Origin of the sequence: Tepidimonas sp., assembly GCF_046292505.1 — a bacterium.
GTDB lineage: Bacteria > Pseudomonadota > Gammaproteobacteria > Burkholderiales > Burkholderiaceae_C > Tepidimonas.
In genome coordinates, this window is sequence record NZ_JBKBQX010000001.1 from 115,344 (window position 1) to 171,907 (window position 56,564).

The window sequence follows — 56,564 nt, forward strand, 5'->3', positions numbered from 1 at the left end:
AGCGCGAGGATCACGCTCAACAGGTTCGGATCCTGGTAGGCCTTGGGCGAACCGAATTCTTTGATGTCCGCCCCACCCGAGAAGGCCTTGCCGGCGCCGGTCAGCACGATGGCGCGCACGGCGGGATCCTCGTTCGCGCGGTCCAGCCCCTGGGCGATGGCCTGGCGGGTGGACAAGCCCAGCCCGTTGACGGGCGGGTTGTCCAGGGTGATGACGGCCACGTCGCCGTGAACCTGGTAGTGAGCGGTCATGGTGCCTCCTCGAAAGCGATGACGGACAAAACTGAACGGTCGTTCGGTTTTGACGAAATTCTAGGTCGACAGCGGTCCTTCGCCCACCGCCGGGTGTCGCGCGTTTGTCTGCTGGCGGCGGACTCAGCCCACCTCCAGCCACTCTTTGCGCACGTAGGGGTTGGCTTTGAGTTCCTCCGGTGTGCCGTCGAAGACGATGCTGCCGTGCCCCATGACCAGCGCCCGGTCCGAGATCTGCAGGGCGATCGTCAACTTCTGCTCGATCAGCAACACCGAGACCCCCTTGGCCTTGAGCGTGCGCAGATACTCGGCGACCAGTTCGACGATCTTGGGTGCCAGCCCCTCGGTGGGTTCGTCGATGATGATGAGGTCCGGATCCCCCATCAGGGTGCGGCAGAGGGTGAGCATTTGCTGCTCGCCGCCGGACATCACCCCGGCCTCGGTGTGCTGACGCTCCTTGAGGCGCGGGAACATCGCGTACATGTCGTCGAAGCTCCAGCGCCCGCCCTTGCCCGCGCGCTTCTGCCCGAGCATGAGGTTTTGATGCACGGTCAGCTTGGGGAAGATGTCGCGGCTCTCGGGCACGTAGCCGATGCCGAGGTGGGCCACTTCGTAGGGCTTGAGGCCGGTGATGCGCTGACCCTTCCAGCGGATGTCGCCCTCGGCGTCCGCCAAGCCCATGATGGCCTTGGCCGTGGTCGAGCGACCCGAGCCGTTGCGCCCCAGCAGCGCCACGATCTCGCCGGGCGCCACCTTGAAATGCACACCGTGGAGCACGTGGCTCTTGCCGTAAAAGGCGTGAAGGTTGTCGATTTCGAGCATGGTGGAGCAAAGGGGGGTTGCGGCGCCGCGTCGCGGCTCAGTGCGCGGCCTCGGCGGCCTGCTGCTCGGCCAGTACCGAGCCCAGGTAGGCCTCCTGCACGCGCGGATTGTTCTTGACCGCCTCGGGCGTGTCGAAGGCGATCACCTCGCCATACACCACGACGGCGATGCGGTCGGCCAAGCCGAACACGACACCCATGTCGTGTTCCACGGTCAGCAGCGTCTTGCCCACCGTCACCTCGCGGATGAGCTCGATGAAGCGCCGCGTCTCGCTCTTGCTCATGCCCGCGGTGGGCTCGTCGAGCAAGATCACGTCGGCCCCGCCGGCGATGGTGATGCCGATCTCCAGCGCGCGCTGCTCGGCATAGGTCAGGTTCATCGCCAGGGTGTCGCGCTTTTTGTGCAGCCCGATGCGGTCCAGCAGCTCTTCGGCGCGCTCGTTGGCATCGTCCAGATCGGCCAGAAACTTCAAAAAGGTGTAGCGGTAGCCCAGGCTCCACAGCACCCCGCAGCGCAAGTTCTCGAAGACGCTGAGCTTGGGGAAGATATTGGTGATCTGAAAGCTCCGACTCAGCCCCAATCGATTGATCTGAAACGGCTTTTTTCCGTCGATACGCTGGCCGTTGAGCAGGATCTCGCCGCTGGAGGGCTCGAAGCGCCCGCTGATCAGGTTGAACAGCGTGGACTTGCCGGCGCCGTTGGGCCCGATGACGGCGACGCGCTCACCGGCGCGCACCGCCAGGTTGGCGCCACGGATGATTTCGGTCTTGCCAAAGCGCTTCCAGACGTCGCGCAGCTCCAGCGCGGGGGTGTCCGAGGGGTTGGGGGTGGTGTGCATGTCAGGCCATCTCCCGCCGTTTGATTTCCTTTTCGATGTCGATCTGGATCTCGCTCCAGTGCTCCCGGAAGCGCCGGCGCGTCACCTCGAACAGGCCGATGCCGGTCAACATCACGAACACCGAACCGAACCAGCTCTCGACCGCACGGGTGTCGAGCGTCGCGCCCAGGTACCGCACCTCGGGGCCGATCGCCGCGTTGAGCTGCAGGTGATACACCATCTCGATGACGCCGCCGGCCCCCAGCAAGGCCACCGCCCCCGTCACGGCCAGGGCCAGGTAGCTGACCCACAGCTCGCGCAACCGGCCAAACGCCGCCACGCGCAGGTTCATCATGATCAGGCTGGCGATGCCGCCCGGCGCATACATCACCATGAACAGGAACACCAGCCCCAGATACAGCAGCCACGCCTTCGTCAGCTCGGACAGCAACACGAGCGCCAGCACCATCAGCACACCACCGATGATCGGACCGAAGAAGAACGTCGCCCCGCCCAGAAACGTGAACAGCAGGTAGGCACCCGAGCGCAGCGGCCCGACCACCTCGGCCGTCACGATCTCGAACTGGATTGCGCCCAGCCCGCCTGCGATGCCGGCGAAGAACCCGGCGATCATGAACGCCAGATAGCGCACGACCTGCGTGTTGTAGCCGATGAACTCCACCCGCTCCGGGTTGTCGCGCACGGCATTCAGGATGCGCCCGAGCGGCGTGCGGGTGAAGGCGTACATGGCGGCCACGCAGACGAAGGTGTAGAGCGCGATCAGGTAGTACACCTGCACCGCCGGGCCGAAGGTGATGCCCAGCACCGGGTCGCCGACCATGCGGTTGGCGCTGATGCCCGCCTCGCCACCGAAGAAATCCGAAAACATCAGCGACAGGGCGAACACCAGTTCACCCACGCCGAGCGTGATCATGGCAAACGGGGTGCCCGACTTCTTGGTGGTGACGTAGCCAAAGAGGATGGCGAAGAAAAAGCCGGCCACGCCTCCAATCAGGGGGATCAGCGACACCGGTACCGACAAAGTGCCCGCCGACACTTTGAGCAGCGTGTGAATGGCCACGTAAGAGCCCAGCCCGCTGTAGACCGCGTGGCCGAAGCTGAGCATGCCCCCCTGGCCGAGCAGCAGGTTGTACGACAGGCAGGCGATGATGGCGATGCCCATCTGCGCCAGCATGCTGATCGACAGGTTGCTGGTGAACACCTGCGGCGCCACCAGCAGCAACAGGGCAAACAGCGTCCAGATGATCCAGCGCCCGACGTTGTAGGGCTTGAACTGGTAATAAGCCTTGCTCATGGTTCTCGTCTCGCGGGGATCAATGGTCGCGCGTGCCCAGCAACCCCTTGGGGCGGAAGATCAGAATCAGCACCAGGAACAGGTAGGGCAGCACCGGCGCCACCTGCGACAGGGTCAGCCGCAGGAAATCCTTGTTGCGCATCGACTCCGACAGCGCCAGGCCCAACCCCTCCAGCAGCGAACCGATGGAGTGGTCCATCGCCACCGCGAAGGTCTGGATGACGCCAATCAGCAAAGACGCAAGAAAAGCCCCTGGCAGCGACCCCAGACCGCCGATCACCACCACTGCGAACACCAGCGAACCCAGCGTCGCCGCCATGGCCGGCTCCGTGACGAAGGTGCTGCCGCCGATCACACCGGCCAGTCCGGCTAGCCCCGTTCCGGCCCCGAACACCATCATGAACACGCGCGGCACGTTGTGCCCCAGCGCCTCCACCATGTGCGGGTGACTCAGCGCCGCCTGGATCACCAGCCCCACCCGGGTGCGGGTAATGAGCAGCCACAGGCCCACCAGCATCAACACCGCCACCAGCATCATGAACGCCCGCGTGGCCGGAAACGGCGTGCACACCGCGCCTTGGCACAACTCCGCCGCCGCGCGGCCCCAGGTGAATGCCATCGTGTCCTGCGCGGTGTGGATGAGGGTGAACGCCGGCCCTTGCAGCAGTTCCGGTGGGCGGAAGTTGACCGCCGTGCGGCCCCAGACGAGCTGCACCAGCTCCAACACCACGTACGACAGGCCGAAGGTGATCAACAGCTCGGGCACATGGCCAAACTTGTGGACCTTGCGCAAGCTGTATTTCTCGAACAGCGCCCCGGCCACCCCGACCAGCACGGGGGCCATGAGCAGCGCCGGCCAGAAGCCGACGATGCCGGACAGGGCATAGGCGAAGTACGCCCCCAGCATGTAAAAGCTCGCATGGGCGAAATTGAGCACCCCCATCATCGAGAAGATGAGGGTCAGCCCGGAGCTGAGCATGAACAGCAGCAGCCCGTAGCTCACACCGTTGAGCAGCGAGACGATGACGAATTCCATGGCAGGGGCGTCACGCGAAAGGGTCGATGGATACCGACGGCGGGCAAAAGCCCGCCCTCCCTGGATGCAACCGACCGGTCGGTCGCACCCGGGTCGTCGAGGCGGCTGGGAGAGGGGCCCGCAAAACAGGGGGCGATGCCCCCGCTCGCATCAGTTGGGCCGCTGCATGGCGCAGCTGGTGGGCGTGCTGGACACGTAAGCAGGAAACTCTTTGACCAAGGCCAAGGTCATCCCCGTGTTCTCGACGCTGTAGGTCAGATTTTTGCCATCCAGCTTCTGCCAGCGGGTAATGTAGAGCGGCTGCTGCAGCTGGTGGTCCGTCTTGCGCATCTCCACCTCGCCGTTGTAGCTGGTGAATTTCAGCCCTTCTAGCTCTTTGGCCACCTTGATCGGGTCGGTGGATTTCGCCTTGGCCATCGCCTCGCTGAGCGCGCGGTAGATGTGGATCACCGAGCCCGTGTAGAAATCGGCATTGAATTTCTTTTGAAATTCCTCCTGCCATTTCTGGAGATCGCCGCCCATGTGGTAGTGGTTGTACGACACCTGATAGACCTTGCCCTCCGCCTGAGCGCCCAGAGCGGTCGGCGTCCCCGTCACACCGGCGTAGTAGGTGTAGAACTTGCCCGTGTAGCCCCCTTCGACCGCGGCCTTGACGAGCAGCGCCAGGTCGGAGCCCCAGTTGCCCGTGATGACCGTATCGGCCCCAGAGGCCTTGATCTTGGCGATGTAGGGTGCGAAGTCGCGCACCTGCGCCAGCGGGTGCAGGTCCTCGCCGACGAGCTGGATGTCGGGCCGCTTGCGCGCCAACAGCTCCTTGGCGTACTTGGCCACTTGGTGGCCGTGCGAATAGTTCTGGTTGAGCAGATACACCTTCTTGATGTCGGGCTGATCCTTCATGAAGGTCGTCAGCGCCTCCATCTTCATCGACGTGTCGGCGTCGAAGCGGAAGTGCCAGTAGTTGCACTTGCTGTTGGTGAAGTCCGGATCCACCGCCGAGTGGTTCAAAAAAATCACCTCTTTGCCGGGATTGCGCGCGTTGTGGCGGGCCACCGCCTCGATCAGCGCACCGGCCACCGACGAGCCGTTGCCTTGCGTGATGTAGCGAACACCTTGGTCGATCGCGGATTGCAACGCGGTCAGGCTTTCAGCGGGGCTGAGTTTGTTGTCGAGCGCCACCACTTCCCACTTGACGCCGGCCGGGTTGTACTTGTTGGGGCCGCTGAATTTCTCGGCAAAGAACTGAAAGCCCTTGACTTGGTTGGAGCCCACCGGCGCCATCAAGCCCGACAGCGGGTCGATCCAGGCAATCTTGACGGTCTGCCCCGCCAGCGGGGCATTCGAGGCGGCGGCCGCCTGCTCACGTTTGGCCTGACGCGCATTCTGCGCTTGCGCCACGCTGGTCAGCGCCAGGCCAACCATGGCGGCCACCGCGAGGGTTTTGAATGCGAACTTCATGCGCTTGTCTCCTTTTATGGGTGGTGGAACGGAATCGAGCTTAGCCGCCTGTTGCGGTGCAGCGATCAGGGAAACCCCGCAGCGTTATCACCTTGGCGACTGTCATTGGAGTGACACTTTTGCGTGGCGGCGCGGGGGGCGCGATTCAAAGCCCCGGCAGACGGTAGTCGGCCAGCATTTCGCGCAGCTTGACCTTTTGCATCTTGCCGGTGGCGCCCAGCGGGATCGCGTCGACGAACACGACGTCGTCGGGGATCTGCCACTTGGCCAGCTTGCCCTCGTAGAACGCCAGCAGCTCCTCGCGCGTCACCTCGGCACCGGGCTTTTTGACCACGACGACGATCGGCCGTTCGTCCCACTTCGGGTGTTTGACGCCGATACAGGCCGCCATCAGGATCGCCGGGTGCGCCACGGCGATGTTCTCGACGTCGATCGAGCTGATCCACTCGCCGCCCGACTTGATGACATCCTTGCTGCGGTCGGTGATCTGCATGTAGCCGTCGGCGTCGATGGTGGCCACGTCGCCGGTGGGGAACCAGCCGTCCACCAGCGGACTGGGCTTGTCGCTGCGGTAGTAGTCGCGGATGACCCACGGACCGCGCACCATCAGTTCACCCTGACTCACGCCGTCCCACGGCAGTTCGTGCCCGTCCGCATCGACGATCTTCATGTCGATGCCAAAGATCCCCCGCCCCTGCTTGAGGCGGATCTTCATCTGCTCCTCCTCGGGCAGCGCCAGGTGCTTGTTTTTCAGCGTGCACAGCGTGCCCAGCGGGCTCAACTCTGTCATGCCCCAGGCGTGCAGCACCTCCACCCCGTACTGCTCGCGGAAGGCGGTGATCATCGCCGGCGGACAGGCCGAGCCACCGATGACCGTGCGCTTGAGTGCCGGCAAGCGCAACCCGTTCGTGCCCATGTGGGCCAGCAGCATCTGCCAGACGGTCGGTACACCGGCGGCAAACGTCACCCGCTCGGACTCCAACAACTCGTAGACCGATTTGCCATCGAGCTGCCCGCCGGGAAACACCAGCTTGCAACCGATGGCTGCCGCCGAGTACGGGATGCCCCACGCGTTGACGTGGAACATCGGCACCACGGGCAGCACAGCATCACGCGCGCTCAGGCACATCACGTCCGGCAGCGCTGCGGCGTACGCATGCAGGATGGTGGACTTGTGGCTGTAGAGCGCCGCCTTCGGGTGCCCGGTGGTGCCACTGGTGTAGCACATGCTGCTTGCCGTGTCGTCGGAAAAGCGCGGCCAGTCATAAGCAGCCGCATGGGCGCCGATCCACGACTCGTAGCTGACCAGATTGGGCACCGCGCCATCGGCCGTCAACCGCGCCAGGTGCGCATCGTCACACAGCGCCACCCAGCGCTGGACCGTCGGGCATTTGTCGTGAATGCCCTTGACGATGGGCCAAAACGTCATATCGAACGCCAGCACGCGGTCTTCGGCATGGTTGACGATCCACGCAATCTGTTCGGGCAGCAAGCGCGGGTTGATGGTGTGCAGCACGCGGCCGGAGCCGCTGACACCAAAATACATTTCGAAGTGGCGATAGCCGTTCCAGGCCAGGGTGGCCACCCGCTCGCCCAGGCCAACACCCATCGCGTCCAGCGCGCGGGCCAGTTGGCGAGCGCGTGCGGCGGCCTCGCCATAGGTGGTGCGGTGGATGTCGCCCTCGACGCGGCGCGAAACGATCTCGACGTCGCCATGATGGCGCGCGGCGTGTTCGATCAGATCAGAAATGAGCAAGGGGCGGTCTTGCATCAAGCCCAGCATGGAAGGCTCTCCTCGTGATACGGGTGGGTTGGAGCGGCACCGAAAACGGGGCGCCGGCTCCGTTAAGCTTACGACTATTGCAAGGTCGCCTCGCCCGCGTCATCCTGACAAACCCGCGGGCGGCGCGCGATTTGTCGCCTCTTCGACAGCTTCCCCGCCGCGCAGGCAAACCCCCAACCGCTGCCCGCCATGACCCTCGACGCCCGCAGTCCCGCCCGCGTTTTTCTGTCCCAGCAGCCGTGGTTCGCGTCGCTGGACGGCGGCATGCGGCAAACGCTGATCGACGCCATACTCATGCAACGGGCCGGCCGGGGGGAGCTGCTGATCCGCCGGGGCACACCGGTGGATGCCTGGTGGGCGGTGCTGTCGGGCATGGCCAAATTGCAGACCGAGGGCCCCGACGGCCGCGTATCGGCCTTTTTGGGCGTGCCCGCGGGCGACTGGTTTGGCGAGGGCACGGTGCTCAACGGCGGTCTGTGGCGCTACGACGTGGTGGCGTTGCGCGACACCACCCTGCTCGGGCTGCCGCTGCCCCATTTTCAGACGCTCTACCGCACCAGCCTGCCGTTCAACCATTACCTCATCCAACGCCTGAACCTGCGGCTGGGGCAGGCCATGACCGCCATCGAAGCCGGCCGGCTTCGCTCACCCGAGGAACGGGTGGCGCAGTACCTGACCATGTTTTGCGGCTCGGGCGTGCGCAAGATCACCTTGTCGCAAGAGGATCTGGGCCACCTCGCCGGTCTGTCGCGGCAGACCACCAACCGGGTGCTCAAGGCGTTCGAGGCGAACGGCTGGATTTCGCTGGAGTTCAGCCGTGTCGATGTGCTGCAGCCCGAAGCGCTGGAGACCTTGCTGAGCAACCGCGGCTGAGGCCCCGCAGCGGGCAAGGTTGCCCGCCGGGCGCGACAATCGCGCTACGGATACCGATGTTCCCGCGCGCACATGGCAGCCGGCGCGCTTTGCCGCCCCCGGCGCCAGCCGACTGCGCATCGGTTGCTCTTGCTGACCCATGACCATGGCGTACCCACTGGCAAAGACCGACGACGAGTGGCACGAGGTGCTGCGCGCCAAGATCGACCGCGGCGAGGCCGAGCCGCTGGCCTTCGAGGTGACGCGCCGCGCCGCGACGGAGCGCCCCTTCAGCGGCCGCTACGAGTCCTGGTGGCAACCCGGCCGCTACCACTGCGTGGCCTGTGGCACGCACCTGTTCGACAGCGACACCAAATTCGACGCCGGCTGCGGCTGGCCCAGTTTCTGGCAGGCCCGCCCGGGCGCCATCGTGGAACGGCTGGACCGCAGCCACGGCATGCTGCGCACCGAGACGCTGTGCGCCGGCTGCGGTGCCCACCTCGGCCATGTATTCGACGACGGTCCCCCGCCGACGGGTCTGCGCTTTTGCATGAACTCGGCCGCGCTGCAATGGCAGCCGCTGTGACCCGGCGCCCCCGCCCAACAGCCGCGATAATCTCCCCCCATGCGTTTGCTGATCGACTTTTTCCCGATCGCGCTTTTTTTCGTCGCCTACAAGTGGCACGGCATCTACGCGGCCACCGCCGTGCTGATGGCCGCCACGGTGGTGCAGATGGGCCTGATCTACGCCATCGACCGCCGTCTGCAAACCGTGCAGAAGGTCACGCTGCTACTGGTGCTGGTGTTTGGCGCGCTCACACTGACGCTGCAGGACGAGCGCTTCATCAAATGGAAGCCGACCGTACTCTACGGTGCCATGGCGCTGGCGCTGGCCGCGGCCCTGTGGGGCTGGAAGAAAAACATTCTGCAGGTGCTGCTGGGCAGCCAGCTGAAATTGCCGGCACCGGTGTGGTCGCGCCTCGCGATGGCCTGGATTGGCTACTGCGGGTTCATGGCGGCCCTCAATGCCTATGTGGCGGCCTATTTTTCCACCGACGCGTGGGTGGACTTCAAGCTCTGGGGCTATGTGTTCCCGGTGCTGTTCCTGGTCGGACAGGGCCTCTACGTCGCCCGCCATCTCAAGGATGACACCGCATGACCGCCACCCCATCCTGGCCCACCGCCGACGGCCTGGCGCAGGCCCTGCGCGCGGCCCTCTCCCCCACGCGCCTGGAAGTCATCGACGAAAGCGCGGCGCATGCCGGCCATGCGGGGGCCAATGGCCTGGGCCATGGCACGCATTTTCGGGTGCGCATCGCGGCCCCGGCCCTGGCCGGGCTGAACCGGGTGGCCGCCCACCGGCTTGTGTATGATGCGCTGCAGCCCGCATTCGCGGCCGGGCTGCACGCCTTGGCCATCGAGGTGCTGCGCGATTGATGGTCATCGCCGCGACGCCGGTTTTTTCTTCCCGACCCTCCCTCTCTCGGATACCCCTCTCATGAACAACGTGTTGTCGCGCGCGGCCGTCGCCGCGTGCCTGGCGGCCGGGCTGGCCATGCCGGCCTTGGCCCAGAATGTCGCCATCGTCAACGGTAAGGCCGTGCCCATGGCGCGGCTCAAGGCGCTCGAACAGCAAATGGCCCGCTCGGGCCGACCGGTCGACGATGCCGTGCGCCAGCAGTTGCGCGAAGAAGCCATCCTGCGCGAAATCTTCGTGCAGGAGGCCGACAAGCGCGGCTTGCGCAACTCGCCCGAAGTCAAGGCGCAGCTCGAGCTCGCGACCCAGACCATTCTGATTCGCGAACTGTTCGCCGACTACCAGCGTCGCCACCCCGTGACGGACGCCGACCTGAAGGCCGAATACGAGCGCCTCAACGCCACCAGCGGGCAGGAATACCGGGCTCGACACATCCTGGTCGCCAGCGAGGACGAAGCCAAAGCCATCATCGCGGAGCTGGCCAAGGGCGCGCGCTTCGAGGAACTGGCCAAGCAACGCTCCAAGGACCCGGGCTCTGGCGCCAACGGCGGGGATCTCGATTGGGCCACGCCGGACGTGTTCGTGCCGGAGTTTTCGCAAGCCATGGTCAAACTGGGCAAGGGCGAGACCACCTCGACCCCGGTCAAGACGCCGTTTGGCTGGCACGTGATCCGCGTCGATGACGTGCGCAAGGCACAACTGCCCCCGCTGGACGACATCAAGCCGCAACTCCAGCAGCAACTGCAGCAGCAACGCCTGGCCGAGTTCCAGGAATCGCTGCGCAGCAAGGCCAAGGTGCAATAAGGCCCGCCGCCGCGGGGTCAATCCCCGCGGTGCGGGCGTGCCTCGTCCAATTGCGGCACCGGCCACAGCGCCAGGGCGGCATGGGCCACGGGATACAGGCCGTACAGCACCGACATCGCCACGGCGGACGAGGCGTCGTACCCCAAGGGGGCCAAGGCAGCCATGGCGGCCACCTCCCGCGTGCCCCAGCCGCCAAATCCCACGGGCACCGTGGCCAACACAAAGATGGGGACCGCGGCCACGGCCAGCGCCTCCCAGGGCAGCGGGGCGCCAATGGCCCGCGCGCCACAGTACAGGGCCGTTACCGACGCGGTCTGCACGACCAACGATCCCGCGATCTGACGCGCGCAGTGCCGCCCTGGCTGGCAATTCGCCAGCCGGTGCCACCAGCGCAACGCCGGCCGCCGCAGCAACGCCCAGCCCGCCAACCACCGGGGGGTCACGCGCAGGGCGGCATACGGCAAAACCGCCATCCCGACCGCCGCGCCGACGGCCAGCAGGGCCAGCCCCCCTGCCGGCACCGCCCCCAGCCGCTGAACGACCGCCGGCCAGCCCGACGCGGGCGCCCACCACAACCCCGCACCCAGGGCCAGGGCCCCCAGAATCACCAGACCCCACAGGCCGCTCACCCGGTCCAGCACCACGGACACGCCAGCCTCCAGCACGGGCATGCCGCGCCGATGCAGGCCCCAGGCCCGCAGCATGTCGCCGCCCACCACAGCCCCCGGCAACACGACGTTGGCCGCCACCCCCCGAAAATACACCGGCACGATCCACGACAGCGGGGCCGGGTGCCCCAGCCACGCCGCCAAATCGCGCCAGCGCCAGGCCGACGCCACATTGCCCAGCGTGCTGCTCAGCAAGCCCGCAAGCACCCAGCCGGGGTCCGCTTGGACCAGAATCGACAGCACCCGATCGGGCTGCACCCAGGCCAGAATGGCCCCGAGAAGCGCGAACGCAACCGCGACGCGCCACAACCGTCGCCCACGCGGGGGCGCATTGGCGGGCGCCACGCCGGTCATGCGCGACGGCCGCTGGCGAGCGGCTCGGGCAGATCGCGCGTGTGGTACTGCGGCCGCCCGGAACCCTCGTGATAGACGCGGATCAGCAACTCTCCAGTCAGGCCGGCGACGATCAGCTGCGCTCCCATGAGGACGGCCATCACCCCCACCATCAACAGCGGCCGCGCGCCGATGTCCTCGCCGCTGAGCTTGACCGCAAACAGATAGAGCAGAATCAGCAGCCCCGGCGTCAACAGCCACAACCCCAGCCCGCCAAACGCATGCAGCGGTCGCTGCCGGTAGCGCAGGAAGAACACGATCAGCACCAGATCGAGGATCACGCGGAAGGTGCGGTCGATGCCGTACTTGGACTGGCCGCGCGTGCGCGCATGATGCCGCACCGGCATCTCCTCGATGCGGGCGCCCACCTCCCGGGCCAGGGAGGGGATGAAGCGGTGCAACTCGCCATACAGGTGGATGCGCTCGATGATCTCGCGCCGGTAGGCCTTCAGCGCGCAGCCGTAGTCGTGCAGGCGCACATCCGTCGCCCACGAGATCAGCCGGTTGGCCAGCACCGACGGCAGGCGCCGCGACAGCGCCTTGTCCTGTCGCTGGTGGCGCCAGCCCGAGATCATGTCCACGGAGGGATCGGTCTCCAACCGCTCGATCATCGCCGGAATGTCCAGCGGGTCGTTCTGCAGATCGCCATCCAGCGTCACGATGTAGCGCCCGCGCGCGCGCTCGAAACCGGCCTGCAGGGCAGTGGACTGACCATAGTTGCGCGCCAGAGCCACCGGCCGCAGCCATGGGTGGACGGCAGCCAGTTCGGCCAGGATCTGCGGGCTGCCGTCGCGCGAGCCATCGTCCACGCAAATCAGCTCGAATGACCAGCGGGTGGCCTCCAGAGCCTCGCCCACCCGGGCCACCAGGTCGTGCAGATTCTCCCGCTCGTGATAGACGGGAATCACCACGGAAATGTCGGGCGCGACCTCATCGGGCCGAGGGGACGGGGGAATGGTGGGGCGGCTGTCGCTCGGCATGCGGCACAATCGGGTAAAACGGTGAAATTGGCGCGACGGCGCGATGCCCGGCGCGTCACCATGTTCGCCGAATTGTAGTCACCGGTGTCTATACTGCACCCCGCCTTGCGCCCCATTCGACCCCATTCGATGCGGCGCGGCGACCGCAGCGGCCATCCGCCGCTGACAGGGGCTCACCCTCTCCGCTTTTGTTCCATGTCCGCCTCCGCTCTCCCCTTCCCTGCCTCCGTGCGCATCACGGTGGCCGGCGCCGGCTACGTCGGCCTGGCCAACGCGCTGCTGCTGGCGCAGCACCATCCCGTCACCGTGCTGGACATCGACCCGCGGCGCGTGGCGGCGCTGCAGGCGCGCCGCCCCACCGTCCACGACGCGCTGGCGGAGCAGTGGCTGCGCCAGCGCGCCGACCTGCAGCTCGCCGCCACCACCGACGCCGCGCCGGCGCTGGCCGGCGCCGACGTCGTCGTCATCGCCACCCCCACCGACTACGACCCCGTCACCAACGCCTTCGACACCACGAGCGTCGAGGCGGTGGCCGCGCAGGCGCTGGCCGCCCATCCGGACAGCACGCTGGTCATCAAGTCCACCGTGCCGGTGGGCTTCACGGCACGGTTGCGCCAGCGCCACGGCACCGACCGCATCGTCTTTTCGCCGGAGTTCCTGCGCGAGGGGCGCGCGCTGGAAGACAACCTCGCCCCCAGCCGCATCGTCGTCGGCGACCGCGGCCCGCGCGGCCAGTTCATCGCCGAGCTGCTGCGCCAAGGCTGCCGCGCGCCCGAGCGCGTGCCGGTGCTGCTGACCGACCCGACCGAGGCCGAGGCGATCAAGCTGTTCGCCAACACGTACCTCGCCATGCGCGTGGCCTTTTTCAACGAGCTGGACACCTACGCCGCCACGCACGGACTGGACACACGCCAGATCATCGACGGCGTCTGCCTGGATCCGCGCATCGGCGCCGGCTACAACAACCCCAGCTTCGGCTACGGCGGCTACTGCCTGCCGAAGGACACCAAGCAGCTGCTGGCCAACTACCGCGACGTGCCGCAGAACCTGATCGCCGCCATCGTCTCGGCCAACGCCACCCGCAAGGACTTCATCGCCGACGACGTGCTGCGCCGGCTGCAGGCGCTGCCGACCCCCGGCGGGCGCGCTCCGGTGGTCGGCGTCTACCGCCTCGTCATGAAACAGGGCTCGGACAACTTCCGCGCCTCGGCGATCCAGGGCGTCATGAAGCGCCTCAAGGCCAAGGGCGTGCCGGTGATCGTCTACGAGCCCGCCTACGAGGGCGACGACTTCTTCCGCTCGCCGGTGCTGAAGGATCTGGCGGCCTTCAAGGCGCAGGCCGACCTGATCCTGGCCAACCGCCACCACCCCGACTTGGACGACGTCGCCGAGCGGGTCTACACGCGCGACCTGTTCGGGGGCGACGCATGAGGGTCTTCATCACCGGCACCGCCGGCTTCATCGGCTTTCACCTGGCGCGGCTGCTGCTGGAGGACGGCCACGTGGTGCACGGCTACGACGGGTTGACCGACTACTACGACGTGCGCCTGAAACAGCGCCGCCACGCGCTGCTGCGCGAACACCCGGCGTTTGCCGCCACCGAGGCGATGCTGGAGGACCTGCCGGCGCTGGAGGCCGCCGCCCGTGCCGCGCAGCCCGACGTCATCGTGCACCTGGCCGCGCAGGCCGGCGTGCGCTACAGCCTGGAAAACCCGCGCGCCTATGTGGATGCCAACCTCATCGGCACCTTCCACGTGCTGGAGGTGGCCAAGGCGCTCAAGCCCCGCCACCTGCTGATGGCCTCCACCAGCAGCGTCTACGGCGCCAACGAGGCGCTGCCGTTCGACGAGGGGCAAAAGACCGACTGGCCGCTGACCCTGTATGCCGCCACCAAGAAAGCCAACGAGGCGATGGGCCACGCCTGGGCGCACCTGCACGGCGTGCCCACGACGATGTTTCGCTTCTTCACCGTCTACGGCCCGTGGGGCCGGCCGGACATGGCGCTGTTCAAGTTCACCCGCGGGATTCTCGAGGGCGCGCCGATCGAGATCTACAACCACGGCGACATGTGGCGCGACTTCACCTACGTCGACGACCTCGTGCGCGCGATCCGGCTGCTGATCGACGCCGTGCCGCCCGCACCAGATGCTCGCACGCCGCAGCACGGCTGGCAGCCGGTGGAGGGCGACACCCTGAGCCCTGCCGCGCCGTGGCGCGTGGTCAACATCGGCAACTCCAACAAGGTGCGCCTGCTGGACTTCGTCGAGGCGATCGAGGCCGAGGTGGGCCGCCCGGCACAGCGCCGCTATCTGCCGATGCAGGCCGGCGACGTGCCGGCCACCTGGGCCGACTGCACGCTGCTCAAGCGCCTGACCGGCTACGCGCCGCGCACGCCGTTCCGCGAGGGCGTGGCGCGGTTCGTGCGGTGGTACCGGGAGTACCACCGCGTCTGAGCCGCCGGTCTCAGTGCACCGTGCGCCCGAACAGGAACTGCCCCGGCGCGCGCACCGGATCCACGTCCACCGGGATCTCGCTCTTGGGCGGGAAGCGCCCTTCGAGGATGAGCTTGGACAGCGGGTTTTCGATGCGCTGCTGGATCGCGCGCTTCAGCGGCCGCGCGCCGAACACCGGGTCGTAGCCGACCTTGGCCAGCTCCTCCAGCGCCGCGTCGGTGAAGGTCAGCGTCAGGTCGAGCTTGGCCAGCCGCTCCTGCAACGTGCGCAGCTGGATGCGGGCAATGTTCTTGATGTGCTCGGTGCCGAGCGGATGGAACACCACCGTCTCGTCGATGCGGTTGAGGAACTCGGGGCGGAAGTGCGCCTTCAGCTCCTCCCACACCGCGTCCTTGATGTCCTCCATGTCGTGGCCCTGCTGCGCCAGCTGCTGGATGCGCTGCGAGCCGATGTTGGAGGTCATCACGATGACGGTGTTCTTGAAGTCCACCGTGCGGCCCTGGCCGTCGGTCAGTCGCCCGTCGTCCAGCACCTGCAGCAGCACGTTGAACACGTCGGGGTGGGCCTTTTCGACCTCGTCGAGCAGCACGACGCTGTAGGGCTTGCGCCGCACCGCCTCGGTCAGGTAGCCGCCTTCCTCGTAGCCGACGTAGCCCGGCGGCGCACCGATCAGGCGGCTCACGGAGTGCTTCTCCATGAACTCGCTCATGTCGATGCGGATCATGTGCTGCTCGCTGTCGAACAGGAAGGCCGCCAGCGCCTTGCACAGCTCGGTCTTTCCGACCCCCGTCGGCCCGAGGAACAGGAAGCTGCCCAGCGGGCGGTTCGGGTCGCTCAGGCCCGCGCGGGCGCGCCGGATGGCGTTGGAGACGGCGGCGATCGCCTCGTCCTGGCCGACCACCCGCTCATGCAGCCGCGCCTCCATCTGCAGCAGCTTGTCGCGCTCGCCCTGCATCAGCTTGCTCACCGGAATCCCGGTGGCACGCGAGACCACCTCGGCGATCTCCTCGGCGCCGACCTGCGTGCGCAGCAGCTTGAAGCCCTTGGCGCCGTCCTTGCCGGCCTCGCGCGCCTGCGCCTCCTGCAACCGGCGCTCCAGCTCCGGCAGGCGGCCGTACTGCAGCTCGGCGACCTTGTTGAAGTCGCCCTTGCGCTTGAGCTCCTCGATCTGGAAGCGGATGCGGTCGATCTCCTCCTTGATCTGGGCCGAGCCCTGCACCTGCGCCTTCTCGGCCTTCCAGACTTCCTCCAGGTCGGCGTACTCGCGCTCCAGCTTGGCGATCTCCTCCTCGATCAGCTCCAGCCGCTTGCGCGACGCCTCGTCGGTCTCCTTGCGCACCGCCTCGCGCTCGATCTTGAGCTGGATCAGCCGCCGCTCCAGCCGGTCCATGGCCTCCGGCTTGGAGTCGATCTCCATCTTGATGCGCGCGGCGGCCTCGTCGATCAGGTCGATGGCCTTGTCCGGCAGGAAGCGGTCGGTGATGTAGCGGTGCGACAGCTCCGCCGCGGCGACGATGGCCGGGTCGGTGATCTCCACGCCGTGGTGCAGCTCGTATTTCTCCTGCAGACCGCGCAGGATGGCGATGGTGGCCTCGACGCTGGGCTCATCGACCAGCACCTTCTGGAAGCGCCGCTCCAGCGCCGCGTCCTTCTCGATGTACTTGCGGTATTCGTCCAGCGTCGTGGCGCCGATGCAGTGCAGCTCGCCGCGCGCCAGCGCAGGCTTGAGCATGTTGCCGGCGTCCATCGCGCCTTCGGCCTTGCCGGCGCCCACCATCGTGTGGATCTCGTCGATGAAGAGGATGATGCGCCCCTCCTCGGCGGCGATCTCCTTCAGCACGGCCTTCAAGCGCTCCTCGAACTCGCCGCGGTACTTGGCCCCGGCCAAGAGCCCCGCCATGTCCAGCGCCAGCACGCGCTTGTTCTTCAGCGTCTCGGGCACCTCGCCGTTGACGATGCGCTGCGCCAGGCCTTCGACGATGGCGGTCTTGCCGACACCCGGCTCGCCGATCAGGACGGGGTTGTTCTTGCTGCGCCGCTGCAGGATCTGGATGGTGCGCCGGATCTCGTCGTCGCGGCCGATCACGGGGTCGAGCTTGCCCTGGCGGGCGCGCTCGGTCAGGTCCAGCGTGTACTTCTTCAGCGCCTCGCGCTGGTTTTCGGCTTCGGGGCTGTTCACGGCTTGTCCTCCTCGCACGGCGTCGATGGCGGCCTCCAGCGCCTTGCGGTTCAGGCCCGCGGCGCGCGCGGCATCCGCCAGCATGATCTTGCTGTCGGCCAGCGCCAGCAAAAACAGCTCGCTGGCGATGAACTGGTCGCCGCGCTTCACGGCCTCCTTCTCGGCGGCCTGCAGCAGCGTGACCGTGTCACGGCCGACCTGCACCTGTTCCTGGCCCTGCACCTGCGGCAGGCGCTGCACGGCGTCCTCGGCGGCCTTCTTCAGCTGCGCGACGTTGACCCCAGCGCGCTGAAGCAGCGCCGGCGGCCCGTCCTGCCGCAGCAGCGCGGCCAGCAGGTGCGCCGGCTCGATGTAGGCGTGATCCTTGGCCAACGCCATCGATTGCGCTTCGGCCAGGGCCTCCTGGAACGAGGTGGTGAATTTGTCGGCTCGCATGGAAAGGGCTCCGAAAGAATTGACTGCCATTCCATGTGGGGCGACTGTGCGGTGCTTTCAAGCCCGTTGTCGTTGACACGGATCAAACCGGACGTCCAGCACGGCGCGGGCACGGCCGCGGAAGGGCTACCCCGCCCTGGCGGAGCCAGCCCTGCATTGCCGTGCCGCTGATCCGGTTCGCGGGATCCGCGGTTAACCGGTTGGGTTTTCGGCGTTCTTCGCCTCGATGCCCCAGCGCGCCAGCGCCGCGTCGTCGCTGACGCGCGCGTCCACCCAGCGCGCGCCCTGGGGCGTGTGCTCCTTCTTCCAGAAGGGCGCCTGGGTCTTGAGGTAGTCCATCAGGAACTCGCACGCCTGGAACGCCTGGCCGCGGTGGGCGGACGTCACCGCCACCAGCACGATCGCATCCTGCGGCTGCAGCGGCCCGACGCGGTGGATGACGCGCACGCCGCGGATGTCGAAGCGCCGCGCCGCCTCGTCGATCATCGCGTCGATGGCGCGCTCGGTCATGCCGGGGTAGTGCTCCAGCTCCAGCGTCGCCACCGCGTCGCCGTCATGGACGTCGCGCACGGTGCCGAGGAACGCGCACACCGCGCCGATGCCAGCATCGCCCGCGCGCAGCGCCGCCACCTCGGCGCCGAGGTCGAAGGATTCGGTCTGGATCGTCACGCTGCGCCGCTCGAGGGCCATGGCTTCACCCCCCGGTGACAGGCGGAAAAAACGCCACCTCGGCGCCATCGTGCAGCGGCACGGCCTCGTCGGCCATGACCTGATCGACCGACATGCGCAACGCCCGCCCCCGCGCCAGGGCCTCCGCCCACGCCCCGCCGCGGGCGATCAGTTCGTCGCGCAAGGCGCCCAAGGTCGGCGCTGACGTGTCCACCTCGGCACTGGCAACGCCAATGGCCTCTCGAACGGCGGCAAAGAAACGGAGCTGAACTTTCATGAAACGCACGCTTGCGGTCAGGTGGGACGCGGCTGCCATCATACCCGCGCCCTAGGCGCCGGCGACGGCGCCCGCCCGTCAGTCCAGAAAGCCGGCCAGCGGCAGATAGCGCACCGTGTCGCCGTGCGCAATCACGCTACCCGCGGGGTTGTCCACCAGCCCATCGGCCCAGGCCACCGAGGTCAGTACCGACGAATTCTGGTTCGGGAACAGGTCCAGTCCGCCCACGCAGTTGCGCCGCACCCGCAGGAATTCCCGGCGCTTGTCCGCTCGCGGCAGGTCGAAATGCGCCTCCATCGGCAGTGCAGGTGGCAGCGTCGGCGCCACCGTCGCCCCACCCAGGCGCAGCAAAAACGGCCGAGCCAACAACACAAAGGTCACGAAACAGGACACCGGGTTGCCCGGCAACCCCAGAACGTGGCAGCGGCCGCGCCCGCCGGCGTGGGCGCGGTCGATCCACCCATGGGCAAACGGCTTGCCCGGCTTCATGGCAATCTGCCACAGGTCCAGCGCGCCCAGGGCCTGCACCACGGGCTTGACGTGGTCCTCCTCGCCCACCGACACCCCGCCGGTGGTGAGAATGACGTCGTGGTCGCGGGCGGCCTCGGTCAAGGCGGTTTGCGTCGCGGCCCGATCATCCGGGACGCGGCCCAGCACCGTCACCTCGCACCCCAGGCGCTGCAGCATCGACTCCAGAAAATAGCGGTTGGAGTTGTAAATCGCCCCCGGCGGCAGACGGTCGGCCGGCAGCTCGCCCGGCTGGATCAGCTCGTCCCCGGTGGAGGCCAGCGCCACCCGCACGCGGCGATGGACCCGCAAACTCGCGCTGCCGATGGAGGCCGCCAGGCCCAGCTCGGCGGCCGACAGGCGTGTACCCGCCGCCAGCACCACCGCGCCCGCACGCACATCCTCGCCACGGCGGCGCACCCACTGGCCCTCGGTCGGAACGGTGCCTAACCGCACCCAGCCGTGGGCGGCCTGGGCCTCGGCCGCACTCGCATCGGCCGGGGGCTCGGCAGGCGTCGCGTCCTCCTGCATCACCACGGCATCGGCGCCCGCCGGCATGGGCGCGCCGGTAAAGATGCGGGCCACCGTGCCCGGGGCCAATTCGCAACCAAAGTGACCGGCCGGGATGCGCTGCGCCACCGGCAATGCCCTGCCCTCGGCCACGGCTCGCGCAACATCTTCGCGCCGCACGGCGTAGCCATCCATCTGGCTGTTGTCAAAACCCGGCACGTCCAGCGGCGACGCCAAATCGTTCGCCAGCACGCGGCCAGCCGCCGCCGCGGTGGGGACCGTCTCTACCCCCGCAACCGGTTCGACGCTGGCCAGCAGGCGTTGCAACGCGTCCTCCAGCCCCATCAGACCGGGGCGGGCAGGCCCTGCGGCAGGGGATGCGGTGTTCGCAGCCATTCGCGCGCTCCTCAGTCGCGGCAGGCGGCCTCGATGCAGGCCTTGACGCGCTCGACGTCCGCCGGCAGCACCTGCACCCGCTTGGGCAACGCCTCGATGCCGGCAAACCGCGCCGGTCGCTCGGGCTCGCGTCCGATCGCCTCGACGATGGTGGCGGCAAACTTGATGGGCAGCGCCGTCTCCAGCACGATCATCGGCACGCCCGGCTGCAGGTGCTCGCGCGCCACCTTGACGCCATCGGCGGTGTGCGGGTCGATCAGCATCGCGTGGCGCTGCCAGACGTCGCGGATGGTGGCCAGCCGGTCCGCATGCGTGCTGCGCCCGCTGGCAAAGCCGAACACCTGACGCGCGTGCGGGAAGGCCGGATGCGCCGACAGGTCGAAGCGCCCATGCTGCGCCAGCTCCTCGGCGAACAGCCGGCGCGTGGCCTCGGCGTCGCGCCCCAGCAGGTCGAAGACGAAGCGCTCGAAGTTGCTCGCCTTGCTGATGTCCATCGAGGGGCTGGAGGTCTCGTAGGTGTCGGCGCTGCCGCGCACGCGGTAGACCCCGGTGCGGAAGAACTCGTCCAGCACGTCGTTCTCGTTGGTGGCCACCACCAGCTGCTCGATCGGCAACCCCATCATGCGCGCGATGTGCCCGGCGCAGACGTTGCCGAAGTTGCCGCTCGGCACCGTGAAGCTGACGCGCTCGTCGTCGCGCTCGGTGGCCTGGATCCAGCCGGCGAAGTAGTACACCACCTGCGCCAGCAGGCGCGCCCAGTTGATCGAGTTGACGGTGCCGATGCGGTGGCGGCGCTTGAACTCGAGGTCGGCGCTGACCGCCTTGACGATGTCCTGGCAGTCGTCGAACACGCCCTCGATGGCGAGGTTGTGGATGTTGGGGTCCTGCAAGCTGTACATCTGCGCCTGCTGGAACGGGCTCATGCGTCCGTGGGGGCTCAGCATGAAGACGCGGATGCCGCGCTTGCCGCGCATCGCGTATTCGGCGGCGCTGCCGGTGTCGCCGCTGGTGGCGCCCAGGATGTTGAGCGTCTCGCCGCGGCGCGCGAGTTCGTATTCGAACAGCTGGCCGAGCAGCTGCATCGCCATGTCCTTGAACGCCAGCGTCGGGCCGTTGGACAGCGCCTCCAGCCACAGGCCGTTTTCCAAGTGGCGCAGCGGCACGATCTCGCCGGTGCCGAACACCTCGGCGGTGTAGGTGCGCCGCAGCAGCGCGCGCAAATCCTCGGCCGGCATGTCGTCGATGTAGAGGCGCAGGATCTCGAACGCCAGCTCGGCGTAGCCCCGCTCGTGGTAGGTGCGGCGCAGGCGCGCCAGATCCGCCGCCTCCAGGCGGGGGTAGCGCTCGGGCAGATAGAGGCCCCCGTCCGGCGCCAGCCCCTCCAGCAGGATGTCGCTGAAGCGGCGGCGTTCGGGGTGGCCGCGTGTGGAGAGGTAGAGCATCAGGCCAGCTCCTCCTTGCGGATGCGCACGATCGGTGCCAGCACCGTCGGCAGCGCCTGCATCGCCGCCAGCGCCGCGTTCATCGTGCCCTCGGCGGTGTCGTGCGTCAGGATGATCAGGTCGGTCTGCGTGCTGCCCTCGCCGCCGACCTCGTCGGCCTCGCGCTGCAGCACCGCATCGATGCTGATGCCGGCGCGGGCCAAAATGCCCGTCACCTCGGCCAGCACCCCGGGCTGGTCCGCCACGCGCAGGCGCAAGTAGTAGCCGGTCACCACCTGCTCCATCGGCACGATGGCCAGGTCGCTCATCGCGTGCGGCTGGAACGCCAGGTGCGGCACCCGATGCTGCGGGTCGGCGGTGTGCAGGCGCGTCACGTCCACCAGATCGGCGATCACGGCGCTGGCGGTCGGCTCGCTGCCGGCGCCCTTGCCGTAGTAGAGCGTGGTGCCGACCGCGTCACCCTGCACGACGACGGCGTTCATCGCCCCCTCGACATTGGCGATGAGCCGCTTGGCCGGCACCAGCGTCGGGTGCACGCGCAGCTCCACGCCGCCGTCCACGCGCTTGGTGATGCCCAGCAGCTTGATGCGGTAGCCGAGCTGCTCGGCGTAGCGGATGTCGGCCGCCTGCAGCCGGGTGATGCCCTCGACGTAGGCCTTGTCGAACTGCACCGGAATGCCGAAGGCCAGCGCGCTCATCAGCGTGGCCTTGTGCGCGGCATCGATGCCCTCGATGTCGAACGTCGGGTCGGCCTCGGCGTAGCCCAGGCGCTGCGCCTCCTTCAGGACCACGTCGAAGTCCAGCCCCTTGTCGCGCATCTCCGACAGGATGAAGTTGGTGGTGCCGTTGATGATGCCGGCCACCCACTGGATGCGGTTGGCGGTCAGGCCCTCGCGCAGCGCCTTGATGATCGGGATGCCGCCGGCCACCGCGGCCTCGAACGCCACCATCACGCCTTTGGCCTGCGCGGCGGCGAAGATCTCGCTGCCGTGCACCGCCAGCAGCGCCTTGTTGGCGGTGACGACGTGCTTGCCGGCCTCGATCGCCTCCAGCACCAGCTGGCGCGCGATGCCGTAGCCGCCGATCAGCTCGACGACGATGTCGATCGCCGGGTTGGCGATCACCGCGCGCGCATCCGCCACCACCTGCGCCGCATCGCCGACGACGGCGCGCGCGCGCTCGGTGTCCAGGTCGGCCACCATCGTGATCGCGATGCCGCGGCCGGCGCGGCGGCGGATTTCCTCCTGGTTGCGCTGCAGCACGCGGAAGACGCCGCTGCCGACGGTGCCGATGCCCAGCAGGCCGACTTGGATGGGGGGAAGGTTGCTCATGGTCGCGGTTGCCAATGTCATGAAAATCCGGGGGTTGCCAAAAATCACTCGGTGCCGTAGCGCCGCCGCAGGTGTCCAAGGAAGCGCGCGATGCGCCCGATCGCCTCGGCCAGGTCGTCCTCGTGCGGCAGGAACACCAGCCGGAAGTGGTCCGGCGTCGGGTAGTTGAAGCCGGTGCCCTGCACGATCAGCACCTTCTCCTCGGCCAGCAGGTCGTAGGCGAACTGCTGGTCGTCCTCGATCGGATAGATCTTCGGATCCAGGCGCGGGAACATGTACAGCGCGGCCTTGGGCTTGACGCAGCTCACACCCGGAATCTCGGTCAGCAGCCGGTGCGCCAGGTCGCGCTGGCGGCACAGCCGCCCGCCTGGCGCCACGAGGTCGTTGATGCTCTGGTAGCCGCCCAGTGCCGTCTGGATCGCCAGCTGCCCCGGCGTGTTGGCGCACAGCCGCATCGAGGCCAGCATGTTGAGCCCCTCGATGTAGTCCCTGGCGCAGCGCTTGTCGCCGGAGACGATCATCCACCCGGCGCGGTAGCCGCACGAGCGGTAGTTCTTGCTCAGGCCGTTGAACGTCACGAACAGGATGTCATCCGCCAGCGACGCGATCGAGGTGTGGACGTTGCCGTCGTAGAGCACCTTGTCGTAGATCTCGTCGGCGAAGATGATCAGCCCATGCTTGCGCGCCAGCTCGACGATGGCCTGCAGCACCTCCACCGGGTACAGCGCACCGGTGGGATTGTTGGGGTTGATGACGACGATGCCCTTGGTGCGTGGCGTGATCTTGCGCGCCATGTCGTCCAGATCCGGGATCCAGCCATTGGACTCGTCGCACAGGTAGTGCACCGGTGTGCCGCCCGACAGCGACACCGAGGCCGTCCACAGCGGATAGTCCGGCGCCGGCACCAGGATCTCGTCGCCGGCGTTGAGCAGCGCGTTCATGCTCATGGTGATGAGCTCGCTGGCGCCGTTGCCGAGGTAGACGTCGTCCACCGTCACGCCGGCGATGCGCTTTTCCTGCGTATAGTGCACGATCGCCTTGCGCGGGGCGAACAGCCCCTTGCTGTCGGTGTAGCCGGCCGTCTGCGGCAGGTTGCGGATCATGTCCTGCACGATCTCGTCGGGCGGCTCCAGCCCGAACACCGCCAGGTTGCCGATGTTGAGCTTGATGATCTTGTGCCCGTCCTCCTCCATCTGGCGGGCCTTCTCGAGCACGGGCCCGCGGATGTCGTAGCAGACGTTGGCCAGTTTGGCGGACTTGTGGATGACGGTGGAGGACATGGCGCGTGGGTCGAAGTCGGGGCGACGCAAGCACCGCTCCGACAGGGGTGGAGCCTATAATTTCACCACAGTTTGCCGGCGATTCCCGGCCGGCTGCGCCCGCCATGAAGTTTCAGCCCGACCGCATCGACACCCTGTCCATACAGGCCCACGGCCCCGGCTGGGTGATGGTGGGTGGCCAGCGGTACGACAGCAGCATCGTCATCAGCGCCAGCGGCCGACTGCAGGCGTGGGACTGCCGCCGCCACGCCGAACTGACCGCCCAGCACTTCGACCAGTTGGCCGCCGACGCGCCGGAGGTCGTGCTCTTTGGCAGCGGACAGCGGCTGCGGTTCGTGCCCCCCCCCCTGCTGCGGGGCCTGATCGAACGCGGCATCGGCGTGGAGACCATGGACACCATGGCCGCGGCCCGGACCTACAACATTCTGGCTGGCGAAGGCCGACGCGTGGTCGCCGCCCTGTTGATCGAGGCCGCCGACGCGGCCTGAGGCCGTGGGCAAATGCGCTAAAATATCAAGATGTTCGGCGGTTCTTCCCGGACCCACTCGACCATCCAAACACGCAGGGGATTTGCTCCATGGCCGTCGTCGTCAACAAACCGATTCCCGAGTTCGAAGCCCAAGCGACTGGCGGCATCAAAGTCACCCACCAATCCCACCTCGGCCAGACACTGATCCTGTACTTCTACCCCAAGGACCACACCCCCGGCTGCACGACCGAGGCCATGCAGTTCCGGGATCAGTACCAGGAGTTCATCGCGGCGGGGGCGCAGGTGTTTGGCGTCTCGCGTGACAACCTAAAGTCACACGAAGATTTCAAGGCCAAGCTGGAGCTGCCGTTCGAGCTGATCGCCGACACCGAAGAAAAGATGTGCCACATGTTCGGCGTCGTCAAGAACAAGATCATGTACGGCAAGAAGGTCAAGGGCATCGAGCGCAGCACCTTCCTGATCAGCCCCGAGGGTATTTTGCTGCAAGAGTGGCGCGGCATCAAAGTCCCTGGCCACGTGGACGAAGTCCTCAAGGCCGTCAAGATGCTCAAGAAAGTGGCTTGAAGCCCACACGCCGGGCGCCCTGCCCACCCCACCGATCAGCCGCCCCGTGGGCGGCTGCGGTTTTTCTGGCATGATGATTTCATGCCACTGCCTCCGCCCCCCAGCCGCAAGGCCGATCGCGTCGATCTGAAGAAATCCCCCCGCGCCACCCCGGCTCAACCGCCCGAGCCCTCGGCCGACCTCGTTGCACCCACCGTCGCGCCCGCCCCCTCGCCGGCAGCCGCCAGCGCGCCTGTCCCGCTCGCCGCCGCTCCATCGAACGCCCGACGCACCGGGCGGCGCAAAGGCGCGGCCCCCACCCCCTCGACCGAAGCGCCAACGGCAACCGCGCCGGCCCAGATCACCGCGGCAGCGAAGCCCACACCGCGGCGTCGGGCCATGCAGACGGGCCAAAAGCGCCTGTTCGTGCTCGACACCAACGTGCTGATGCACGACCCCAGTTGCCTGTTCCGCTTCGAAGAGCACGACATCTTCCTGCCGATGATCGTGCTGGAAGAGCTGGACAACAACAAAAAGGGCATGAGCGAGGTCGCGCGCAACGCGCGCCAAGCCAGCCGTACCCTCGACGCGCTGGCTGCCAGCGCCAACGGGGACATCCGGCACGGACTGACCCTCGCCGCCCTGGGCAACGGCGAAGCCACCGGCACCCTGTTCTTCCAGACCGAGCTGCTGCCGCACACGCTGCCCGACGATCTGCCGCAAGGCAAGGCCGACAACCAAATCCTGTCGGTGGTGCAGGCGCTCAAGGCCCGCCACCCGGACCGCGACGTCGTGTTGGTGTCCAAAGACATCAACATGCGCATCAAAGCGCGCGCCCTGGGTCTGACTGCCGAGGACTACGAGAACGACAAAACGCTCGACGACGCCGACATGCTCTACACGGGGGCGCTGGCGTTGCCGTCGGACTTCTGGACGCGCCAGAACAAAACCGTGGAAAGCTGGCAACAGGGCGGGCACACTTTCTACCGCATCGGCGGCGCCATCGTCGAGCAGTTGCTGCTCAACCAGTTTGTGTACTACGAGGCGCCGGGCGAGCCGCCGCTGTACGCCCGCGTCGTCGAGCTGCGCGGCAAGACCGCCGTGCTGCGCACGCTCAAGGACTACACGCACCTCAAGAACGCCGTCTGGGGCGTGGCCGCGCGCAACCGCGAACAGAACTTCGCGCTGAACCTGCTGATGGACCCGGACATCGACTTCGTCACGCTGGCCGGCACCGCCGGCACCGGCAAGACGCTGATGGCGCTGGCCGCGGGCCTGACCCAGGTGCTGGACGAGCGCCGCTACAGCGAAATCATCATGACGCGCGCCACCGTCAGCGTCGGCGAGGACATCGGCTTCCTGCCCGGCACGGAAGAGGAAAAGATGGGGCCGTGGATGGGCGCGCTCGACGACAACCTGGAATTCCTCGCCCAGGGTGCGCGCAACAGCGCGGGCGAATGGGGCCGCGCCGCCACCAACGACCTGATCCGCAGCCGCGTCAAGATCAAGAGCATGAACTTCATGCGCGGCCGCACGTTCCTGAACAAGTACGTCATCATCGACGAGGCGCAAAACCTCACGCCCAAGCAGATGAAGACGCTGATCACCCGCGCCGGCCCCGGCACCAAGCTGGTCTGCATGGGCAACCTGGCCCAGATCGACACGCCGTACCTGACCGAGGGCTCCTCCGGCCTGACCTACGTCGTGGACCGCTTCAAGGGCTGGCCGCACGGCGGCCATGTGACGCTGGCGCGCGGCGAGCGGTCACGGCTGGCGGATTTTGCGAGTGAGGTGTTGTGAGCGGGGGCTGATCGTCAGGGATTGCCAGTCCCCCGATCCGCAGACGCTGGCTCCCTGGCCGTCCGGCTTGGAATGACCCGACGCCGGCCTGCCCGTCCTTCCCGGAAGGGACGTCATGCGGCGCCCACGCTCCCCTCCACCCCCGTCCGATCCGGCCCCGGCACGCGACGGCGCGCCAGCAGCAGGTACATCGTCGGCACGACGAAGATGGTCAGCAGCGTGCCGACGCTCATGCCGCCGACGATGACCCAGCCGATCTGCTGGCGGCTCTCCGCCCCGGCGCCGGTGGCCAGCGCCAGGGGAATCGCGCCCAGCACCATGGCGCCGGTGGTCATCAGGATCGGGCGCAGGCGCAGCTCGGCGGCGCGGCGCACGGCGGCCAGCGTCTCCAGCCCCTGCTGGCGCAGCTGGTTGGCGAACTCCACGATCAGGATGCCGTGCTTGGTGATCAGGCCCACCAGCGTGACGAGGCCGATCTGGCTGAAGACGTTGAGGGTGCCGCCGGTCCACTTCAGCGCCGCCAGCGCCCCCAGCATCGACAGCGGCACCGACAGCATGATGATGAACGGGTCGACGAAGCTTTCGAACTGCGCGGCCAGCACCAGGTAGATGAACAGCAGCGCCAGCACGAACACCAGCGCCAGCGCGCCGGAGGCGGCGCGGAATTCGCGGCTCTGGCCGTTGAGGTCGGTGGTGTAGCCCTCCGGCAGCACCTCGCGCGCGATCTGGTCCATCGTCGCCAGCGCCTCGCCGAGCGCGAAGTCCGGCGCCAGGTTGGCGGTGAGGGAGGCGCTGCGCCGCTGCGCGAAGTGGTTCAGCTCGCGCGGGGCCACCATCTCCTGCACCTTGACCAGCGCCGCCAGCGGCACCATCGCGTGGTTGCGGCCGCGCACGTAGAGCCGCTCGATGTCCTGCGGCACGCTGCGGTCGCCGGCCGCGGTCTGCACGATGACGTCGTACTGCTCACCCTCGCGCTTGTAGCGGCCGACCACGCGGCCGCCCAGCATCGTCTCCACCGTGCGCGCCACCGCGTCGACGCTGACGCCCAGCGCCGCGGCGCGCTCGCGGTCCACCTCCAGCCGCAGCTCGGGCTTGTTCATGCGCAGGTCGGTGTCCACCTGCAGAAAGCCGGGGTACTGCGCCATGCGGCGCTGGAATTCGCCGACCACCCGCGCCAGGTTGGCATAGCTGTCGTTGGTGGTGATGACGTAGTTGAGCGGCCGCTCGCGAAAGCCCTGCCCCAGCGACGGCGGCGTGATGGGAAACGCCGTCACGCCCGGCAGGCCGGCGACCTTCGGCGCGATCTCGCGCGCCAGCTCCAGCGTCGAGCGCTGGCGCTCCTCCCACGGCTTGGCGCGGAAGAAGACGGTGGCCTGCGACACGGTGGGGTTGCCGACCAGTGCGAAGATGCGGTCGAACTCCTCGTACTGCGCGCCAATGCGCTCGATGGCGGCGGCGTAGCGCGAGGTGTAGGCGGCCGTGGCCCCGTCCGGCGCGTTGACGATGTTGAGGATGACCCCGCGGTCCTCCAGCGGCGCCAGCTCCTGCTTGGTGGTGCGCAACAGCCAGACGCTGGCCGCCGCGCTGGCCAGCATCACCAGCACCACGGCCCAGCGCCAGCGCAGCGCCACCGCCAAGGCCGCGCCGTAGCCGCGCGTCAAACCCTGCAGGGCGCGCTCCATCGTGCGGTCGAACCCGCCCGGCTGCGCCTGATGGCGCAGCAGCCTGGCGCACATCATCGGCGACAGCGTCAGCGCCACGAACCCCGACACCAGCACCGCCCCCGCGAGCGCCAGCGCGAACTCCGCGAACAGCCGCCCGGTGCGCCCCGGCGTGAAGGCCAGCGGCGCATAGACCGCCGCCAGCGTCAGCGTCATCGCCACCACCGCAAACGCGATCTCGCGCGAGCCCTTGATCGCCGCGGCCAGCGGCGCCATGCCCTCCTCGATGTGGCGGTGGATGTTTTCCAGCACGACGATGGCGTCATCGACCACCAGCCCGATGGCCAACACCAGCGCCAGCAGCGTCAGCGTGTTGATCGTAAAGCCGAACAGCGCCATCAGCGCAAACGCCCCGATGAGGCTGACCGGGATCGTCACCAGCGGGATGATGGAGGCGCGCGCGCTGCGCAGGAACAGCACGATGACCAGCGTCACCAGCACCACCGCCTCCAGGATCGTCGCGTAGACGGCCTGGATCGAGCGGTCGATGAACACCGAATTGTCGTTGGCGACCTGCACGTCGATGCCGGGCGGCAGGTCGGCGCGCACCTTGTCCAGCAGGGCGCGCACCGCCGCGGACATCTCCAGCGGGTTGGCCGTGGCCTGGCGGATCACGCCCAGCGACACGGTGTCGCGGCCGTTGAGGCGCACGGAGGTGCGCTCATCCGCCGCCCCCTGCTCCACGCGCGCCACGTCGCCGACGCGGATCGGCAGCCCGCCGACTTCGCGGATCACCACCGCGCGAAACTGTTCCGGCGTCTGCAGGTCGGTGGCGGCGGTGACGTTGAACTCGCGCAGGCGGCTTTCCACGCGGCCGGCGGGCACCTCCAGGTTGGCGCGGCGCAGCGCATCCTCCAGATCCTGCACCGTCAGGCCGTAGGCCGCCAGCCGATCCGGATCCGGCCACAGCCGCATCGAAAAGCGCCGCTCACCGAAGATGCGCACCTCGGCCACGCCGGTGGCCGTCTGCAGCACCGGCTTGGCGATGCGGTTGGCCAGATCGGTCAGCTCCAGCGGGCCGTAGCGGTCCGACGACAGCGCGATCCAGATGACCGGAAAGGCGTCCGCCTCCACCTTGGCCACCACCGGCTCGTCGACCGTCTGCGGCAGGCGGCCGCGCACGCGCGCGACCTTGTCGCGCACCTCGGCCGCGGCGGCGTCGGGGTCGCGCTCCAGCCGGAAGCGCACCGTGATCTGGCTCTGCTCCGGCCGGCTGATCGAGGTGATGACGTCCACCCCCTCGATGCCGGCCAGCGAATCCTCCAGCGGCTTGGTGACGGTGGATTCGATCACCTCGCTGGAGGCACCGGCCAGCCGCGTGGTGACGGTGACGACCGGCTCGTCGATCTTGGGGTACTCGCGCACCGCGAGCTGCCGGAACGAGACCCAGCCGACCAGTACGATCAGCAGCGACAGCACGGTGGCAAACACCGGGCGGCGGATGGCGATTTCGGGCAACTGCATGGGGCCGCACCTCGCACCGTGTCAGGCACCCGGCCGCGCCGCAGCGCCACCGCCCGCCGCCCCTGGAACGACGCCGGGCTGGGCGCCGCCGGCGGACCCGCTCGGCCCAGCGGCCCCGGAGCGACCGGGGCCGCCCCCAGGCCCGCCCGGCGCGGGCCGGTTCGGGTCGACGATGCGCACCGGCGTGCCATCGCGCTGCAGGCGCTGCTGGCCGGCGACGACGATCGTCTCACCCGCCTGCAGGCCCTGCGTCACCTGCACCTTGCCGTCGCGGCGCAGCCCCAGGCGCACCGCGACACGCTCGACCTCCGGCAAGGCGTCGCCCGCGGCCGGGCGCACGCGCCAGACGAAGAACTGCTGCCCCTGCGGCACGATGGCCTCCTCCGGCACCAGCAGGGCGGCGTCGTCGCGGCCCAGCTCCAGCGCCACGCGCACGAACATGCCGGGCTGCAGGCCGTGGCGGCCGCCGTCCAGCGCCGCGCGCACCACCAGCGCCCGCCCGTCGGCGTCCAGCGCCGGGTCGATGGCGACGATGCGCGCCGGCACCGTCTGGCCCGGGCGCGCGTCCAGCTGCAGCCGCAGCGGCTGGCCGACGCGCACGCGCGGCTGCAACCGCTCCGGCAGGCGAAAGTCCACCACCAGCTGCGACAGATCCTCCAGGTGCACGAGCTCGGCACCGTCCTTGACGTATTCGCCGACGTGCACGGCGCGAATGCCGGTCACGCCGTCGAACGGCGCCACGATGCGCATGCGCGCCAGCCGCGCCTGCGCCAGATCGACCTGCGCCTGCGCCACCTGCACGGCGGCGCGGCTTTCGTCCAGTACGCGCTGCGCGACGAACCCCTGCGCCACCAGCTCCTCGTTGCGGCGCAGGTTGGCCTGCTGCACCGCAAGCTGCGCCTGCGCCTGCGCCAGCTCCGCGCGCGGCAGCGCGTCGTCGAGCTGCACCAGCAGCTGCCCCTTGCGCACCGGGGCACCGTCGGCAAAGCCGATGGCAACGATGCGCCCGGCCACCTCCGGCCGCACGACCACGCGCTGACGCGCCGCCAACGTGCCGACGGCCTGCGCTTCCTCGACGATCGGGGCGGTCTGCACCGGCGCCACCTCCACCGCCGGCGGGCCGCCGCGGCCGGGGCCAGCCGGGGCGCCTGCACCACCCGGACCCGCCGTGCCGGGGCCACCCGGGCGCCCGCCAGGCGTCCCGCCCGACGGGGTCGTTGCCGGACCGGCCGGTGCAACCGGGGCGGCGGCCCCGACCGCGGCCCCTGCGCCGGCCCCCGACGGCGCGGGGCGCAGCCACCACCAGGCGCCCACCGCCAGCGCGATCAGCGCCGCCCCCGCCAGCCATGCCACCGGTCTGTTGCCTAAAGCCATGCCATGTCCCCAGGGTGATCCTCGATGGACAGGCACTGTAGCGGAAGCGCGTTTCCGCCGTGTAAACGCGGCCAACGGCCTCGCCGCGAATCAGCGGCCGGGTACGCCGCGGTTGGCCAGCGCGTCGGCGCGCTCGTTGCCGGGGTCGCCGCTGTGGCCGCGCACCCAGTGCCAGTGGATCTCGTGGCCGCGTCCGTGCACCAGTTCATCCAACCGGCGCCACAGGTCATCGTTTTTGACCGGTTTGCGCTCGGCGGTTTTCCAGCCGCGCGCCTTCCAGGCCGGCAGCCACTCGGTGATGCCCTTGCGCACGTACTCGCTGTCCAGGTACAGGTGCACGCGGCACGGGCGCTTGAGCGCCGCCAGCCCCTCGATCACCGCGGTCAGCTCCATGCGGTTGTTGGTGGTCTGCGGCTCGCCGCCCCAGAGTTCTTTTTCGGCCTGGCCGGCGCGCAGCAGCGCACCCCAGCCGCCGGGCCCGGGGTTGCCCTTGCAGGCGCCGTCGGTGTAGATGATGACGTCGGTCATGGTGGAGAAGGATCGCCGTGGCGGCGCGCCACGACGGCCGGAGCGGCGGCGGCGCGCGTCGGCCGCCACGCCGGGCCGAGCAGGTGCATGCCGCGCACGCGCTTGACGGCGACGATGAAGTAGACGGCGCCCAGCGGCGCCCAGGCCCACGGGCCCCAGCGGTCCATCCAGCTCCAGCGCTGCAACCAGCGTTCGCTGCGCACCGCAGGGCGGTAGCAGCCGTAGGCCAGCCGCTCGACCTCCAGGCTGAGCAGCCGCAGCCAGTCCTGCAGCCGCCACGGGCCGATGAAGGCGCCGGCCTCCGGCAGGTACAGCCGCGCCAGCCGCGTCTGCGCAAGGCCAACGCGCGCCATCCAGTGCGCGCGGTGCTGGCGCAGCCCCCACCAGCTCGCGGGGTTGAGGCCGGTGATGACCACCCGCCCGTTGGGCACGAGCACCCGCTCCACCTCGCGCAGGACGGCATGCGGATCGGCACTCAGCTCCAGCGTGTGGGGCAGCAGCACCAAATCCAGGCTGGCAGCAGGAAACGGCAGCGCCGCCGCATGGCTCACGAGGTCCACCCGTCGCCCCGTGGGGGCGAGCACGGGGGGGGTTGTGGCGTTGGTCCCATCTGGCGGCGCGTCTGGCACTTCAGGCAGGGCCAGCCAGCGGTGCGGCATGCGGTTGCCTGCCAGGGCGTCGAGTTGCGGCAAGCCCAACTGCAGGGCGTGGTAACCGAAGGCGTCGGCGACGGCCTCGGCAAAACGCTCCCGCTCCCAGTCCAGCAAATACCGGCCCGGCGGGGTCTGAAACCACGCCGCCAGCTCCGACCCCAGGGTGGACGGAGCCCGTGCGGGGGCGTCGATGGTGGGGTCGCTGTGCAGCGGTTCGCTCACGATCGGGGGACGATCAGTCGGGGGCGACGTCCACCGCAGCGGGTGCAGGGGCCTCACCCAGAACCGTGGCACGCACCATCTCGCGCATCAGACGCTTCTCCGGGAAGCTCAGGTTGCGGCCCAACTCGCGCCGGATCTGCATGAGAATGCGTCGGTCGGTCTCCGGCGGCACGCCGTGCTGGCTGCGCATGGCATCGGCCAAATCCAAGCGGTCGTCTTCCGGCTCGTCGGCCCACCAGTCCTGGATGATGCGGCCAACCTGCGCCCGCCATTGCTCGTCGGGTTCGGCCTGCGCGTCGGCGTGCGGCGCCCCCGCGCCGTCCGGCTCGTCACCCTCGGGTTGGCCGGCGCGCTGGGCATAGTAGCCGGCGCCCGGCGTGGTCAGCGAGTCCCACGCCCCCACCGGCACGGCCACGCGCCGGTCGGCCTGCATCAGCAGGCGGGCCCAGCTCGGGTCGTCGGCGGCCAGCCGGCCGAAGTCGTGCACGGCATCGTCGGCCACCAACACCACGCGCGCGCCGCGCGCCTGGGCTTCGTCGATATAGGGGATCAACCGCTCGTCGTCGCTGGCCACGAGCAGCCAGGCCGCCCCGTGGCGGGCCAGTTGGATCAACTCCTGGCCCAGGGCGCGGACCAAGCCCAGGCCGCCATCCGTGGCGTGCGGCGGTACCAGTCGCAGCACCACATCGTCATACAAATTGGACGGGGCGGTATCGGTGTAGAGCACCGTGCGCAGCAGCGGGGACTCGGCCCCGGCCAACCGCGCCAGATGGGCCAGCACCGCCGCCAGCGGGGCGCGCTGGATGGCTGTACGCGGGTTGCCCGTGACCTGCGAGGCCAGCCAGGCCAGATAACGCTCGTCGACCAGCGCGACGACCGATCCCCCCCCCGGCTGGGGCTGTGCGCCCGCGCTGCCATGACGGCCAGGGGAACGTTTGCTGAGGTGAAACTTGGTTTTCATAGAAAAGAATACTCCGGCTAAAGGCCGGGGGCGGCCAGGGCTGCCCCAAAAGTCGATGCGGTAAGCATGTGCCCGGGCCCGCATTGTGCCGCAAGCGCGCGGGCTTTCATGGAGCGCCCGTGGCAGCCGGCCCCAAAGCCCAGTCCAGCCGGCGACGGGCGCGCGCCGCCGCATCGGCATCGCCGGCGGCCTCGGCCAGTCGGGCCTGCACGCCCAGCCACACCGCGAGTGGCCGCCGCCACCCCTGCTGGGATGCCGTATCGACCATCAGCGACACCCCCTCGACATCCAGACGCCCCGCCTGCCAGACCACTCCACCGGCAACCAGCCGCGCCAAGGGATCGTCGATGGCCGCAAGCAGCCGAGCCAGTTCGGCCGGGGCGGTACCGGCCTGCAGCGCGCGGGCGATGGCTTGATGCGGGCCTGGGAGATCACTGGCGGTCGAATGGACGGGGGGCACGCCCCCCTCCCCCGCCTGCGCGAGCCCCAGGTAGGCGGCATATGCCCGTTCTTCAGGGCCGGCATCGGCCAGATAGGGCTGTGCCGCTGCGCAGGCGTCGCGCGCCAAGGCGGCCTGCTCCACGGCACAGCGCGCCAGCGCGACACGCGCCAGCACGTCGGCCCGCCCGGTGCTGGCCGCCGCCTGCTGCGCGGTACGCCACTGCTGTTGTGCGGCCCGGGTTTGACCGGTGAGCGTGGAGGCCACCGCCTGTTCGACGGCGCGGCTGGCCTCGATACGCCAGACCGGTACGGGCGATGCGGCGCATCCGGCCAAGACCGCTACCACGGCTGCCACGGCCACCATGGAGGCTGTCCGGAACGCCGCCGATGCCCGCGCGGACGACCGCTTGGCCCCACTTCCCCACGAGGACCACCCGCGCCGGCTCATGGCAGCTTCACCTCGGCGTCGCGGCTGAAGGGCCAACGGCGCTGGATGTCGAGGATCATGCCGTCGACACGGCGCAGCGTCGCTTCGACCTCGACGCGCAGGGCGTCGAGGTCCTGCGTCGCGGTTCGGGTGTTGGCGGCAATGCCATGCACCTCCGCCAGCACACCGTCCACCCGCTGCAGGGTCGCGCGCAGGCCGACCAACAGGTCACGGGCCTCGCGTGCGCCGGCCTGCACATCGTCGGCCAGTCCTTGCGCGCCGAATACGCGCTGGTCGGCGCGCTGGACCAACCCGTCGGCACGCTCGGCCACGCCCTGCAGGCGCTGCAGCAGACGGCGCACGTCGTCCAGCGCAGCCGTGACGCGCGCCCGGTCGGCCTCGCCGCCCATAAGCACACCGAGCACCCCGTCACGCCCGTTGGCCTTGTGCAGGAGCTGGCGCACCTCGCGCAGACTGGCGTTGAGCGGGGCGTCGGGATCGGTCATGGCCTTGAGCTGCTCCAACAGCTCGCGCGCGGCATTCACCATGCGCGGCAGGTCCGCCAGCGCGTCGCCGCGCAGCACCTGGCGCTGGGCGCCATCCGGTAGCAGTGGCCCTTCCAGCACGCCGGTGTAGGCGCGCAGGCGGGTACCACCGACCAACCCACGCTCCATGGTGAAAACGCTGCTTTCGCGCAGCCAGTGGGCATCGCGCCGCGCCACATCCACCAGGATGCGGGCGTAGCCGTCCCCGCCCAATTCGATGCGCCGCACACGCCCGATGGGAAAACCGGAAAACGTCAAATCCATGCCGACACTCACCCCTTCGGCGTCGTCGGCCACCAGCACCAGCGTCTGCGTCGGCTCGAACACCCCGCGCGCGTACAGCAGATAGGCGGCCGAAGCGACCAGCAACCCGGCCAGCAGCACCAGCAGCCAGCGGGCACGGCGATCCACACCGGACGCGCTGGCCTCGGCAGCCTCGGGGGGAAGATCGGACGCGTTGCGCATGGCTCAATAGTAGTTGCCGATCAGCGACACGAGTTCCACGAGCAGCAGCACCGCCGCGGTGCGCACCAGGGCCCGGACCTCGCCCTGCGGCACGGGCTCGAAGGCGGCAGCCATCGGCACGAGGGAGACGGACAGGGCACACCCCAGGGTCTTGAGGGCGAAGATCAATGTGACCGCCGGGTCGAAAATCTGCCCCACGGCGCGGGTATAGCTCGCCAGCGCCCAGGGCGTGAAGCCGTACAGATTGAGATACGCGAGAACCAGCGCCAGCACACAGCTCAACGCCACCAGCAATAGCGTGGCAAACACCCCAGCCAACACGCGGGGCAGCGCCAATTCGCGCATGGGGTCGCCACCCGCCCGGCGCACGCTGTCAAACGCGCCCTCGTCGCGCAACCGCTGCAGGGCCAGGCCGTTGCCGAGGGTGACCCGCAGCAGCACGAACAACGCGGCGGTCAGCGGGATCAGCTCCAGCACCAGCACACGCACCACCATCTCGACCGCGTACTGGGTGAGGCCATAGCTGATGGCAGTGACGACGACGATGCGAATCAGCACCTGCCCGAAGAGGGTGGACAGCACCGCGTACCACCACACGGCCGGTACAGCGGCGGCCACGAGCTGCTCGGCCAGCACCCGCCAGCGCGCGCCACGGTAGCTGGAGCGCATGCAGGCCCATACCAGCACCCGCCCTGTCAATGACAACAAAGCCCCCCAGTGCCCCCAGGCATCACCCCACGCCTGGCCCCATGCGCGGAGCCCCGCAAGCCCACGCCCGTTCCCTGAACGCGGGCGGTCGGGTGGGGACGGAGGTGGCGCAGCCATGACCGCATGTTAGTCCAGCAGCGCCCAGTCGATGTGCTCACGCACCAGGGGCGGCGTGGCCGGGTCGTCGCGCGCCGCGACAAGCGCTGCAGCCAGTGCCACTTGCATCGCCACGTCACCGCGGGCGCGGGCCGCCACCCGCGCATTGCCCAGGGCCACGGCAAGGTTGCGCCGCCAGCGCCCATAACCGATGCGGCGGATGGCGCTGCCCTCGGTGTGATGCAAAAAATCCACTTCCCGCCACGCCCACAAGTCCAACAGGCGCGGCGCGGCCAGCGCCTCGCGCGCGTCGAAATCGGACAGCGGGCTGCGGCGGGCGTATTTGTTCCACGGACACACGAGCTGGCAGTCGTCGCAGCCATAGATGCGATTGCCCAGCGCGCGGCGCAGGGGCACAGGGATGGGGCCTTCGTGTTCGATGGTCAGATACGAAATGCACCGGCGCGCATCCAATCGGTACGGCGCGACGATCGCGCCGGTCGGACAAACGTCCAGACACGCGCGGCAACGCCCGCAGTGCGCGGCCACCGGCGGCGTGGGCGGCAGCGCTCGGTCGATGAAAATCTCGCCCAAAAAAAACATCGAGCCTGCGTCGCGGTGCAGCGCCAGCGTGTGTTTGCCGCGCCAGCCGAGCCCGCTGCGCGAGGCCAGTTCCACTTCCAGAACCGGGGCCGAGTCGGTGAAGGCACGCAGCGCCGGCCGGGCGTCGCCGCTCCCCGGGCCGGCCAGCTCGGCCTCGATGCGCTGCGCAAGCTGCTGCAACCGCCGGCGCAGCACCTTGTGATAATCCCGCCCGCGGGCATAGAGCGAAATCGTCGCCGCGTCCGGATCGGCCAGCCGCGCCCATTCGCGATCGCGCCAATCGGGCGGCGCCCCCCGGGGCAGATAGTCCATGCGTGCGGTGATGACGCTCAGCGTCCCCGGCAGCAGTTCGGCCGGCCGGGCTCGGCGCAGGCCATGCCGCGCCATGTAGGCCATGTCCCCGTGAAAGCCCGCCGCCAGCCACGCCAGCAAGCCGGGCTCGGCGCTCGAGAGATCCACGCCGCTGACGCCGATCTGGGAAAATCCCAAAGCGCGCGCCCACCCCCGGATGCGCTCGACGAGCCCCTCGCCCACGGCCCCCGCGGGCTCGGATGGCAAATCGGGCTGCGGGCCCAAAGCGGGTGGTGGCTGCATGCCGTGCGATTGTAGAAAGTCCATGCCTTCACCCACACCGCATCCGTCCGCTGCCCCCATGTCCGCCTGGATGGCCACCAGCGAAGACGACACCGCCCGGCTGGCCCAACGGCTGGCTGCGGCCATGCGTACCGATCCAACGCAGGCCGACGCCCTGCTGACCCTGCGCGGCGATCTGGGCGCCGGCAAAACCACCTTCGTGCGGCACCTGCTGCGCGCGCTGGGGGTGATGGGGCGCATCAAAAGCCCGACATATGCGCTGGTAGAGCCCTACGACCTGCCGACGCCGGCGGATGGTCCCGCGATGCCGCCCGCCTGGCACGCGGACCTGTACCGCTTCGACGACCCCCGGGAATGGGAGGACGCCGGTCTGCGGGAACTGTTCGCATCCCCCGGGCTCAAGCTCGTCGAATGGCCGGAGAAGGCCGGATCGCTGTTGCCCATGCCCGACCTCGACCTGATGTTCCACCACGACGGGGACGACACCCGCCGCATCGTCCCCACCGCGCATACCCCGCGCGGCTCGGCCCTGCTGGCGGCCGTGTCATGACAACGGGGCCGCACATCCAACGCCGCGCCGCCCTGCGGTGGCTGCGCGCAGTGGCGCTGCTGACGGGGGGCGCCGGGGCCTGGCCGGTCTGGGCTGCGCGAGTGGTGGGCGTGCGCGTATGGCCGGCGCGGGACTACACGCGCGTCACCATCGAATCGGACACCGCGCTGCAAATCACGCCGGTGTATGTGGCCGACCCGCCCCGCCTGGCCGTGGACATCCGTGGGGCCGATCTGCTGCCCAGCCTGCAGGAGCTGGTGCAGCGCGTGCAGTCGGACGATCCGTTCGTGGCCCGGGTGCGGGTCGGCCTGTTCACGCCCGATACGGTGCGGCTGGTCATCGACCTCAAACAACCGATCGGCCCGCAGGTCTTTCAGCTCGAACCCGTCGCAGCCTACCAACACCGCCTGGTGTTGGACCTGTACCCTCTGACGCCACCGGACCCGCTCGAGGAGCTGATTGCGCGACACGTGGACCGCGGCCCCGACAGCCCACCGCCACCGGCCGCGGATCCGATCGCCGAGCTGATCGCTCGGCGCGAGCAGCGCGAGATGGCTCCGCCGCCCGCCCCGGCATCGCCCCCCGCGGCGGCATCCACCACAGCCCCCACGACCCGGCGACCGACGACCGAGCGGCTGATCGTCGTCGCCCTCGACCCCGGCCATGGTGGCGAGGACCCCGGCGCCATCGGCCCCACCGGCACGCGCGAGAAGGACGTGGTGCTGGCCATCGCGCAGCGGCTGCGCGACCGGCTCGATGGCGCGCGCATCAACGGCAACCCCGTGCGCGTGTTCATGACGCGCGACGACGACTATTTCGTGCCCCTGCATGTGCGGGTGCACAAGGCGCAACGGGTGCAGGCGGACCTGTTCGTCAGCATCCATGCGGACGCCTTCTTCTCCCCGCGACCGCGCGGCGCAAGCGTGTACGCCCTGAGCGACCGCGGGGCCTCCAGCGCAGCGGCGCGCTGGCTGGCCAACCGGGAAAATGCGGCCGACCGCATAGGGGGATTGCCCGTCTCGGTCAAGGACGCGACGGTGCAGCGTGCGCTGCTGGACATGAGCATGACGGCGCAGATCAACGACAGCCTCCAGCTCGGCGGGACGCTGCTGCGCGAGATCGACCGCGTCGGCGATCTGCACAAGCCGCGTGTGGAACAGGCGGGCTTTGCCGTGCTGCGGGCGCCGGGCATCCCCAGTGTGCTCGTCGAGACCGCGTTCATCAGCAACCCGGACGACGAGCGCCGCCTGCGTGACCCGGATTTCCAGGCCCGCATGGCCGAAGCGCTGGAGCGCGGCATCCGGCGCTATTTCGAGCGCAACCCGCCGCTGGCCCGCAACCGCGCCGCCTAGAATGGCTGGGTGAACGCGCTGCCGTCCCTTGCCCCATCCACACCCCAGCGCCGGGCCATCCGACCGCTGCCCGATGAGCTGATCAGCCAGATCGCCGCTGGCGAGGTGGTGGAGCGCCCCGCCTCCGTGGTGCGCGAGCTGGTGGACAACGCACTGGATGCGGGCGCGCGCCAGATCACAGTGCGCCTGGCCGCCGGCGGCGTGCGGCTGATCGCCGTGGAAGACGATGGCTGCGGCATCCCGCGCGACGAGCTGCCCGCCGCCCTGCAGCGGCACGCCACCAGCAAGATCCGCGACTTGACCGAGCTGGAGTCGGTGCTGACCATGGGTTTTCGGGGTGAGGCGCTGGCCGCCATCGCCTCCATCGCCGAGGTGACCCTGCTGTCGCGCTCCGCGGACGACCCCAGCGGCCATGCCTGGAGCCTGGATGCGCGCAGCGGCGAGCTGCGGCCCGCCGCCCGCCCCCCGGGGACCACCGTGGAGGTGCGTGAGCTGTTCTACGCCACCCCGGCGAGGCGCAAGTTTCTCAAAAGCGATGCCACCGAGCTGGCGCACTGCATCGAGGCCGTGCGCCGCCACGCACTGGCACGGCCGGACGTGGGCTTTGCCATCTGGCACGATGGCCGGCTGGTGCAGCAGTGGCGCGCCTGCACCGACCTGGACGCCACACTGGCTTGGCAGCGGCGCATCGCCGACGCGTTGGGGGGCGACTTCGTCGCTGAGAGTCTGCCCGTGGACAGCCACGCCGGCCCGCTACGCCTGCAGGGTTTGGTGGGACTGCCCGATGCGGCCCGTGCCCGCACCGACCGCCAGTTTGCCTATGTGAACGGACGCTTCGTGCGTGACAAGGTCATCACGCACGCGGTGCGCAGCGCCTACGAGGATGTGCTGCACGGGCAGCGCCAGCCAAGCTACGTGCTGTTCCTGACCCTCGATCCGCGCGCGGTGGATGTGAATGTGCACCCGACCAAGATCGAGGTGCGCTTTCGTGACAGCGGCGCAGTGCACCAGGCGGTGCAACGGGCGGTGGAGGCGGTGCTGGCCGCCCCGCGCAGCGCCAACCGGGCACCGACACCCCAGGAAGGCGCCGTCGCACCCGCCCAGGCTCCGATTCCGCCCTCCGGAGGACCGCCAGCTTTGGCACCGGACGCCGCGCGAGCGCCATCCCTCTGGGACACCACCCGCTACCAGCGCCCGGCCGGCCTGGACTGGCGTGCCCACGAGCCGCGGGCGTGGCCCCGGCTGCCGGGATGGCCGGATCCGCCTGACCTCCTGACCGCCTCGGCCCAGCCTTACCCCACCGTGGCCCAGGCCGATGGCGGTGTCGTCCCGCAGGTGATCGATACGGCCACGCCCACGGCCCCCACGGGGAGCGAGCCATCGAGGGATCGCTCCCAGGACTGGCCGCTGGGCCGCGCGCTGGCCCAGTTGCACGGCATCTACATCCTGGCCGAAAACGCCCAAGGGCTGGTGCTGGTGGACATGCACGCCGCCCATGAGCGCATCGTCTACGAGCGGCTGAAAGCGCAGTTGGACCGGCTGGGCGAGTCGGCCATGCCCAGCCAGCCGCTGCTCATCCCGGCAACGTTTGCCGCCACTCCTCTGGAGGTGGCGACGGCCGAGCGCTGCGCGGACGTGCTGCAACGCCTGGGCCTGGAGGTGGTGCCGTTTTCGCCCCAAACGCTGGCGGTGCGGGCCGTGCCGGCGCTGCTGGCCCAGGCCGACGCCGTGGCGCTGGCCCGCGCGGTGCTGGCCGAGCTGGACCAGCACGGCGGCAGCCGCGTGCTGGAGCGGGCCCGCAACGAGCTGCTCGCCACCTTGGCCTGCCATGGTGCGGTGCGCGCCAACCGCCGTCTGACGCTCGACGAAATGAACGCCTTGCTGCGCCAGATGGAAGCCACGCAACGCAGCGACCAGTGCAACCACGGTCGCCCCACCTGGCGCCAGCTGAGTCTGCGGGAGCTCGATGCGCTGTTTCTGCGCGGTCGGTGACGGACGGCTTGTTGTTACCATTCATAACCATGCAGACCGCTCCCACCCGCGCCGAGATGACCCCCGGATGGGTCGTCGTCTTTCTGTCCCTGCTGCTGGGCATCCAGCCACTGGCGACGGACCTGTATCTGCCCGCCCTGCCGGCCATCACGGCGGCATTCGCCGCGCCCATGTCGCAAGTGCAGGCCACGCTGACCGCGCTGTTGCTGTCCTTTGGTGCCGCGCAACTGATCTGGGGGCCGGTGTCGGACCGCTTTGGTCGGCGCCCGGTGCTGCTGGCGGGCCTCGGGGCGTATGTGCTGGCCTCGATCGGCAATGCGCTGGCGGCCAACATCGAGCAGCTCATCGTCTGGCGCATCGTGCAAGGGGCCGCGATGGGGGCCTCGGTGATGGGCGCGCGCGCCATCGTGCGCGACCTGTACGCGCCGGCCGACGGCGCGCGCATGATGTCCAAGGGCCTCAGCGGGCTGGGGCTGTTTGCCTGCATCAGCGGCCCGCTGGGCGGCTGGCTGACCGAACACTATGGCTGGCGCGTCACGCTGGCGGCATTGGCCGTGTTTTCGGCCGTGACCCTGGCCCTGGTGGTGCTGCGCTTTCGCGAGACGCTGCCCGCGCCCAACCCGCAGGCCCTGCAACCGCGCGAGATGCTGCGCATATGGGGCCGCATTGCGCGCCATCCCACGTTCTGGGCCTGGGCGTTGCTGGCCGCAACCTCCTACGGCGGTCTGTTCACGTTTTTGGCGACATCGTCCTTCGTGTTCATCACCGTGCTGGGCTTGAGCAAGACGCACTACGGCCTGCTGATGCTGTCGATGTCGATGGTGTACATCACCGGAACCGTGGTGTGCCGACGCCTCATCCCCCGGCTGGGGGTGCGCCGCACGGTGGCCGTGGCGGCCGGCTTTACCCTCACTGGGGGCACGTTGTGCGGTGTGCTGGCGCTGCTGGGCCTGCACACCACATGGGCCATCATGGGGCCGTATTACCTGTTCATCCTGGCGCATGGGGTGCACCAGCCCTGCGGACAGAGCGGCGCGGTATCGCCCTTTCCGCAGGCCGCGGGGGCGGCGTCGGCACTGTCAGGCTTCGTCATGATGCTGACGGCGTTCGGCATGGGCACGTGGCTGGGCACGCGCATGTCCACCGGGTCGGATACGGGGGTCTATCCGCTGACCAACGGCCTGTGGTTTTGGGCCGTGGTCATCGCCGCCGTGGCGTGGACGCTCGTGCAGCGCCACGGCGAGGTGCGCTCCGCCCCCGTGCCGGCTCCGGGCCCGACGCGATAATCGCGCCCCATGCAGCCCGATCACAGCCTCCCGGCGTGCGGCTGGTTGGCGATCGCCGGGCCCACAGCGAGCGGCAAGACCGCATTGGCCCTGGCGATCGCCGCGCACTGGCCGGTGGAGATCATCAGCGTCGATTCGGCCCTGGTCTACCGCGGCATGGACATCGGCACCGCCAAGCCCACCGCGGCCGAGCGGGCCGCAGCGCCACACCACCTGATCGACATCCGCGACCCGCGAGAAGCCTATAGCGCGGCCGAGTTCGCACGCGATGCGCGCCGGTTGGTGGTCGAGATCCGGGCCCGAGGGCGCTGGCCGCTGCTGGTCGGCGGCACGATGCTGTACTTCAAGGCGCTGTTCGACGGGCTGGATGAGTTGCCGTCAGCGCATCCGGCGCTGCGCGCCGCCATCGAAGCCGACGCGCGTGTGCGCGGCTGGCCCGCGCTGCATGCCGAGCTGGCCCACGTGGACCCGGTGACCGCGGCGCGCCTGCCGCCGACCGACGCCCAGCGCATCGGTCGGGCGCTGGAGGTGTGGCGCGCCACGGGGCAGCCGCTGTCGGCGCTGCAGCGCCGCTGGACCCAGCCCACGGGTGACAAGGCCCCTGGTCCACTGCACATCGATGGCTTGCCCGGGCGGCTGCTGTCGTTGGAGCCCGGCGAGCGCGCCTGGCTGCACCGCCGCATCGACGCGCGCTTTGCCGCCATGCTGGCCGAGGGGTTGGTGGATGAAGTTCGGCGCCTGCGCGCTCGGAGCGATCTGGGCCCCGAACGGCCCTCGATGCGCTGTGTCGGCTACCGCCAAGCATGGGAAGCCCTGGACACCGCCGCCGCCCATGGCCACGAAACGCTGGACGCCGATGCGCAACGAACGCTCTGGGAGCGCGGCTGCGCGGCCACCCGGCAGTTGGCCAAGCGCCAGCTCACCTGGCTGCGCTCGATCCCTCAGCGCGAGGTGATCGCCATCGACACCCTGAACGACCCTGTGCCGGCCGTGCTGGCGAGGGTCCGCTCGGCGTGGGGGGATGAGGGCAGCGTCCCGCCCCCAGCCGCGGCCGTCTGACGGACAGAACGGGCGGACGTGCCCGGCACGCAACCGGAGCGTGCCGGCACCAGCCGAACCGCGCGCTCAGACCCCGGCGCAAAGGCGCGCGCGGGCTTCGGCGTACTCGCGCTTGAGGCGGGCGACCACTTCAGCCGCCGGCCGCACCGCATCCACGACACCGATGCCCTGCCCGCAGCCCCAGATGTCCTTCCACGCCTTTTTGGCGCCATCGCCGAAGTTCATCTTGCTCGGGTCGCTCTCGGGCAGGTGATCCGGGTCGAGACCCGCGGCGCGGATGGACGGCTTGAGGTAATTGCCGTGCACACCGGTGAACAGGTTGCTGTACACGATGTCGTCCGAGTTGCACTCGACGATGCACTGCTTGTAGGCGTCGCTCGCGCGCGCTTCGTCGGTGGCGATGAACAGCGAGCCGATGTAGGCGAAGTCCGCCCCCATCGCCTGCGCCGCGAGCACCGCCGACCCCGTGGCCATCGAGCCCGACAGCGCCAGCGGCCCGTCGAACCACTGGCGGATTTCCTGAATGAGGGCGAACGGACTCTTGGTGCCGGCGTGCCCGCCGGCACCGGCCGCCACGGCGATCAGGCCATCGGCCCCTTTGTCGATGGCCTTGTGCGCAAAGGTGTTGTTGATGATGTCGTGCAGCACCACGCCGCCCCAGCCGTGCACGGCCTGGTTGACGTCCTCGCGCGCGCCCAGGCTGGTGATGACGATGGGCACCTTGTACTTCTCGCACAGCGCCATGTCGTGCTCGAGCCGGTCATTGCTCTTGTGCACGATCTGGTTGATCGCAAAGGGCGCGGCTGGGCTGTCGGGGTGGGCGGCGTTGTAGGCCGCCAGCGTCTCGGTGATCTCAGCCAGCCAATCGTCGAGCTGCGAAGCGGGCCGCGCATTGAGCGCGGGCATCGCGCCAACGATGCCGGCCTTGCACTGCTCGATGACCAGCTTGGGGTTGCTGATGATGAACAACGGCGAGCCGATCACGGGGAACGGCACGCGTTGCAGCACGGTGGGCAGTCGTGACATGGGGCTTCTCCTCCTCAGAATGCGTCGAGCGCCATGTCGGCGATGGGTGCGTGGCCGGCCACGATGCCGTCGCGCCAGCCGCCGCAGCGGGTCAGGATGTGGTCGGCGTAGAAGCGCACGGTGGCGATCTTGGCACGCATGAACGCTTCGTCACGACCGGCGGCCAGCTCCCGCTCGGCGGCGAGCAGCGCGCGCGCCATCTGCCAGCCCGCCATCAGGTTGCCGGCCAGCATCAGGTACGGCACGCTGCCGGCGTAGGTGGCCACGGGGTCGGCCTTGGCCTGCGCGGCGATGAAGCGCACCACCTCCTCATAAGCCAGCCGCGCAGCCTGCAGGCGCGCCTGCACGGCGCGCGCCGCCTCGCTGCCGCTGGCGGCCAGCGCGGCTTCGGTGGCCTGGACCTGCGCCGCGATGGCTAGGGCCGTCGCTGCGCCATCGCGCGCGGTCTTGCGCCCGACCAGGTCGTTGGCCTGGATGGCCGTCGTGCCTTCGTAGATGGTCAAGATCTTGGCATCGCGGTAGTACTGAGCCGCGCCGGTTTCCTCCACAAAGCCCATGCCGCCGTGCACCTGCACGCCCAGGCTCGTGACCTCGTGGCTGATCTCGGTGCTGTAGCCCTTGACCAACGGCACCATGAATTCGTAGAAGGCCTGGTTCTGGCGCCGCGTGGCCTCGTCCGGGTGGTGGTGGGCGGCGTCGTAGGCGGCGGCGGCCACCGCGGCCATGGCGCGGCAGCCTTCGGTCAGCGCGCGCATCGTCATCAGCATGCGGCGCACGTCCGGATGGTGAATGATCGGCGCCGCACCCGCCACGCTGCCATCGACCGGGCGGCTCTGGATGCGATCGCGCGCGTACTGCACGGCCTTCTGATAGGCGCGCTCGGACACGGCAATCCCCTGCACCCCCACGGCGTAGCGGGCGGCGTTCATCATGATGAACATGTACTCGAGGCCGCGGTTTTCTTCACCGACCAGGTAGCCGATGGCGCCGCCGTGGTCGCCGTACTGCAGCACGCAGGTGGGGCTGGCCTTGATGCCCAGCTTGTGCTCGATGCTGACGCAGTGCACGTCGTTGCGCGCGCCCAGCGAGCCGTCCGGGTTGACGAGGAACTTCGGCACGATGAACAGGCTGATGCCCTTGACGCCTTCGGGCGCCCCTTGCACGCGGGCCAGCACCAGGTGCACGATGTTCTCGGCCATGTCGTGCTCGCCGTAGGTGATGAAGATCTTGGTGCCGAAGATCTTGTAGGTGCCGTCCGGCTGCGGCTCGGCGCGCGTGCGCACCAGCGACAGGTCGCTGCCGGCCTGCGGCTCGGTCAGGTTCATGGTGCCGGTCCAGCGCCCCTCGATCATCGGCGGGATGTAGGTGGCCTTTTGCGCGTCGCTGCCGGCCGTCAGCAGCGCCTCGATGGCGCCGTCGGTCAGCAGCGGGCACAGGGCAAAGCTGAGGTTGGCGGCGTTGAGGATCTCGCCACAGGCCGCCCCGATCGTCTTGGGCAGGCCCTGGCCGCCGAACTCGGCGGGGTGCTGCAGCCCCTGCCAGCCGCCTTCGGCGTATTGGCGAAAGGCTTCGGCAAAACCGGGGGTGGTGCGCACCTGACCATCCTCGAACCAGGACGGGTTCTTGTCGCCTTCCCAGTTCAGGGGGGCGATGACTTCCTCGTTCAGGCGTGCGCATTCTTCCAGCACGGCCTGGGCGGTCTCCAGGTTGGCTTCCTCGAAACCGGGCATCTGCGCGATCTGCTCCAACTGCGCCAGGTGCTCCATCGCAAAGAGCATGTCCTTGACGGGGGCCTTGAAGGTCATGGGGGGTCTCCTAGGGCAAAAAAAGGGCATCCCTCGGATGCCCGTTTGTCGATGACCGAATCAGAGGGCCTGCACCAGCTCGGGAACGGCCTGGAACAGATCGGCCTCCAGCCCGTAGTCGGCCACGCTGAAGATCGGCGCCTCCGGATCCTTGTTGATCGCGACGATGACCTTGGAGTCCTTCATGCCCGCCAGGTGCTGGATGGCGCCGCTGATGCCCACGGCGACATAGAGCTGGGGCGCGACGATCTTGCCGGTCTGGCCGACCTGCCAGTCGTTGGGCGCGTAGCCCGCGTCCACCGCCGCGCGGCTGGCACCGATCGCGGCTCCGAGTTTGTCGGCCAGCGGGGTAATCACTTCGTTGAACTTCTCGGCGCTGCCCAAGGCCCGGCCACCCGAGACGATGACTTTGGCGGCGGTCAGTTCGGGGCGGTCGCTCTTGGCCAGCTCGCTCTTGACGAAAGCGCTCTTGCCGGCATCGGCAACCGCGGCCACCGACTCGACCGCTGCCGATCCACCCGCGCCCGCCGCGTCGAACGCGGTGGTGCGCACCGTGATCACGTGTTGGGCGTCGCTGCTTTGCACGGTGGCGATGGCGTTGCCGGCATAGATCGGCCGCTCGAAGGTGTGCGCATCGACCACCGCGGTGATGTCGCTGAGCTGAGCGACGTCGAGCTTGGCGGCGACCCTAGGGGCCACATTGCGCCCGCCCGCCGTGGCCGGGAAGAGGATATGGCTGTAGCCGCCGGCCAGCGCCAGCACCTGTGCGGCGACGTTTTCGGCCAGGCCGTGGGCCAGCGCGGGCCCGTCGGCGTGCAGCACCTTGGCCACGCCCGCGATCTGGGCAGCAGCCTGGGCGGCGGCAGCCGCCTGATGGCCGGCCACCAGCACATGGATGTCCCCGGCGCCAGCCGCCTGCAGCTTGAGCGCGGCGCCCACCGTGTTGAGCGTGGCCCCCTTGAGGGAGGCGTTGTCGTGTTCGGCGATGACGAGAATGGTCATGGCGGCGTGTCCTTTCCTCAGATGACCTTGGCTTCGTTCTTGAGCTTGTCGACCAGCGTGGCGATGTCGGGCACCTTGATGCCGGCACTGCGCTTGGGCGGCTCGGCGACTTTCAGCGTCTTCAGGCGCGGCACCACATCCACCCCCAGATCGGCGGGCTTGATGGTCTCGAGCGGCTTCTTCTTCGCCTTCATGATGTTGGGCAGCGTGACATAGCGCGGCTCATTGAGGCGCAGGTCGGTGGTCACGACGGCAGGCAGCGACAGCTTGAGGGTCTCCAGACCGCCGTCCACCTCGCGCGTCACCTCGACCGCATCGCCCTGCACCTCGACCTTGGAGGCAAAGGTCGCCTGCGGCAGATCGGCCAGCGCAGCCAGCATCTGACCCGTCTGGTTGGCGTCGTCGTCGATGGCCTGCTTGCCCAGGATGACCAGGCCCGGGGCCTCCTTGTCCACCAGCGCCTTGAGGATCTTGGCCACGGCCAGGGGTTGCAGTTCCTCGTCTGTCTCGACCAGGATGGCGCGGTCGGCGCCAATGGCCATCGCCGTGCGCAGCGTCTCCTGGCACTGCGCCACGCCGCACGAGACGGCCACCACCTCGGTGGCGACGCCTTTTTCCTTTAGGCGCACGGCCTCCTCGACGGCGATTTCGTCGAAGGGGTTCATGCTCATCTTGACGTTGGCGATATCGACGCCGGTGCCGTCAGCCTTGACCCGGACCTTGACGTTGTAATCGACCACGCGCTTGACGGGGACGAGGATCTTCATGCTTGCTCCTGTGGGTGGTGGGGCAGTGACGCCAACTTTACGTTTACGTCAACGTCAACTGAGCGCATTGTAAGGAGGAAACTCCGTCAAAAAACGAACGACCGTTCGTTTTTTTTGGATTATAGGCGGTCATGTGGGGTGTCACAAGCCCCGCGCGCCGCCAGTTGGGGACGCGCGCACATGCAGCACGCGCTGCGGATACGGGATCTCCACTCCGTGCTCGCGGAACAGCTCCAGGATGCGCAGGTTGATCGCCGAGCGCAGGCCGAGCTGGCCATTTTCCGGGTCGGCGATCCAGTAGCCGAGCGTGAACTCCAGCCCGTCGGCGCCGAAGGCCGACAGCGCCGCCAGCGGCCCCGGGTCGCGCAGCACGCGCGGCTGCTCCAGCGCCGCCTGCTCCAGCAACCGGCGCACCAGCGCCACGTCGCTGTCGTAGGCCACGCCAACCACCGTGGACTGCCACACCTTGGGGTCCGAGAGCGAGAGGTTTTCCACCCGCTGCGTGATCAGGATCTCGTTGGGCACGATGGACTCGCGCCCGCTGACCGCGCGGATCACGGTGTAGCGCGCCTTGATGTCGGCCACCACCCCTTCGAAGGTGTCCAGCCGCACCATGTCGCCGATGCGCATGCTGCGCTCGGTCAGGATGACGAAGCCGCTGACGTAGTTGGCCGCCAGCTTCTGCAAACCGAAGCCGATGCCGACGCCAATGGCGCCGCCCAGCACCGACAGCGCCGTGAGATCGATGCCCACCGCCGACAGCGCCAGCATCAGGCCGACGAACAGCAGCAGCGCACGCGCGGCGTTGCTGGCGGCCTTGCGCAGCGACAGCGACTCGCCGGTAGCGTCGCGCAGCAGGCGCGCCTCGATCGCCGAGGACACCCACAGCGCCACGATCAGCACCGCGCCGGCCGACAGCAGCCCCTCGATGAGCGTGCGCACCGAAAGCTGGGTGCCGCCCAGCTTCCAGGTGACCTGGTCCAGCTCCGTCAGCACCACCGGCAGCAGCCCGGTGATCCACGCCACCGCCGCCAGCCACGCCAGCCACGAGACGGTGCGCTCCACCGGCCGCAGCCACGCCGCGCCCTTGAACGCGACCTCCAGCACCTTGACGCCGATGCGGATGACCACCAACGCCATCAGCGCCGGGATGACGACGTGCCAGACCGCGCGCGGCGCCCACAGCAGCGTCAGCGCGCGCGCGCCGTAGGCCAGCACCAGCAGCAACAGCGGGAACAGCACGCCGTCGACGCCGCGGCGGCCGAACCAGATCGAGCGTTCCGCATCGGGGTTGAAGGCACGCTGCAGCGCGCGCACCACGAGCCAGGCCAAGCCGACACACAGCGCCAGCGCCGCCAGCTCCAGCAGGGCGCCGGGCTGCGCAAACGTCTGCAACCAGGAGCCGAGGTCGTCGATCGGGGCCGGCGCGGCGGGGCGGGCCATCGCTCAGCCTCCCGCGCGCCAGGCCGGCGCGCGCTTCTCGATGAAGGCCTGCACGCCTTCCTGCGCCACCTCGTGCATCATGTTGCAGGCCATCGTCTGGCCGGCGAGCTGGTAGGCGGCCTCGATGCCGGTCTCGCGGTGCTGGTAGAACACCGCCTTGCCCATCGCGATCGCCACGCGCGGCTTGGCTAGGATCGCCACCACCAGCCGCTCGACTTCGGCGTCCAGCGCATCCAGCGGCACCACGCGGTTGACCAGGCCGCGCTGCCGCGCCTCCTCGGCACTGATGAACTCGCCGGTCAGCAGCATCTCCATCGCCACCTTGACCGGCACGTTGCGCACCAGCGGCACGCTGGGCGTGGCGCAGAACAGCCCGACGTCGATGCCGTTGACGCCGAAGCGCGCCTCCTGCGCGGCCACCGCCAGGTCGCACTGCGCCACCAGCTGGCAGCCGGCCGCCGTCGCCAACCCCTGCACACGCGCGATCACCGGCACCGGCAGGCGCTGGATCTGCAGCATCATGCGCGAGCAGCGCGCAAAGAGCTGCTGGTAATACTCCAGCCGCGGGTTGGCGCGCATCTCCTTCAGGTTGTGGCCGGCGCAGAAGGCCTTGCCGGCCGCAGCGATGACGAGCACGCGCGCGCCCTCGTCGGCAACGATCTCGTCGAGCTTGGTCGACAGCGCGTCCAGCATCGCTTCGCTGAGCGCGTTGAAGGCTTTCGGGGTGTTCAGCGTCAACGTGTGCACGCCGCGCGCATCGCGCGCGTGCAGCAGGATCGGCTCCTCGCTCATCGATGGGTCTCCTCGGCTGTGGAGGGCGGCCACCCGGGGCGCGCCCTTCGATCGAATCACAGGTCGGCCAGCACGCGCACGTGTGCCTCCACGCTGCGCGCCAGCGCGCTCAGGTTGTAGCCGCCTTCCAGCACGCTGACGATGCGGCCCTTGGCGTGGCGGCGCGCCACCTCCTTGATGCGCTGCGTGATCCAGACGTAGTCCTGCTCGACCAGCGCCAGCTGACCCAGGTCGTCCTCGCGGTGGGCGTCGAAACCGGCGCTGATCAGGATCAGCTCCGGGCGGTGCGCCTCCAGCCGCGGCAGCCACATCATCTCGATCAGCTCGCGCACGTCCATGCCTTTGGTGTAGGCCGGCACCGGCAAGTTGACCAGGTTGGCGTCGTCGCGGTGGTCCCACTCCGGGTAGTAGGGGTGCTGGTAGAAGCTGCACATCAGGATGCGCTCGTCGCCGGCGACGATGTCCTCGGTGCCGTTGCCGTGGTGCACGTCGAAGTCGACGATGGCCACGCGCTTCAGCCCCAGCCGCTCCAGCGCCACCTTGGCCGCCACCGCCACGTTGTTGAAGAAGCAGAACCCCATCGCCCGGTTGCGGCAGGCGTGGTGCCCCGGCGGGCGCACGGCGCAGAACGCATTGGCCAGCTCGCCACTCACCACGGCCTCGGTGGCGTCGATCGCAGCGCCGGCGGCGGCCAGGGCGGCCTCCCAGGTGTGGGGGTTGAGCGCCGTATCCGGATCGACGGAGAGCGTTTGTGGCCCGCCCGCCGCGATGGCATCACGCAACTCATCGCTCAAACCGCGGATGGCGGCGACATGCAGCCGGTCGTGGGCCAACTCCAGCTCGGCCGCCGAGGCCAGGGTGGCGGTGCGCTGCTCCAGGGCATCGAGCAGGCCGGTGATCAGCAGGCGGTCGTCGATGGCCCCGAGCCGCTGGGGGCACTCCGGGTGGCCGGGTCCCATGTCGTGCCGGGCGCAGGCGGGGTGGGTGTAGTAACCGGTCGGTTTCATGGCAGACGGGTTTCGGGGCGACGCGCCGCAGCGCTTTCCGGTATCGTCGGGGCATGACCGCGTACCGGCCCCTCATTGCCTCCTTGATGCATCAGCTTACCACGGTCATCGTGGGCAAGGACAACACCCTGCGCGACGCCGTGACCTGCGTGCTGGCGGGCGGCCATTTGCTGATCGAGGACCTGCCCGGCGTCGGAAAAACGACGCTGGCGCAAGCGTTGGCGCGCACGCTCGGGCTGCGGTTTGCACGGGTGCAGTTCACGGCCGACCTGATGCCCAGCGATTTGATCGGCGCTTCGGTGTATGACCGGGTGCGGCAGGATTTCGTCTTCCACCCCGGGCCGTTGTTCACCCAGGTGCTGTTGGCCGACGAGATCAACCGCGCCAGCCCCAAGACCCAGAGTGCGCTGCTGGAGGCGATGGAGGAGCGCCAGGTCAGCGTCGATGGCGCCACGCACGCGCTGCCGCGGCCGTTCTTCGTCATCGCGACGCAAAACCCCTTCGAGCAATTGGGCACCCACGGCCTGCCCGAGTCGCAACTGGACCGGTTTTTGATGCGGCTGTCGCTCGGCTACCCCGGCCGCGCGGCCGAGCGCGCCCTGCTGCGAGGCGAGGACCGCCGGCAAATGCTGCAGCGGCTGCCGGCGGCGCTGGATTCCGAGGGCTTGCTCGGCTTGCAACAGGCGGTGGAGGCGGTGGCGGTGAGCGACCCATTGCTGGACTATCTGCAGGCGCTGCTGGCCGCCACGCGCGAGCCGCGCTGGTTTGCCCACGGCCTGAGCCCCCGGGCCGGCCTGGCGCTGCTGCGCGCCGCCCGCGCCCGGGCGCTGGTGCAGGGCCGCGATTACGTGGCCCCGGACGATCTGCTCGACGTGCTGGTCCCCGTGGCCGCGCACCGGCTCACACCCGCGGCAGGGGCCGGACGCGATGCGGCGGGCCAATTGCGCGCACTGGTGCAAGCCCTTCCCCTGCCTTGAAAGCGCCCATGGCCCAGCCCCGCGCTCTGGTGCGAAGTCCGCTGGCGCGGCTGCGTGCCTGGTGGATGGCACGGCTGCCCGCGACCGCCGAACATGCGCTGACCCACCGCAACCTGTATGTGCTGCCGACCCGGCCCGGCTGGACGCTGGCGCTGACCCTGCTCCTGCTGCTGGTGGGCAGCATCAACTACCAGCTCAACCTGGGGTATTTGCTGACCTTTCTGCTCGCGGGCCAGGCGGCGGTCGGCGTATGGGTCGCGCACCAGAACCTGCGCGGCCTGCGCCTGGGGGTGGGCGTCGAGGGCGAAGCATTCGCCGGCCAACCCGTCCGAGTGCGGATCGATGTGCACAACCCGGGGCGCCGCGCGCGCTGGGCCCTGAGCTTGCGCTGGGCGCGAGCGGATGCGGACGCGGCGGTGATCGACCTTCCCCCTGGCGAGACGCTGAGCGTGGCCCTGCCCCTGGTGTTTACCACACGGGGACGGCAGCCCCTGCCTCCGCTGTCCATCGAGACCCGCTACCCGTTGGGCGCTTTTCGCGTCTGGAGCTGGTGGCGCCCGGCCGGCACGCTGACCGTCTACCCGGCGCCGGAGATCGACGCCCCGCCGTTGCCCGGTGCAGCGGCGACGGACGGCCTCACACCTCCCGCGCCGGTGGCTCCCAGCGCGGCACCCGCCCCGGTGAGCGACGACTTGCCGGACGCCGTGCGGCCCTACCGCGCCGGCGATGCCCCCGCACGGGTGCTGTGGAAGAAGGCCGCCCGCAGCGACGGTGACCCCAGCGGCTGGCTGGTGCGCGAGGCCGCGCACCAGCAGACCACGGCCGCGCTTTGGCTGGACAGCAGCACCTGCGGACTGCGCGATACCGAGGCCCAACGCGGGCGCCTCTGCGCCTGGGTGCTGCAGGCCGACGCCCGGGGCCTGCGCTATGGGTTGCGGCTGCCTGACCTGACGGTGCAACCGGAGCGCGGCCCCGCCCACCGCCGACACTGCCTGGAGGCCCTGGCGTGCCATTGACCCCCCCACCTTCCCGCCAACCGAACCTCCGATCCCCGCTCGGCAGGCGGCTGGACCTGACGTCCCAGCCGCGGGAGACGCGCGACACCTTGTTTCTGCTCGGCGTGATCGGCGCGATCGTCGGCATGCAGGCCGGACACATCCCGGCCTGGACGACTGCCCTGGCCGCCGTCATACTGGTTTGGCGCGGCTGGATCGCGTGGCGCGGCCGGCCGCTGCCGGGCTGGCCGTGGCGGCTGGCGCTGACCCTGGCGGCCGCAGGCCTGACGGTGGGCAACCACCGCACCCTGCTGGGACCGGAGGCCGGCGTCACCCTCATCGTGGTGCTGCTAACGCTCAAGACGCTGGAGATGCGCGCCCGGCGCGACGCCTACGTGATCTTTTTCCTGGGGTTCTTCACGCTGTGGACGCCGCTGTTGCGCTCGCAATCGCTGCTGACGGCGCTGGGCATCGGTCTGGCGGTGTGGGGGCTGCTGACCGCGCTGGTGCTGGCCCACCTGCCCCACGGCCGCCCGCCGCTGTGGCAGGCGGCGCGCACGGCGGGCGGCATGGCGCTGGCGGGCGCGCCGATCATGGCCCTGCTGTTCGCGCTGTTTCCCCGTCTGCCCCCGTTGTGGGGCATCCCCACCGACAGCACCATCGGCCGCAGCGGGTTGTCGGGGCAGATGCAAGTGGGCGATGTGGCCCAGTTGGCGCTGGATGAGCGGGTCGCGCTGCGGGTCGCCTTCCCCGACGGGGCTCCCCCACGCGAAGCGCTGTATTTTCGGGGGCCGGTGCTGCGGGTGTTCGATGGCCGGCGTTGGCGACCGCTGCACGGCCCGGATGCGGCCGGCGGCGTTCCCCCCACGCTGTCGCTGCAGGACACGTCGGGCCGCTTTCAGCCCACCGGCCCCGCCCTGCGCTACCAAGTGACGATGGAGCCGAGCCTGCGCCCCTGGCTGCTGACGCTGGAAGCGACCGCCTCGGCCCCGGTGATCACCGCCGCCGGCGCTGGTGCAGGTGGTCTGTCGCCGCAGGCGACGGCGGACCGGCAGTGGTGGCTGCCGCGCCCGATCACCGACGTGCTGCGCTACGAGGCCGTGGCCCACCCCGCGCACCGCAGCGGCGCCGACGCTGCGCGCCTGGCGCTGCAGGTGGATCGGGAACTGCCGCCGGGCTACAACCCCCGGACGCTGGCATGGGCCCAGTCGCTGCGGCGCGAGCTGGGCGAGCCCCCCGCCCCAGTCCTGGTCGAAGCCGTCTTGCGCCACCTGCGCGAGGGCGGTTACCGCTACACGCTGGAGCCGGGCGTCTATGGCCGCGACACCGCGGACGAATTCTGGTTCGACCGGCGGGCTGGCTTTTGCGAACACATCGCATCGGCCTTCGTCATCGCCCTGCGCGCGCTGGACATCCCGGCGCGGGTGGTGACCGGCTACCAGGGCGGGGAGTACAACCCCATCGACGGGCGGTGGACGGTGCGGCAGAGCGACGCCCACGCCTGGGCCGAAGTCTGGCTGCCGGACGCCGGCTGGGTGCGCATCGACCCCACCGCCTATGTCAGCCCCGACCGCACGGCGGCCGGCGAGCGGCTGCGTCCGCCCCCGGGACTCATCGCCACCGCCATGGTGCGGGTCGATCCGGCCCTCTTGGACCGCATGCGCGCTGTCTGGGACGCGGCCAACCAGCGCTGGAACGACTGGATTTTGGACTACGGCCCCACCCGCCAGCTCGATCTGCTGCGGCGGCTGGGGCTGTCGGCGACGGACTGGCAGGATGCGGCGCGGCTGCTCGGCAGCGTGGTCGCCGCCATGGCGGCGGTCGGCGTGGTCGCCCTGCTCTGGAGCCGGCCACGGATGGACCGCTGGCACCGGCTGCTGGTCCAGGCCGCTCGGCGTTGGGAGTGCGCCGGCGTGCCCCGCCCGCGCCCGCTGACCCCCGCCCGCTTGAGCACCGCCATCGCGCAGCGGTTGGGGGACGACCCCGACGGGGTGTACCCGGCCTGGGCCGAGTGGCTCGCAGCGCTCGAGGCGTCGCGCTACGATCCCGCCTGGTCCCGCTCCACCGATTCGACGATGCCGACGCTCACCCCCCTCGCCCGCCGCCTGCGCGATCTGCCCCCGCCCCCCGCGCCAGACGGCGGACGACGGCGCCGTCTGCTGGGTGCCGCGTGGATGCTGGCCGTGGGAGCCGGCCTGGGGCTGCCGCCGGCACCGGCGCTCGCGCGCAGCAAGGCGGGGCCAGCCCATCAGGCCGCGGCCGCCTCGTATGCCGAGCGCGCGGATGCCCGCGCCCTGGCCGACGCCATCGACGCCGCCGAGGCCTGGAACGATGGCTGGGCGCGCCGCTGGATTGCCCGGGCACGGCACGACGCGCGCGCCGCGCAACAGGTCCTGCCGCCGCCGCCCGCGGCGTTCAAGGATTGGGCGGCCTACCGTGCCCGGTTCGTCGAGCCGCGGCGCATCGCGGCCGGTGTTCGCTTTTGGGACGAGCACCGCACGGCGCTGGCGCGCGCACAGGCCGAATACGGTGTGCCGGGGTGGTTGATCGTCGGCATCATCGGGGTGGAAACCCTCTACGGCCAACACCTGGGCCGCCACCGGACACTGGACGTGCTGACCACGCTGGCGCTGGACTTCCCCACCCAGCACCCGCGCGCCGCCGCCCGGCAGGCGTACTTTCAGGGGGAACTGCGCGCCTTTTTGCGGCTGGCCCGGCTGTCCGGCGCCGCGCCTGACGGATGG

At 69.4% G+C, this 56,564-nt stretch carries 50 protein-coding genes (2 of these 50 cut by a window edge); 18 read left to right on the plus strand and 32 right to left on the minus strand.

Translation table 11 applies throughout. The features are described 5' to 3' along the window. From ACK4TH_RS00470 to ACK4TH_RS00500, 7 genes are all read right to left on the minus strand, one after another. Positions 1-251, minus strand: the start of a protein-coding gene (locus tag ACK4TH_RS00470) for a 3-hydroxyacyl-CoA dehydrogenase NAD-binding domain-containing protein (RefSeq protein ID WP_409621096.1). The gene continues 1,867 nt to the left of window position 1, outside the view; only the first 251 of its 2,118 coding nucleotides appear in the window; it begins with the start codon at positions 249-251; its stop codon lies beyond the left edge, outside the window. Positions 252-374: 123 nt separating this feature from the next. Beyond that, positions 375-1,073: an ABC transporter ATP-binding protein gene (locus tag ACK4TH_RS00475; RefSeq protein ID WP_068606399.1), complete on the minus strand. Its 699-nt coding sequence runs from the start codon at positions 1,071-1,073 to the stop codon at positions 375-377. Between the two features lie 37 nt (positions 1,074-1,110). Continuing rightward, complete coding sequence (locus tag ACK4TH_RS00480; RefSeq protein ID WP_409621100.1) at positions 1,111-1,911, minus strand: ABC transporter ATP-binding protein; 801 nt, start codon at positions 1,909-1,911, stop codon at positions 1,111-1,113. Between the two features lies 1 nt (position 1,912). Continuing rightward, the gene (locus ACK4TH_RS00485; protein ID WP_409621103.1) at positions 1,913-3,205 is read right to left on the minus strand and encodes a branched-chain amino acid ABC transporter permease; all 1,293 of its coding nucleotides are present in this window, start codon (positions 3,203-3,205) and stop codon (positions 1,913-1,915) included. Between the two features lie 19 nt (positions 3,206-3,224). Then, on the minus strand, positions 3,225-4,241 hold the full coding sequence (locus ACK4TH_RS00490) for a branched-chain amino acid ABC transporter permease (protein ID WP_409621107.1): 1,017 nt from the start codon (positions 4,239-4,241) through the stop codon (positions 3,225-3,227). A gap of 150 nt (positions 4,242-4,391) precedes the next feature. Then, positions 4,392-5,696 carry a branched-chain amino acid ABC transporter substrate-binding protein gene (locus tag ACK4TH_RS00495; protein WP_409621110.1) on the minus strand — a complete coding sequence of 435 codons (1,305 nt, stop codon included), beginning with the start codon at positions 5,694-5,696 and terminating at the stop codon, positions 4,392-4,394. Positions 5,697-5,841: 145 nt separating this feature from the next. Continuing rightward, a complete protein-coding gene (locus ACK4TH_RS00500) occupies positions 5,842-7,479 on the minus strand; it encodes a 3-(methylthio)propionyl-CoA ligase (protein WP_409621113.1) in 1,638 nt (545 codons plus the stop codon). 189 nt (positions 7,480-7,668) lie between these two features. Here ACK4TH_RS00500 and ACK4TH_RS00505 point away from each other — a divergent pair, with 189 nt between their 5' ends. From ACK4TH_RS00505 to ACK4TH_RS00525, 5 genes are all read left to right on the plus strand, one after another. Continuing rightward, positions 7,669-8,352: a Crp/Fnr family transcriptional regulator gene (locus ACK4TH_RS00505; RefSeq protein WP_409621116.1), complete on the plus strand. Its 684-nt coding sequence runs from the start codon at positions 7,669-7,671 to the stop codon at positions 8,350-8,352. 145 nt (positions 8,353-8,497) lie between these two features. Then, entirely contained in the window at positions 8,498-8,917 is a 420-nt protein-coding gene (msrB, locus tag ACK4TH_RS00510) for a peptide-methionine (R)-S-oxide reductase MsrB (RefSeq protein ID WP_409621119.1), read from the plus strand. 39 nt (positions 8,918-8,956) lie between these two features. After that, positions 8,957-9,490: a septation protein A gene (locus ACK4TH_RS00515; protein ID WP_409621122.1), complete on the plus strand. Its 534-nt coding sequence runs from the start codon at positions 8,957-8,959 to the stop codon at positions 9,488-9,490. Further along, positions 9,487-9,768, plus strand: coding sequence for a BolA family protein (locus tag ACK4TH_RS00520; RefSeq protein WP_409621125.1), 282 nt, complete (start codon positions 9,487-9,489; stop codon positions 9,766-9,768). Before ACK4TH_RS00515 ends, ACK4TH_RS00520 begins: the two co-directional genes overlap by 4 nt. 61 nt (positions 9,769-9,829) lie before the next feature. Further along, positions 9,830-10,612 carry a peptidylprolyl isomerase gene (locus tag ACK4TH_RS00525; RefSeq protein WP_409621127.1) on the plus strand — a complete coding sequence of 261 codons (783 nt, stop codon included), beginning with the start codon at positions 9,830-9,832 and terminating at the stop codon, positions 10,610-10,612. 17 nt (positions 10,613-10,629) lie between these two features. Here ACK4TH_RS00525 and ACK4TH_RS00530 read toward each other — a convergent pair whose 3' ends face one another. Then, positions 10,630-11,625 carry a lysylphosphatidylglycerol synthase transmembrane domain-containing protein gene (locus ACK4TH_RS00530; RefSeq protein WP_409621130.1) on the minus strand — a complete coding sequence of 332 codons (996 nt, stop codon included), beginning with the start codon at positions 11,623-11,625 and terminating at the stop codon, positions 10,630-10,632. Positions 11,626-11,630: 5 nt separating this feature from the next. Next, positions 11,631-12,653: a glycosyltransferase family 2 protein gene (locus tag ACK4TH_RS00535; protein WP_409621133.1), complete on the minus strand. Its 1,023-nt coding sequence runs from the start codon at positions 12,651-12,653 to the stop codon at positions 11,631-11,633. A 228-nt stretch (positions 12,654-12,881) separates the two neighbouring features. On the opposite strand from ACK4TH_RS00535, the gene ACK4TH_RS00540 reads away from it, so the two are divergent. Beyond that, positions 12,882-14,084 (plus strand): nucleotide sugar dehydrogenase, encoded by a 1,203-nt coding sequence (locus tag ACK4TH_RS00540; protein ID WP_409621635.1) that lies wholly within the window; start codon positions 12,882-12,884, stop codon positions 14,082-14,084. Then, positions 14,081-15,106, plus strand: coding sequence for an NAD-dependent epimerase/dehydratase family protein (locus tag ACK4TH_RS00545; protein ID WP_409621136.1), 1,026 nt, complete (start codon positions 14,081-14,083; stop codon positions 15,104-15,106). Before ACK4TH_RS00540 ends, ACK4TH_RS00545 begins: the two co-directional genes overlap by 4 nt. A gap of 10 nt (positions 15,107-15,116) precedes the next feature. Here the strand turns inward: ACK4TH_RS00545 and clpB are convergent, their stop codons facing one another. The 7 genes from clpB to ACK4TH_RS00580 all read right to left on the minus strand — a co-directional run bounded on the left by clpB (position 15,117) and on the right by ACK4TH_RS00580 (position 24,132). Continuing rightward, the gene (clpB, locus tag ACK4TH_RS00550; protein WP_409621138.1) at positions 15,117-17,720 is read right to left on the minus strand and encodes an ATP-dependent chaperone ClpB; all 2,604 of its coding nucleotides are present in this window, start codon (positions 17,718-17,720) and stop codon (positions 15,117-15,119) included. Between the two features lie 192 nt (positions 17,721-17,912). Beyond that, positions 17,913-18,410 carry a molybdenum cofactor biosynthesis protein MoaE gene (locus ACK4TH_RS00555; RefSeq protein WP_409621141.1) on the minus strand — a complete coding sequence of 166 codons (498 nt, stop codon included), beginning with the start codon at positions 18,408-18,410 and terminating at the stop codon, positions 17,913-17,915. A gap of 4 nt (positions 18,411-18,414) precedes the next feature. Continuing rightward, the gene (locus ACK4TH_RS00560; protein ID WP_409621144.1) at positions 18,415-18,666 is read right to left on the minus strand and encodes a MoaD/ThiS family protein; all 252 of its coding nucleotides are present in this window, start codon (positions 18,664-18,666) and stop codon (positions 18,415-18,417) included. A gap of 78 nt (positions 18,667-18,744) precedes the next feature. Then, complete coding sequence (gene glp, locus ACK4TH_RS00565) at positions 18,745-20,079, minus strand: gephyrin-like molybdotransferase Glp (RefSeq protein ID WP_409621147.1); 1,335 nt, start codon at positions 20,077-20,079, stop codon at positions 18,745-18,747. 11 nt (positions 20,080-20,090) lie between these two features. Continuing rightward, a complete protein-coding gene (thrC, locus tag ACK4TH_RS00570; protein WP_409621150.1) occupies positions 20,091-21,521 on the minus strand; it encodes a threonine synthase in 1,431 nt (476 codons plus the stop codon). Next, on the minus strand, positions 21,521-22,852 hold the full coding sequence (locus ACK4TH_RS00575; protein ID WP_409621153.1) for a homoserine dehydrogenase: 1,332 nt from the start codon (positions 22,850-22,852) through the stop codon (positions 21,521-21,523). Before ACK4TH_RS00575 ends, thrC begins: the two co-directional genes overlap by 1 nt. Before the next feature lie 44 nt (positions 22,853-22,896). Continuing rightward, positions 22,897-24,132 (minus strand): pyridoxal phosphate-dependent aminotransferase, encoded by a 1,236-nt coding sequence (locus tag ACK4TH_RS00580; protein WP_409621156.1) that lies wholly within the window; start codon positions 24,130-24,132, stop codon positions 22,897-22,899. A 104-nt stretch (positions 24,133-24,236) separates the two neighbouring features. Here ACK4TH_RS00580 and ACK4TH_RS00585 point away from each other — a divergent pair, with 104 nt between their 5' ends. The 3 genes from ACK4TH_RS00585 (at position 24,237) to ACK4TH_RS00595 (ending at position 26,965) form a co-directional block, all read left to right on the plus strand. Continuing rightward, positions 24,237-24,620, plus strand: a complete 384-nt coding sequence (locus ACK4TH_RS00585) for an Mth938-like domain-containing protein (RefSeq protein ID WP_409621159.1) — start codon at positions 24,237-24,239, stop codon at positions 24,618-24,620. An 89-nt stretch (positions 24,621-24,709) separates the two neighbouring features. Further along, entirely contained in the window at positions 24,710-25,186 is a 477-nt protein-coding gene (locus tag ACK4TH_RS00590) for a peroxiredoxin (RefSeq protein WP_409621162.1), read from the plus strand. 81 nt (positions 25,187-25,267) lie between these two features. Then, complete coding sequence (locus ACK4TH_RS00595; RefSeq protein WP_409621164.1) at positions 25,268-26,965, plus strand: PhoH family protein; 1,698 nt, start codon at positions 25,268-25,270, stop codon at positions 26,963-26,965. Positions 26,966-27,078: 113 nt separating this feature from the next. Here the strand turns inward: ACK4TH_RS00595 and ACK4TH_RS00600 are convergent, their stop codons facing one another. The 9 genes from ACK4TH_RS00600 to queG all read right to left on the minus strand — a co-directional run bounded on the left by ACK4TH_RS00600 (position 27,079) and on the right by queG (position 37,767). After that, entirely contained in the window at positions 27,079-30,150 is a 3,072-nt protein-coding gene (locus tag ACK4TH_RS00600) for an efflux RND transporter permease subunit (protein ID WP_409621167.1), read from the minus strand. Positions 30,151-30,171: 21 nt separating this feature from the next. Beyond that, positions 30,172-31,524 carry an efflux RND transporter periplasmic adaptor subunit gene (locus ACK4TH_RS00605; protein WP_409621170.1) on the minus strand — a complete coding sequence of 451 codons (1,353 nt, stop codon included), beginning with the start codon at positions 31,522-31,524 and terminating at the stop codon, positions 30,172-30,174. Between the two features lie 90 nt (positions 31,525-31,614). Next, positions 31,615-32,052 (minus strand): ribonuclease HI, encoded by a 438-nt coding sequence (gene rnhA / locus ACK4TH_RS00610; RefSeq protein WP_409621173.1) that lies wholly within the window; start codon positions 32,050-32,052, stop codon positions 31,615-31,617. Continuing rightward, the gene (locus ACK4TH_RS00615; RefSeq protein ID WP_409621639.1) at positions 32,049-32,867 is read right to left on the minus strand and encodes a class I SAM-dependent methyltransferase; all 819 of its coding nucleotides are present in this window, start codon (positions 32,865-32,867) and stop codon (positions 32,049-32,051) included. The genes rnhA and ACK4TH_RS00615 overlap by 4 nt, the downstream gene beginning before the upstream one ends. 73 nt (positions 32,868-32,940) lie before the next feature. Next, entirely contained in the window at positions 32,941-33,888 is a 948-nt protein-coding gene (locus ACK4TH_RS00620; protein WP_409621176.1) for a hypothetical protein, read from the minus strand. Between the two features lie 106 nt (positions 33,889-33,994). Next, complete coding sequence (locus ACK4TH_RS00625) at positions 33,995-34,693, minus strand: hypothetical protein (protein ID WP_409621179.1); 699 nt, start codon at positions 34,691-34,693, stop codon at positions 33,995-33,997. Positions 34,694-34,773: 80 nt separating this feature from the next. Then, complete coding sequence (locus tag ACK4TH_RS00630; RefSeq protein WP_409621182.1) at positions 34,774-35,766, minus strand: MlaD family protein; 993 nt, start codon at positions 35,764-35,766, stop codon at positions 34,774-34,776. A gap of 3 nt (positions 35,767-35,769) precedes the next feature. Continuing rightward, the gene (locus tag ACK4TH_RS00635) at positions 35,770-36,435 is read right to left on the minus strand and encodes an MlaE family ABC transporter permease (protein ID WP_409621185.1); all 666 of its coding nucleotides are present in this window, start codon (positions 36,433-36,435) and stop codon (positions 35,770-35,772) included. 165 nt (positions 36,436-36,600) lie between these two features. Continuing rightward, positions 36,601-37,767 carry a tRNA epoxyqueuosine(34) reductase QueG gene (gene queG, locus ACK4TH_RS00640; protein ID WP_409621188.1) on the minus strand — a complete coding sequence of 389 codons (1,167 nt, stop codon included), beginning with the start codon at positions 37,765-37,767 and terminating at the stop codon, positions 36,601-36,603. 58 nt (positions 37,768-37,825) lie between these two features. Between queG and tsaE the strand changes: the two genes are divergently transcribed. The 5 genes from tsaE to miaA are packed head-to-tail and all read left to right on the plus strand — an operon-like array spanning position 37,826 to position 44,006. Beyond that, complete coding sequence (tsaE, locus tag ACK4TH_RS00645) at positions 37,826-38,317, plus strand: tRNA (adenosine(37)-N6)-threonylcarbamoyltransferase complex ATPase subunit type 1 TsaE (RefSeq protein WP_409621191.1); 492 nt, start codon at positions 37,826-37,828, stop codon at positions 38,315-38,317. Next, on the plus strand, positions 38,314-39,669 hold the full coding sequence (locus ACK4TH_RS00650) for an N-acetylmuramoyl-L-alanine amidase (protein WP_409621194.1): 1,356 nt from the start codon (positions 38,314-38,316) through the stop codon (positions 39,667-39,669). The genes tsaE and ACK4TH_RS00650 overlap by 4 nt, the downstream gene beginning before the upstream one ends. A gap of 9 nt (positions 39,670-39,678) precedes the next feature. Then, a complete protein-coding gene (gene mutL, locus ACK4TH_RS00655) occupies positions 39,679-41,661 on the plus strand; it encodes a DNA mismatch repair endonuclease MutL (RefSeq protein WP_409621197.1) in 1,983 nt (660 codons plus the stop codon). 29 nt (positions 41,662-41,690) lie between these two features. Further along, positions 41,691-42,947: a multidrug effflux MFS transporter gene (locus ACK4TH_RS00660; RefSeq protein WP_409621200.1), complete on the plus strand. Its 1,257-nt coding sequence runs from the start codon at positions 41,691-41,693 to the stop codon at positions 42,945-42,947. Between the two features lie 9 nt (positions 42,948-42,956). Then, the gene (miaA, locus tag ACK4TH_RS00665; protein WP_409621203.1) at positions 42,957-44,006 is read left to right on the plus strand and encodes a tRNA (adenosine(37)-N6)-dimethylallyltransferase MiaA; all 1,050 of its coding nucleotides are present in this window, start codon (positions 42,957-42,959) and stop codon (positions 44,004-44,006) included. A 66-nt stretch (positions 44,007-44,072) separates the two neighbouring features. On the opposite strand, the gene ACK4TH_RS00670 is transcribed toward miaA, so the two are convergent. The 7 genes from ACK4TH_RS00670 to ACK4TH_RS00700 form a co-directional block, all read right to left on the minus strand. Next, positions 44,073-45,032, minus strand: coding sequence for an NAD(P)H-dependent flavin oxidoreductase (locus tag ACK4TH_RS00670; RefSeq protein WP_409621206.1), 960 nt, complete (start codon positions 45,030-45,032; stop codon positions 44,073-44,075). 14 nt (positions 45,033-45,046) lie between these two features. Continuing rightward, positions 45,047-46,837: an acyl-CoA dehydrogenase gene (locus ACK4TH_RS00675; RefSeq protein ID WP_409621209.1), complete on the minus strand. Its 1,791-nt coding sequence runs from the start codon at positions 46,835-46,837 to the stop codon at positions 45,047-45,049. Positions 46,838-46,897: 60 nt separating this feature from the next. Continuing rightward, complete coding sequence (locus ACK4TH_RS00680; protein WP_409621212.1) at positions 46,898-47,839, minus strand: electron transfer flavoprotein subunit alpha/FixB family protein; 942 nt, start codon at positions 47,837-47,839, stop codon at positions 46,898-46,900. 17 nt (positions 47,840-47,856) lie between these two features. Next, on the minus strand, positions 47,857-48,606 hold the full coding sequence (locus ACK4TH_RS00685) for an electron transfer flavoprotein subunit beta/FixA family protein (protein ID WP_409621215.1): 750 nt from the start codon (positions 48,604-48,606) through the stop codon (positions 47,857-47,859). A 141-nt stretch (positions 48,607-48,747) separates the two neighbouring features. Then, on the minus strand, positions 48,748-50,049 hold the full coding sequence (locus tag ACK4TH_RS00690; protein ID WP_409621218.1) for a mechanosensitive ion channel family protein: 1,302 nt from the start codon (positions 50,047-50,049) through the stop codon (positions 48,748-48,750). 3 nt (positions 50,050-50,052) lie between these two features. After that, positions 50,053-50,841 carry an enoyl-CoA hydratase gene (locus ACK4TH_RS00695; protein WP_409621221.1) on the minus strand — a complete coding sequence of 263 codons (789 nt, stop codon included), beginning with the start codon at positions 50,839-50,841 and terminating at the stop codon, positions 50,053-50,055. 56 nt (positions 50,842-50,897) lie between these two features. Then, positions 50,898-51,848, minus strand: a complete 951-nt coding sequence (locus ACK4TH_RS00700) for a histone deacetylase family protein (protein ID WP_409621223.1) — start codon at positions 51,846-51,848, stop codon at positions 50,898-50,900. An 86-nt stretch (positions 51,849-51,934) separates the two neighbouring features. Here ACK4TH_RS00700 and ACK4TH_RS00705 point away from each other — a divergent pair, with 86 nt between their 5' ends. The 3 genes in view from ACK4TH_RS00705 to ACK4TH_RS00715 are tightly spaced (at most 8 nt apart) and all read left to right on the plus strand, a layout consistent with a single transcriptional unit that may run on beyond the window. After that, the gene (locus ACK4TH_RS00705; RefSeq protein ID WP_409621642.1) at positions 51,935-52,825 is read left to right on the plus strand and encodes an AAA family ATPase; all 891 of its coding nucleotides are present in this window, start codon (positions 51,935-51,937) and stop codon (positions 52,823-52,825) included. 8 nt (positions 52,826-52,833) lie between these two features. After that, on the plus strand, positions 52,834-53,841 hold the full coding sequence (locus ACK4TH_RS00710; RefSeq protein WP_409621226.1) for a DUF58 domain-containing protein: 1,008 nt from the start codon (positions 52,834-52,836) through the stop codon (positions 53,839-53,841). Further along, a protein-coding gene (locus ACK4TH_RS00715; protein WP_409621229.1) for a transglutaminaseTgpA domain-containing protein crosses the window boundary here: on the plus strand, positions 53,832-56,564 show its 5' portion. It continues 492 nt past the right edge of the window; only the first 2,733 of its 3,225 coding nucleotides appear in the window; the start codon lies at positions 53,832-53,834; the stop codon falls past the right edge of the window. The genes ACK4TH_RS00710 and ACK4TH_RS00715 overlap by 10 nt, the downstream gene beginning before the upstream one ends.

What these genes read in the sequence shown, in the direction of transcription:
- ACK4TH_RS00710 (WP_409621226.1), top strand. Translation starts at nt 52,834, where the DNA reads ATGGCCCAGCCCCGCGCTCTGGTGCGAAGTCCGCTGGCGCGGCTGCGT.
- ACK4TH_RS00635 (WP_409621185.1), bottom strand. Translation starts at nt 36,435, where the DNA reads ATGCGCTCCAGCTACCGTGGCGCGCGCTGGCGGGTGCTGGCCGAGCAG.
- ACK4TH_RS00480 (WP_409621100.1), bottom strand. Translation starts at nt 1,911, where the DNA reads ATGCACACCACCCCCAACCCCTCGGACACCCCCGCGCTGGAGCTGCGC.
- ACK4TH_RS00580 (WP_409621156.1), bottom strand. Translation starts at nt 24,132, where the DNA reads ATGTCCTCCACCGTCATCCACAAGTCCGCCAAACTGGCCAACGTCTGC.
- ACK4TH_RS00545 (WP_409621136.1), top strand. Translation starts at nt 14,081, where the DNA reads ATGAGGGTCTTCATCACCGGCACCGCCGGCTTCATCGGCTTTCACCTG.
- ACK4TH_RS00625 (WP_409621179.1), bottom strand. Translation starts at nt 34,693, where the DNA reads ATGGTGGCCGTGGCAGCCGTGGTAGCGGTCTTGGCCGGATGCGCCGCA.
- ACK4TH_RS00555 (WP_409621141.1), bottom strand. Translation starts at nt 18,410, where the DNA reads ATGGCCCTCGAGCGGCGCAGCGTGACGATCCAGACCGAATCCTTCGAC.
- ACK4TH_RS00680 (WP_409621212.1), bottom strand. Translation starts at nt 47,839, where the DNA reads ATGACCATTCTCGTCATCGCCGAACACGACAACGCCTCCCTCAAGGGG.
- ACK4TH_RS00605 (WP_409621170.1), bottom strand. Translation starts at nt 31,524, where the DNA reads ATGGCTTTAGGCAACAGACCGGTGGCATGGCTGGCGGGGGCGGCGCTG.
- ACK4TH_RS00560 (WP_409621144.1), bottom strand. Translation starts at nt 18,666, where the DNA reads ATGAAAGTTCAGCTCCGTTTCTTTGCCGCCGTTCGAGAGGCCATTGGC.
- ACK4TH_RS00585 (WP_409621159.1), top strand. Translation starts at nt 24,237, where the DNA reads ATGAAGTTTCAGCCCGACCGCATCGACACCCTGTCCATACAGGCCCAC.
- ACK4TH_RS00630 (WP_409621182.1), bottom strand. Translation starts at nt 35,766, where the DNA reads ATGCGCAACGCGTCCGATCTTCCCCCCGAGGCTGCCGAGGCCAGCGCG.
- rnhA (WP_409621173.1), bottom strand. Translation starts at nt 32,052, where the DNA reads ATGACCGACGTCATCATCTACACCGACGGCGCCTGCAAGGGCAACCCC.
- msrB (WP_409621119.1), top strand. Translation starts at nt 8,498, where the DNA reads ATGGCGTACCCACTGGCAAAGACCGACGACGAGTGGCACGAGGTGCTG.
- ACK4TH_RS00575 (WP_409621153.1), bottom strand. Translation starts at nt 22,852, where the DNA reads ATGAGCAACCTTCCCCCCATCCAAGTCGGCCTGCTGGGCATCGGCACC.
- ACK4TH_RS00535 (WP_409621133.1), bottom strand. Translation starts at nt 12,653, where the DNA reads ATGCCGAGCGACAGCCGCCCCACCATTCCCCCGTCCCCTCGGCCCGAT.
- ACK4TH_RS00590 (WP_409621162.1), top strand. Translation starts at nt 24,710, where the DNA reads ATGGCCGTCGTCGTCAACAAACCGATTCCCGAGTTCGAAGCCCAAGCG.
- ACK4TH_RS00515 (WP_409621122.1), top strand. Translation starts at nt 8,957, where the DNA reads ATGCGTTTGCTGATCGACTTTTTCCCGATCGCGCTTTTTTTCGTCGCC.
- ACK4TH_RS00485 (WP_409621103.1), bottom strand. Translation starts at nt 3,205, where the DNA reads ATGAGCAAGGCTTATTACCAGTTCAAGCCCTACAACGTCGGGCGCTGG.
- tsaE (WP_409621191.1), top strand. Translation starts at nt 37,826, where the DNA reads ATGTCCGCCTGGATGGCCACCAGCGAAGACGACACCGCCCGGCTGGCC.
- ACK4TH_RS00650 (WP_409621194.1), top strand. Translation starts at nt 38,314, where the DNA reads ATGACAACGGGGCCGCACATCCAACGCCGCGCCGCCCTGCGGTGGCTG.
- ACK4TH_RS00685 (WP_409621215.1), bottom strand. Translation starts at nt 48,606, where the DNA reads ATGAAGATCCTCGTCCCCGTCAAGCGCGTGGTCGATTACAACGTCAAG.
- ACK4TH_RS00620 (WP_409621176.1), bottom strand. Translation starts at nt 33,888, where the DNA reads ATGAAAACCAAGTTTCACCTCAGCAAACGTTCCCCTGGCCGTCATGGC.
- thrC (WP_409621150.1), bottom strand. Translation starts at nt 21,521, where the DNA reads ATGCTCTACCTCTCCACACGCGGCCACCCCGAACGCCGCCGCTTCAGC.
- ACK4TH_RS00595 (WP_409621164.1), top strand. Translation starts at nt 25,268, where the DNA reads ATGCCACTGCCTCCGCCCCCCAGCCGCAAGGCCGATCGCGTCGATCTG.
- ACK4TH_RS00505 (WP_409621116.1), top strand. Translation starts at nt 7,669, where the DNA reads ATGACCCTCGACGCCCGCAGTCCCGCCCGCGTTTTTCTGTCCCAGCAG.
- ACK4TH_RS00520 (WP_409621125.1), top strand. Translation starts at nt 9,487, where the DNA reads ATGACCGCCACCCCATCCTGGCCCACCGCCGACGGCCTGGCGCAGGCC.
- glp (WP_409621147.1), bottom strand. Translation starts at nt 20,079, where the DNA reads ATGGCTGCGAACACCGCATCCCCTGCCGCAGGGCCTGCCCGCCCCGGT.
- miaA (WP_409621203.1), top strand. Translation starts at nt 42,957, where the DNA reads ATGCAGCCCGATCACAGCCTCCCGGCGTGCGGCTGGTTGGCGATCGCC.
- clpB (WP_409621138.1), bottom strand. Translation starts at nt 17,720, where the DNA reads ATGCGAGCCGACAAATTCACCACCTCGTTCCAGGAGGCCCTGGCCGAA.
- ACK4TH_RS00675 (WP_409621209.1), bottom strand. Translation starts at nt 46,837, where the DNA reads ATGACCTTCAAGGCCCCCGTCAAGGACATGCTCTTTGCGATGGAGCAC.
- ACK4TH_RS00495 (WP_409621110.1), bottom strand. Translation starts at nt 5,696, where the DNA reads ATGAAGTTCGCATTCAAAACCCTCGCGGTGGCCGCCATGGTTGGCCTG.
- ACK4TH_RS00600 (WP_409621167.1), bottom strand. Translation starts at nt 30,150, where the DNA reads ATGCAGTTGCCCGAAATCGCCATCCGCCGCCCGGTGTTTGCCACCGTG.
- queG (WP_409621188.1), bottom strand. Translation starts at nt 37,767, where the DNA reads ATGCAGCCACCACCCGCTTTGGGCCCGCAGCCCGATTTGCCATCCGAG.
- ACK4TH_RS00705 (WP_409621642.1), top strand. Translation starts at nt 51,935, where the DNA reads ATGCATCAGCTTACCACGGTCATCGTGGGCAAGGACAACACCCTGCGC.
- ACK4TH_RS00525 (WP_409621127.1), top strand. Translation starts at nt 9,830, where the DNA reads ATGAACAACGTGTTGTCGCGCGCGGCCGTCGCCGCGTGCCTGGCGGCC.
- ACK4TH_RS00660 (WP_409621200.1), top strand. Translation starts at nt 41,691, where the DNA reads ATGCAGACCGCTCCCACCCGCGCCGAGATGACCCCCGGATGGGTCGTC.
- ACK4TH_RS00700 (WP_409621223.1), bottom strand. Translation starts at nt 51,848, where the DNA reads ATGAAACCGACCGGTTACTACACCCACCCCGCCTGCGCCCGGCACGAC.
- ACK4TH_RS00670 (WP_409621206.1), bottom strand. Translation starts at nt 45,032, where the DNA reads ATGTCACGACTGCCCACCGTGCTGCAACGCGTGCCGTTCCCCGTGATC.
- ACK4TH_RS00475 (WP_068606399.1), bottom strand. Translation starts at nt 1,073, where the DNA reads ATGCTCGAAATCGACAACCTTCACGCCTTTTACGGCAAGAGCCACGTG.
- ACK4TH_RS00695 (WP_409621221.1), bottom strand. Translation starts at nt 50,841, where the DNA reads ATGAGCGAGGAGCCGATCCTGCTGCACGCGCGCGATGCGCGCGGCGTG.
- ACK4TH_RS00490 (WP_409621107.1), bottom strand. Translation starts at nt 4,241, where the DNA reads ATGGAATTCGTCATCGTCTCGCTGCTCAACGGTGTGAGCTACGGGCTG.
- ACK4TH_RS00500 (WP_409621113.1), bottom strand. Translation starts at nt 7,479, where the DNA reads ATGCTGGGCTTGATGCAAGACCGCCCCTTGCTCATTTCTGATCTGATC.
- ACK4TH_RS00690 (WP_409621218.1), bottom strand. Translation starts at nt 50,049, where the DNA reads ATGGCCCGCCCCGCCGCGCCGGCCCCGATCGACGACCTCGGCTCCTGG.